Source organism: Pseudoalteromonas sp. PPB1 (assembly GCF_015356275.1).
In the GTDB taxonomy this organism is placed as follows: domain Bacteria; phylum Pseudomonadota; class Gammaproteobacteria; order Enterobacterales; family Alteromonadaceae; genus Pseudoalteromonas; species Pseudoalteromonas rubra_D.
The window spans coordinates 115,343-170,033 of sequence record NZ_JACEQV010000013.1 but is presented as its reverse complement, the minus strand read 5'-3'; the positions used below and the strand labels follow the sequence as shown (position 1 = coordinate 170,033).

Annotated in this window: 47 protein-coding genes and 2 pseudogenes (1 of these 49 only partly in view); 19 read left to right on the top strand and 30 right to left on the bottom strand. The window is 49.1% G+C overall.

The features are described 5' to 3' along the window. A pseudogene (locus IY568_RS24805) lies at window positions 1-624 on the bottom strand (transposase); the annotation flags it as partial. A 66-nt stretch (window positions 625-690) separates the two neighbouring features. Between IY568_RS24805 and IY568_RS14830 the strand changes: the two are divergent. Then, window positions 691-1,587: pseudogene (locus tag IY568_RS14830) on the top strand (amidohydrolase); the annotation flags it as partial. A 45-nt stretch (window positions 1,588-1,632) separates the two neighbouring features. On the opposite strand, the gene IY568_RS14825 reads toward IY568_RS14830, so the two are convergent. Further along, window positions 1,633-3,252, bottom strand: coding sequence for an FAD-binding protein (locus IY568_RS14825; RefSeq protein ID WP_194867989.1), 1,620 nt, complete (start codon window positions 3,250-3,252; stop codon window positions 1,633-1,635). 167 nt (window positions 3,253-3,419) lie between these two features. Beyond that, window positions 3,420-6,068 (bottom strand): purple acid phosphatase family protein, encoded by a 2,649-nt coding sequence (locus IY568_RS14820; RefSeq protein ID WP_194867988.1) that lies wholly within the window; start codon window positions 6,066-6,068, stop codon window positions 3,420-3,422. Between the two features lie 172 nt (window positions 6,069-6,240). On the opposite strand from IY568_RS14820, the gene IY568_RS14815 reads away from it, so the two are divergent. Next, window positions 6,241-6,579, top strand: a complete 339-nt coding sequence (locus tag IY568_RS14815; protein WP_125562972.1) for a hypothetical protein — start codon at window positions 6,241-6,243, stop codon at window positions 6,577-6,579. Window positions 6,580-6,604: 25 nt separating this feature from the next. Next, window positions 6,605-7,111, top strand: a complete 507-nt coding sequence (locus IY568_RS14810; protein ID WP_010384104.1) for an NYN domain-containing protein — start codon at window positions 6,605-6,607, stop codon at window positions 7,109-7,111. Here the strand turns inward: IY568_RS14810 and IY568_RS14805 are convergent. The 8 genes from IY568_RS14805 to IY568_RS14770 all read right to left on the bottom strand — a co-directional run bounded on the left by IY568_RS14805 (window position 7,045) and on the right by IY568_RS14770 (window position 17,700). After that, window positions 7,045-8,328: an O-antigen ligase family protein gene (locus IY568_RS14805; RefSeq protein ID WP_049863805.1), complete on the bottom strand. Its 1,284-nt coding sequence runs from the start codon at window positions 8,326-8,328 to the stop codon at window positions 7,045-7,047. The two genes, IY568_RS14810 and IY568_RS14805, sit on opposite strands and share 67 nt — an antisense overlap. Window positions 8,329-8,340: 12 nt before the next feature. Continuing rightward, window positions 8,341-9,732, bottom strand: a complete 1,392-nt coding sequence (locus tag IY568_RS14800) for a GumC family protein (protein ID WP_125562970.1) — start codon at window positions 9,730-9,732, stop codon at window positions 8,341-8,343. After that, on the bottom strand, window positions 9,729-10,997 hold the full coding sequence (locus IY568_RS14795; protein ID WP_138538538.1) for a polysaccharide biosynthesis/export family protein: 1,269 nt from the start codon (window positions 10,995-10,997) through the stop codon (window positions 9,729-9,731). Before IY568_RS14795 ends, IY568_RS14800 begins: the two co-directional genes overlap by 4 nt. Window positions 10,998-11,254: 257 nt before the next feature. Beyond that, a complete protein-coding gene (locus tag IY568_RS14790; protein ID WP_125562966.1) occupies window positions 11,255-12,277 on the bottom strand; it encodes a glycosyltransferase family 2 protein in 1,023 nt (340 codons plus the stop codon). A 13-nt stretch (window positions 12,278-12,290) separates the two neighbouring features. Continuing rightward, complete coding sequence (locus IY568_RS14785; RefSeq protein WP_194867987.1) at window positions 12,291-13,544, bottom strand: lipopolysaccharide biosynthesis protein; 1,254 nt, start codon at window positions 13,542-13,544, stop codon at window positions 12,291-12,293. A gap of 252 nt (window positions 13,545-13,796) precedes the next feature. Then, on the bottom strand, window positions 13,797-15,296 hold the full coding sequence (locus IY568_RS14780) for a sigma-54-dependent transcriptional regulator (RefSeq protein WP_194867986.1): 1,500 nt from the start codon (window positions 15,294-15,296) through the stop codon (window positions 13,797-13,799). A gap of 145 nt (window positions 15,297-15,441) precedes the next feature. Next, window positions 15,442-16,062, bottom strand: a complete 621-nt coding sequence (locus IY568_RS14775) for a hypothetical protein (RefSeq protein WP_194867985.1) — start codon at window positions 16,060-16,062, stop codon at window positions 15,442-15,444. 12 nt (window positions 16,063-16,074) lie between these two features. Beyond that, the gene (locus IY568_RS14770) at window positions 16,075-17,700 is read right to left on the bottom strand and encodes an LruC domain-containing protein (protein ID WP_228553358.1); all 1,626 of its coding nucleotides are present in this window, start codon (window positions 17,698-17,700) and stop codon (window positions 16,075-16,077) included. Window positions 17,701-17,968: 268 nt separating this feature from the next. Between IY568_RS14770 and IY568_RS14765 the strand changes: the two genes are divergently transcribed. From IY568_RS14765 to IY568_RS14745, 5 genes are all read left to right on the top strand, one after another. Then, window positions 17,969-18,718, top strand: coding sequence for a hypothetical protein (locus IY568_RS14765; protein WP_194867984.1), 750 nt, complete (start codon window positions 17,969-17,971; stop codon window positions 18,716-18,718). Window positions 18,719-18,885: 167 nt separating this feature from the next. Then, window positions 18,886-20,142, top strand: coding sequence for a WecB/TagA/CpsF family glycosyltransferase (locus IY568_RS14760; RefSeq protein ID WP_194867983.1), 1,257 nt, complete (start codon window positions 18,886-18,888; stop codon window positions 20,140-20,142). Between the two features lie 2 nt (window positions 20,143-20,144). After that, the gene (locus IY568_RS14755; protein WP_021032901.1) at window positions 20,145-20,828 is read left to right on the top strand and encodes a sugar transferase; all 684 of its coding nucleotides are present in this window, start codon (window positions 20,145-20,147) and stop codon (window positions 20,826-20,828) included. 246 nt (window positions 20,829-21,074) lie between these two features. Continuing rightward, window positions 21,075-22,214, top strand: a complete 1,140-nt coding sequence (locus IY568_RS14750; RefSeq protein WP_125562954.1) for a polysaccharide pyruvyl transferase family protein — start codon at window positions 21,075-21,077, stop codon at window positions 22,212-22,214. Further along, on the top strand, window positions 22,171-23,103 hold the full coding sequence (locus IY568_RS14745; RefSeq protein ID WP_194867982.1) for a glycosyltransferase family 2 protein: 933 nt from the start codon (window positions 22,171-22,173) through the stop codon (window positions 23,101-23,103). Before IY568_RS14750 ends, IY568_RS14745 begins: the two co-directional genes overlap by 44 nt. Before the next feature lie 18 nt (window positions 23,104-23,121). On the opposite strand, the gene IY568_RS14740 is transcribed toward IY568_RS14745, so the two are convergent. The 4 genes from IY568_RS14740 to IY568_RS14725 all read right to left on the bottom strand — a co-directional run bounded on the left by IY568_RS14740 (window position 23,122) and on the right by IY568_RS14725 (window position 27,109). Then, on the bottom strand, window positions 23,122-24,009 hold the full coding sequence (locus IY568_RS14740; RefSeq protein WP_194867981.1) for a TolB family protein: 888 nt from the start codon (window positions 24,007-24,009) through the stop codon (window positions 23,122-23,124). Next, window positions 24,006-24,851 carry an alpha/beta hydrolase gene (locus IY568_RS14735; protein ID WP_194867980.1) on the bottom strand — a complete coding sequence of 282 codons (846 nt, stop codon included), beginning with the start codon at window positions 24,849-24,851 and terminating at the stop codon, window positions 24,006-24,008. The genes IY568_RS14740 and IY568_RS14735 overlap by 4 nt, the downstream gene beginning before the upstream one ends. A gap of 358 nt (window positions 24,852-25,209) precedes the next feature. Then, window positions 25,210-25,773 carry a hypothetical protein gene (locus IY568_RS14730; RefSeq protein ID WP_194867979.1) on the bottom strand — a complete coding sequence of 188 codons (564 nt, stop codon included), beginning with the start codon at window positions 25,771-25,773 and terminating at the stop codon, window positions 25,210-25,212. 232 nt (window positions 25,774-26,005) lie between these two features. Then, window positions 26,006-27,109, bottom strand: coding sequence for a tRNA nucleotidyltransferase (locus IY568_RS14725; RefSeq protein ID WP_194867978.1), 1,104 nt, complete (start codon window positions 27,107-27,109; stop codon window positions 26,006-26,008). A gap of 92 nt (window positions 27,110-27,201) precedes the next feature. Between IY568_RS14725 and IY568_RS14720 the strand changes: the two genes are divergently transcribed. Continuing rightward, the gene (locus tag IY568_RS14720; RefSeq protein ID WP_125562942.1) at window positions 27,202-28,116 is read left to right on the top strand and encodes an ExeA family protein; all 915 of its coding nucleotides are present in this window, start codon (window positions 27,202-27,204) and stop codon (window positions 28,114-28,116) included. Between the two features lie 9 nt (window positions 28,117-28,125). After that, entirely contained in the window at window positions 28,126-29,229 is a 1,104-nt protein-coding gene (locus IY568_RS14715) for a general secretion pathway protein GspB (protein ID WP_125562940.1), read from the top strand. Between the two features lie 7 nt (window positions 29,230-29,236). On the opposite strand, the gene IY568_RS14710 is transcribed toward IY568_RS14715, so the two are convergent. Next, on the bottom strand, window positions 29,237-30,439 hold the full coding sequence (locus IY568_RS14710; RefSeq protein ID WP_138538551.1) for an HD-GYP domain-containing protein: 1,203 nt from the start codon (window positions 30,437-30,439) through the stop codon (window positions 29,237-29,239). A 170-nt stretch (window positions 30,440-30,609) separates the two neighbouring features. Here IY568_RS14710 and IY568_RS14705 point away from each other — a divergent pair, with 170 nt between their 5' ends. Next, window positions 30,610-31,935: an amidohydrolase gene (locus tag IY568_RS14705; RefSeq protein WP_416365169.1), complete on the top strand. Its 1,326-nt coding sequence runs from the start codon at window positions 30,610-30,612 to the stop codon at window positions 31,933-31,935. Here the strand turns inward: IY568_RS14705 and rluA are convergent. After that, the gene (gene rluA, locus IY568_RS14700) at window positions 31,913-32,566 is read right to left on the bottom strand and encodes a bifunctional tRNA pseudouridine(32) synthase/23S rRNA pseudouridine(746) synthase RluA (protein ID WP_194867997.1); all 654 of its coding nucleotides are present in this window, start codon (window positions 32,564-32,566) and stop codon (window positions 31,913-31,915) included. The genes IY568_RS14705 and rluA overlap by 23 nt on opposite strands. A 151-nt stretch (window positions 32,567-32,717) precedes the next feature. Between rluA and IY568_RS14695 the strand changes: the two genes are divergently transcribed. Together IY568_RS14695 and IY568_RS14690 are read left to right on the top strand one after the other, a co-directional pair. Next, window positions 32,718-33,305, top strand: coding sequence for an alpha-ketoglutarate-dependent dioxygenase AlkB (locus IY568_RS14695; protein WP_125562934.1), 588 nt, complete (start codon window positions 32,718-32,720; stop codon window positions 33,303-33,305). 16 nt (window positions 33,306-33,321) lie between these two features. After that, on the top strand, window positions 33,322-34,032 hold the full coding sequence (locus IY568_RS14690; protein WP_125562932.1) for a nitrilase-related carbon-nitrogen hydrolase: 711 nt from the start codon (window positions 33,322-33,324) through the stop codon (window positions 34,030-34,032). A gap of 21 nt (window positions 34,033-34,053) precedes the next feature. Here the strand turns inward: IY568_RS14690 and IY568_RS14685 are convergent, their stop codons facing one another. Continuing rightward, window positions 34,054-34,953, bottom strand: a complete 900-nt coding sequence (locus tag IY568_RS14685; RefSeq protein ID WP_194867977.1) for a LysR family transcriptional regulator — start codon at window positions 34,951-34,953, stop codon at window positions 34,054-34,056. A 188-nt stretch (window positions 34,954-35,141) separates the two neighbouring features. Here IY568_RS14685 and IY568_RS14680 point away from each other — a divergent pair, with 188 nt between their 5' ends. Genes IY568_RS14680 through IY568_RS14670 form a run of 3 tightly spaced genes read left to right on the top strand, consistent with a single transcriptional unit; the run spans window position 35,142 to window position 36,339 of the window. After that, a complete protein-coding gene (locus IY568_RS14680; protein WP_125562928.1) occupies window positions 35,142-35,750 on the top strand; it encodes a glutathione S-transferase family protein in 609 nt (202 codons plus the stop codon). Beyond that, window positions 35,750-36,133, top strand: coding sequence for a nuclear transport factor 2 family protein (locus IY568_RS14675; protein WP_138538555.1), 384 nt, complete (start codon window positions 35,750-35,752; stop codon window positions 36,131-36,133). Before IY568_RS14680 ends, IY568_RS14675 begins: the two co-directional genes overlap by 1 nt. Before the next feature lie 2 nt (window positions 36,134-36,135). Then, window positions 36,136-36,339, top strand: coding sequence for a tautomerase family protein (locus tag IY568_RS14670; protein ID WP_194867976.1), 204 nt, complete (start codon window positions 36,136-36,138; stop codon window positions 36,337-36,339). Window positions 36,340-36,342: 3 nt separating this feature from the next. Here IY568_RS14670 and IY568_RS14665 read toward each other — a convergent pair whose 3' ends face one another. From IY568_RS14665 to IY568_RS14635, 7 genes are all read right to left on the bottom strand, one after another. Then, window positions 36,343-36,729 (bottom strand): winged helix-turn-helix transcriptional regulator, encoded by a 387-nt coding sequence (locus IY568_RS14665; protein ID WP_125562924.1) that lies wholly within the window; start codon window positions 36,727-36,729, stop codon window positions 36,343-36,345. A 237-nt stretch (window positions 36,730-36,966) separates the two neighbouring features. Then, the gene (locus IY568_RS14660) at window positions 36,967-38,664 is read right to left on the bottom strand and encodes a HEAT repeat domain-containing protein (RefSeq protein WP_138538556.1); all 1,698 of its coding nucleotides are present in this window, start codon (window positions 38,662-38,664) and stop codon (window positions 36,967-36,969) included. Then, window positions 38,661-40,538, bottom strand: coding sequence for a hypothetical protein (locus IY568_RS14655; RefSeq protein ID WP_125562921.1), 1,878 nt, complete (start codon window positions 40,536-40,538; stop codon window positions 38,661-38,663). The genes IY568_RS14660 and IY568_RS14655 overlap by 4 nt, the downstream gene beginning before the upstream one ends. Before the next feature lie 139 nt (window positions 40,539-40,677). Continuing rightward, a complete protein-coding gene (locus IY568_RS14650) occupies window positions 40,678-41,001 on the bottom strand; it encodes a hypothetical protein (RefSeq protein WP_194867975.1) in 324 nt (107 codons plus the stop codon). A gap of 291 nt (window positions 41,002-41,292) precedes the next feature. Continuing rightward, window positions 41,293-42,636 carry a cell envelope integrity protein CreD gene (gene creD, locus IY568_RS14645; RefSeq protein WP_194867974.1) on the bottom strand — a complete coding sequence of 448 codons (1,344 nt, stop codon included), beginning with the start codon at window positions 42,634-42,636 and terminating at the stop codon, window positions 41,293-41,295. 77 nt (window positions 42,637-42,713) lie between these two features. After that, on the bottom strand, window positions 42,714-44,162 hold the full coding sequence (creC, locus tag IY568_RS14640; protein ID WP_125562915.1) for a two-component system sensor histidine kinase CreC: 1,449 nt from the start codon (window positions 44,160-44,162) through the stop codon (window positions 42,714-42,716). Next, window positions 44,159-44,830: a response regulator gene (locus tag IY568_RS14635; RefSeq protein WP_125562913.1), complete on the bottom strand. Its 672-nt coding sequence runs from the start codon at window positions 44,828-44,830 to the stop codon at window positions 44,159-44,161. Before IY568_RS14635 ends, creC begins: the two co-directional genes overlap by 4 nt. A 170-nt stretch (window positions 44,831-45,000) precedes the next feature. Here IY568_RS14635 and IY568_RS14630 point away from each other — a divergent pair, with 170 nt between their 5' ends. Continuing rightward, the gene (locus IY568_RS14630; RefSeq protein WP_125562911.1) at window positions 45,001-45,795 is read left to right on the top strand and encodes a putative porin; all 795 of its coding nucleotides are present in this window, start codon (window positions 45,001-45,003) and stop codon (window positions 45,793-45,795) included. A gap of 49 nt (window positions 45,796-45,844) precedes the next feature. Here the strand turns inward: IY568_RS14630 and IY568_RS14625 are convergent, their stop codons facing one another. After that, window positions 45,845-46,057: a helix-turn-helix domain-containing protein gene (locus tag IY568_RS14625; protein WP_010384149.1), complete on the bottom strand. Its 213-nt coding sequence runs from the start codon at window positions 46,055-46,057 to the stop codon at window positions 45,845-45,847. Between the two features lie 3 nt (window positions 46,058-46,060). Beyond that, window positions 46,061-46,576 carry a hypothetical protein gene (locus IY568_RS14620; protein WP_125562909.1) on the bottom strand — a complete coding sequence of 172 codons (516 nt, stop codon included), beginning with the start codon at window positions 46,574-46,576 and terminating at the stop codon, window positions 46,061-46,063. 138 nt (window positions 46,577-46,714) lie between these two features. On the opposite strand from IY568_RS14620, the gene IY568_RS14615 reads away from it, so the two are divergent. Beyond that, complete coding sequence (locus IY568_RS14615; RefSeq protein ID WP_228553356.1) at window positions 46,715-48,784, top strand: alpha/beta hydrolase family protein; 2,070 nt, start codon at window positions 46,715-46,717, stop codon at window positions 48,782-48,784. A gap of 84 nt (window positions 48,785-48,868) precedes the next feature. Here the strand turns inward: IY568_RS14615 and IY568_RS14610 are convergent, their stop codons facing one another. The 3 genes from IY568_RS14610 to IY568_RS14600 form a co-directional block, all read right to left on the bottom strand. Further along, window positions 48,869-49,759 carry a DUF2306 domain-containing protein gene (locus IY568_RS14610; protein WP_194867973.1) on the bottom strand — a complete coding sequence of 297 codons (891 nt, stop codon included), beginning with the start codon at window positions 49,757-49,759 and terminating at the stop codon, window positions 48,869-48,871. Window positions 49,760-50,070: 311 nt separating this feature from the next. Next, window positions 50,071-51,816 carry a hypothetical protein gene (locus tag IY568_RS14605; RefSeq protein ID WP_194867972.1) on the bottom strand — a complete coding sequence of 582 codons (1,746 nt, stop codon included), beginning with the start codon at window positions 51,814-51,816 and terminating at the stop codon, window positions 50,071-50,073. 265 nt (window positions 51,817-52,081) lie between these two features. Beyond that, window positions 52,082-53,263, bottom strand: a complete 1,182-nt coding sequence (locus IY568_RS14600) for an acyltransferase family protein (protein ID WP_194867971.1) — start codon at window positions 53,261-53,263, stop codon at window positions 52,082-52,084. Window positions 53,264-53,590: 327 nt separating this feature from the next. Between IY568_RS14600 and IY568_RS14595 the strand changes: the two genes are divergently transcribed. Then, on the top strand, window positions 53,591-54,691 hold the 5' portion of the coding sequence (locus IY568_RS14595) for a monovalent cation:proton antiporter-2 (CPA2) family protein (protein WP_125562901.1). 780 nt of this gene lie beyond the right edge of the window; 1,101 of the gene's 1,881 nt are visible here — the first part of the coding sequence; it begins with the start codon at window positions 53,591-53,593; its stop codon lies beyond the right edge, outside the window.

Below are 54,691 nucleotides of genomic sequence, written 5' to 3'. Positions count from 1 at the left end.
TATCCGGCCGTTCAACGGTTGCTTTTTTATAGCTATGTGAACCTGGTTGCTTGCATATGAGCTGCATATCCTTCATAACGCGCCTGATTTTGAAAAGACCTGCTTTTATTCCTGAGTCAGCCAGCATCGCCATGATTGTTCGACTTCCCGCTGAATTCCGGCTTAATGTGAATAGCTCGTTTATCTTGGCTCGTAACGCAAGTTCATCGGTATTGTTAGACTTCACTCGATGTTTATAGTCGTAATAACTTGAACGCGGAACACCAAAGGTTTCGCAGACCAATTCAACAGGCTCAAGCTCACTTAACTGGTCTACTATCGAGTATTGTTCATCTCGTCTGACATCAAGAGAGCTGTAGCCTTTTTTAGTATGGACTTTTCACGTTCCAAGCGATCAATTCGTGCTTCAAGTTCTTGAATTTTCTGCTGCTCAGGCGTTAGAGCCTTGGACTGGGGTGTTTCACCACCACGCTCTTGCTTCAGCTGCTGGATCCAGCGCCTCAAAGCCGTTTCACCGACATCCAGAGACCGACATGCTTCGGGCACTGAATATCCTTTATCGAGTACCAAGGCGGCCGCTTCCACCTTAAATTCCTGTGTAAAAGTACGACGTTTTCTGGTCATAGACACCTCTCATTGAGTGGTAATAATACCACCTAAAATAGTGTCCGGTTTTATTGAATCACAACACATGACACCCATGTCGCCATGTTAATGGGCGCCGCTGAGGTGCTGGCAGGGATGCGTGGTGAGTTGGCCGGTAACGTGATGTTTGTCTTTCAGCCTGCTGAAGAAGGCGCACCAGAAGGGGAAGAAGGCGGGGCTGAGTTGATGCTCAAAGAGGGGATTTTTAAAAAGTATCAGCCGGAAGTGGCATTTGGTTTACACATTACCTCTAAGCTCAATGTCGGTCAGCTGGGGTATCGCAGTGGCCCGACTATGGCCAGTGCCGATCGTTTTGAGATCAGTGTGAAAGGAGAGCAAACCCATGGTTCCACCCCCTGGGCAGGTGCCGATCCCATTGCCGCCGCTGCGCAAATTGTCTCCGGGGTGAATCATATCGTCAGCCGTCAGATCAATATCACCAAAGAGCCAGCTATTGTGTCATTTGGCAAAATTGCCGGTGGGGTGCGTAATAACATTATTCCCGAAGAGGTGAATATGGTGGGGACCATTCGTAACTTTGACATGGACAACCGGGCACAGATCTTCGATAAAATTACCCACACTGCGAAGCATATTGCACAGGCTTCTGGCAATACCGCAGAAGTGAACATCATCGAAGGTTATCCGGTAACCGTGAACGATCCGGCTCTGACAGAGCAAATGTTACCAACATTAGAGAAGGTGTTTGGTGCACAGGGCATGATTGAAATGCCTAAGGTGACGGGGGCTGAAGACTTCTCATTTTATGCCATGGAAGTGCCCGGGTTGTTCGTTTTTCTGGGCGGAACGGCAAAAGGCGTTGATCCCCGAAATGCGGCCAGTAATCATTCCCCTTATTTCATGGCCGACGAATCGGCGTTTAAGCTGGGCACGCAGGCACTCACCCAGTTTACTCTGGACTATATGACACAAGCTAAGTAGAGCAGTGGCAGAAAGAGGCCATGGAAAGGCCTCAAAAATAATCCGCTAAACCTCTATAGACTGAGCATGGTTGAGCTTGTTATGAGGATCTAGCTTGCGTTTAACTTGTTGAAGTTTCGCATAGTTGTGTTTGTAATATAAATGCTGCCAGTTCGGGATATCGACATCGGCATAATTCACATAACAGCCATCCATCACTTCGTCGGCCAGCGGCCCCTTAGCGCCGTACATGGCATGATAAAAGCCATTGATCCAGCCAATGTGGTAGGGGTCCTGAGCTGCATCAAACCAGTAGGTCTGATACTGAAGTTTCATAATGGAATCGCGGTGGGAAACAGCAGTGTCGGTATCCGATAACGCGTTGATCTGGCCACCATAAGAAGACAACTGCAACATGCCGCCTGGGCTCAGATAGTCGCCATGGCGCAGTGTTTGCCAGAGTGTTTGAATTTGTGCGTCGGGAAAAGGTTGTTTCATATAAGCCGATTTATTCTTACCCCGTGCGCCAACCAGTGTCCCAGCGCCATACTGAGTGCCATACCACCAGGGCATGCTAAAATAACTGCCCGGCGGCACCGGACGTTGAGGGGCGTTTTCCTGTTCCTGCAGGCCCATATGATTGGTGGTACGTAGCCCCTTTTTTGCCTCCGTGAGTTGTTCTGGGGTAAACAAGGCATCGATAAATTCATCAATCAGGGCAGGATCGCCACTACAATACAGGGATAGTCGAATGTCGCCGCTGCCAGCCACTGAGTTGGGTAGTGCCATGGAAGTGTGTAATGCATTAAATCGGCTATCGGGGCCGTTATGTGTGTACCAGAATTCACCATAATTACGCAGTAGCTGGGCGAACTGATTATAATCGAACAAGTGCCAGGGCAGGGCAATTTCCTGTAGGTGGATATATGCCGGCACAGGGGGCAGGTCTTTGAAGAAATACTTAGTCACTATGCCGAAGTTGCCTCCCCCACCACCCTGATGTGCCCAGACAATTTCGTCAGCTTTTGCTGATTGACCTTTAAAATAGCTGCGCGGATAGTTGGCCTGTCCGCCCCATTGATCAAAGGTGATTAATTCCACTCCCACCAGATAGTCACTGCTGAGTCCGTATTGTCTGGAATGAATGCCGAATCCGCCACCGCAAACGTGACCACCAACACCGACGCCAAAGCAGGAGCCGCCGGGAATGATCACGCCAAATTCCTTAAACAGGGTTTTATAGGTATGTCCTAAAGAAGCGCCTGCTTCAACGACATAGTGATCATCGCTGCGATAGACTCGATCCATATTGCTGAGGTCAATAACCACACCCTGATCATTCACCACAAAGCCTTCATAGCAATGTCCCCCAGAGCGCACAGTGAGCCTGAGGTTATTTGCCACGGCTTCCCTGGCTGCCATGTACACTTCATGGGCGGAGCTGCATGCCGCGATATAGCCAGGCTGATTGGGAAACCTCAGGTTAGAACCGGTGAGCATAGAGAGATATCTGGGGTCGTCGGCATACACTTTGTGATACTGACCATACTGAGGACTGGCGGCAGCGGGGTTGCTGAGCATCAGTGGGGCTGCACCAACGGCACCGCCCATAGCGAGAGATGATTTGAGAAATTGACGTCGTGAGGTGGCGATATGTTCGCCTGATTGCTTTTTATTGTGTTCCATAAACACTTCCTTTTTATGTTGTATAAAATGAGGGGACGTAAATGGGATGATTTTTACGCAAATTGAATGTATCAGATACCGGACCGGGAAAGTGTAAAAAACAATCAAAAAAGTGTCATGATGCGAAAAGTTCAAGATGCCGCCGATGTAGATCGGCGGCGGATGGCTTAATCAACAAGTATTTGCAAGTTCAAATCATCAAAGTAGCTGTCATTGTCGCTGCCCTGATTACGCGTCCCTTGTAGGACAAACTCAATATAGGCTGTCCCTTTGGGTAGTCGTGTTTGCCCGGATAGGGTTGTCCATTGTGCAGCTGTGGTGCTGAGTTTTTCACTGTCACTCAACCTTTGACTACGATTATCGAGGAAACGCAGCTGAATGGCGGGCACATCCTTACCACTGTAATTGCGAAGTTGACCGCCATAACTGACGCTGACCCGGCCTGCTTCGATTAATCGGCTGTAGTGCTGTACAGACAGTGTCTGACTGATCTGTCCCTGAGCAGACTCCCCTGCACACACGCCACCGACGGCAAAAAACCGCTCGCCAGTCGCAGGAGGGATCGAGTCACATTGTTGAGCGGCCAGAGACTCCACCGGACCGGCGCCGCTCCAGCCCTGAATACCAGCTTCAGCACCCGGGTTTTGCAGCAGATTGGCTGAGTTGCCAGGTTGCTGAGTAATGTATTCTTCCGCCACGCCAGCAGGTCCCTGATCCGACACTGTGGCGCAGTCACTTTGCTCGGCCAGCTTGAGTGCTAAGTTGTCAAAATAGCTGTCATTGTCGGTACCACTGGTACGCTGGCCTGTCAGGACGAAATCGATATAACGGGTATTGGCGGGCAGCGGCGCTTCCTGGACATAGGCCTGCCAGCTGGCAGTCCCGCCTTTAACTTCGGGTGTGCTGCTCAACAGCGCCAGATCTGCATCACGAAATTCAAGGGCAAAAGCGGGAATATCGCTGCCACCCCAGCTACGTAGCATGCCCGAGTACAGGGCTTTTAGGGTGCCATTGTCAATATTGGCAGCCCAGTTGCTGACATCAACACGCTGATATGCGCGTCCGCTTTGGCGTTCATTATCACAAACACCACCGACGGCAAAGAAGCGTTCACCCTGATAAGGGGAAACGGAACCACAGGCTTTATCTGTCAGGCTTTCCAACGGCCCTTCACCTAGCCAGCTGTCGGTGCCCAGTTCTGCGCCTGGGTTTTGTAGCAGGTTGTCGGTCAGTTGTGTGCTATCAGTGGTGGTAAATGACTGTGGTTGTGACCAGTCACTCCAGGCCAGCGAGCGGTCTCGCATGCGCATGCGAACGCAATACTGCGCGCCAGGCGTGAGCTGACCCAGTGCAAAGCGGTTAGGCGCAAGGCCGGCACGGGTATCAACCCCATCCCAGATATTTTCATGCTGATACCAGGTATCGATCAGCGGCTGGCTGAAGTCATCGCAGTGACTGCTCAATTGCCAATGCGCAGCACCAAACAGATCTTTATCGGGATCTGCAAATAAGGTTGCGACAGCGTTGGCACAACTGGCCGGGACTTGTCCTGTGGGGGCCAATATTTCAGGCGTAAACGGTACAGTGTTGTTTAACCGTACAGTCAGTGTGTCCTTGATTTGACTGTTCAGTGGCACCTGCTCATCGCCCATTGAAATGCGTTTAAGTTCGAAAGCCGGATTGTCACCGGCGGTAACATCTACCACCACAAAGCCATATTCGTCTTCACTGACTGAGAATTCCGTGTAGTCGCGCTGGGCAAACTCGCCAAAGTAATCCAGGTTGCCCCCTGCGGAAGCCACATTCACCATAGTGTGATTGTGATCCCGGCTGGTGCCGCGAGAATAGGCGTGAGTGTGGCCAAAAAAGTGAATACTCGGTTTGTTGCAGCGCGTTGAAAAGGCCTCAAGGCGTTCAACAATTTTGCCGCTGTAATCGGTCTCACCGGCAATCCACATTTCAGATTTATGTGGGTGGTGCATCTGCGCGAAGACAAAATCGGTTTGCGCACGCAGACAGGTTTCAGCCAGTACTTTATCCAGCCAGACGAGCTGTTCATCAATACGGTAATTGGTATTGGTGTCGAGTGACAGCACCCGGATATTGGAATGGTCCTGATACCACCAGTGTTCTTCATAGCCGGGTGTGCCGTTTTCTGGCAGCCGGAAGTATTTAAAGTAGGTTGGAGTATCACGCTCGTGATTGCCGGGGGCAGGATACAGCGGCACTGAGCTGGCCAGCGCTGCAATGGGTGAAAAGAAGCTGGTGCGCCAGCTGTTGTAATCCTGGCCATTGTCGACTAAATCGCCGGGGATCAGGGTCATATTCAGGCCATCGTGCAACTCAAGTCCCAGTGCCTGTTGCACATAAGGCAAGACACCCTGGTTAATGATCTCGCTGAACTTCCCCGGGTTACTGGAGTCGCGTTGCATGTCACTGACCGCCAGAATACGACTGTTTTTTTCTGCAGATGCCAGCGGTGGAGTCCTGAACTTATGAACATGACTGTAAGTATCACCGGTTCTGACCCGGTAGAAATACACGCTATCCGGTGCAAGATTTGTTAATTGGACCTCATGGATACGACTCAGCAGATAACCGGTTTCACTGGTGCCGCTGGCTTGCTGGCCCAGCTCAGCGCTGGTGCCCCATTCTACGATGGACTCATCACCACTGCTGGTTTCCCATTTGATCCAGATGCTGGTCGGGGTTGCAGATTGCAAATAGGGGTGGACTGCAAGCCCTTCGGTGTGGGCGTGTGCCTGACTGAGCGCCAGCACCAGGCCCAGAGACAGTATTCGCAGAGAATAGGTCATAGTAGTTTCCTTGGTAATTAAACGAAACGCGGGATTATCCGGGGAACAAGTGTATTGGGAATGTAAACGTTGTGAACTTTTAACGTCTTATTTATGACCCTCACTGGCAGGGGGCTGTGATATAGTAGGGCCATATGCAGCCGATACGCAGCCTGATGAGAGGGAGCCTAATGTGCGGGTAAGAGTGATCTTTACGTTGGCCTGGTTAAGTTTTCACAGTGAGGCTTATCAGCCAAGTCGGCTTATGCACTTTGTCGATGACTGTCGCTCCGAGCAGCACAGTGCACTCAGGCAGGGTTGCCAGGGTTATTTATTTGGCTTTCTTGATGCGCTCAAACTGAATCCACCGCATGGGGTTGATAGCCAGTGTCTGCAAGCCTGGAACCCGGACACGTTGCTGGCTGCACTGGGTAAGGCAATCACACAACAGCCCGAGCTGGGCAAGCAATTTTATTACGAGGGCATAAATGCATTCATTGACACTCAGTGTGGTGCACGGCCGTCATCATGAATGAACCTAAAAGGTCCGTAACAGCATGAAAAAAATCGCCATTCTGGTCGATGTCCAGAACATTTACTACACCACCAGACAGGCCTATGGCAGAAGCTTTGATTATAACGGCTTCTGGGAGACGGTATTAAAAGACCGCACTTTGTATCGTGCTTTGGCCTATTCCAGCGAGCCCAATGCGCCTAAGCAGCAACAGTTTCAGAATATTCTCAGAGCCATCGGCTTTGAGGTTAAACAAAAGCCCTATATTCAGCGCGCCGATGGCTCGGCCAAATGTGACTGGGATGTGGGGATCACCCTGGATGCCATGGAGTGTGCGCCACATTGTGATGTGGTGGTGTTGCTGACCGGGGATGGCGACTTTGACTTACTCGCCGAGCGTATTCGCAGCCGTCATAACTGTGAGGTCGAAGTGTACGGCGTGCCTCAGCTCACTGCTAACTCGCTGAAGCGCGCAGCCACCCGTTACATTGCCATTGATGAGCGTTTGTTGCTAAATGCAAAACCAAACCACAACAGGGCAGGCCAGTAGAGATACGACAGGATCTCCAAATTCTCAAAAAAGCTGTAGCAGACCAACACCGCCATCAGACACAGCGCAGTCTGCGCTGTTTTTGAATCTTGCGATGCCCACAGCAAATAGACACTCGAAACCAGCATAGGGACAGCCAGCGCAACCGCGCCAACCATACCTTTGACAAACAACAGCCCATACCAGCTGTGGTGTGAGCCAATCGGCATAAATTCCACCATTTTGGGCCCGCGCTCAACAATGCCATGGCCCCAGATAGGCGCTTCTGCCTGCCAGCGTTGAATGGCAATGTTGGCCAGCGCTTTGCGCACTCTGGTAGAGCCTGGGCGCTGTTGTTTCACGGCCTCGTAAGAATCCATGATTGAATTGTAGATGGGTTCACCGAGTAGCAATATGATGGGTACGGTAATCCCAAGCAGTAGCAGCATCCAGGGCTCTTTAAACTTATCGCTGAACAGCACCAATGGAAACAGCATAATGAAAATGGCGATGCCAGCACGGGATTGCGATAACAATAGCATGGCCCAGCAGCCAGCAATGGCCCAGCGGCGAATTCGGCTGTTTGTTTCTTGCAGACAAAAGACCAAGTAAATGCAGGCCATAAATCCGGCCGCCGGTGCCCAGGGTGTAAAGAAGCGCCAGCGCCCGGCACCCGTCTCGGGGTTAATGCCGTAAAAGCTGACCATGAAAAAGCTTTCCCCTGGTCCGCCGATGACCTTCAATGGCGACAGGAAAATATCACCGGGTAACTTGACGACATAAAATGCCACTGAAATAAAAGAGAAAATCAGCGTGTGAATGGCGACAATACAGACTCCGCGGATCACCACTTCTTTGCGGATCTTTGCAAGTGCCGCAATGACAGGAAAAATAGCCAGCAGTGCCCAGCCCTTCATCCAGCCAATGGTGGACTTAATGGTTTGTCCGGTGCCCAAAGACCATTCGCTGTGTGCGACCAGCAAAGCCACGAGCATCAGTAACATGGCGATGATCCACATCCAGATCATCGGTGACAGTGGGCGAGGCTTAGCACGCAGGTCCAGATAGCAGCGCATTAAGACCACCATAAAAATCAACCAGCCGATGATGGAGCCCATCACATACAGCATGCCCAGCATAAAAGTGGGGTAGGTAAGCACCAGACCCGCCCAGACCAACTTTTCTTCTGTGCTGATAAAGCGCTTGTCCTTGAAGGGTAAATAGGCGGTGAATAGCATGCTTGCCTCCGGCTAGTCTGGCTGTTTCATCACAGCGGAAATGATCACCCGGCGTTTGTTGATCATTAACACGCCCATTGATAAGAAGATCATTGCGGCCAAAGCTGCTGCTACGGCAATGGATTTTTTCGGTGAGAATGAGTTCACAGGCAATGACGGTGGTGACATCAGCTGGATCACCGGATACGATGCAAAAATATCCGCTTTACCGGCTTCGAGACGCGCCACCGCTGAGGTGAATACTGCTTTTGCCAAATCAAACTCACGCTCCAGACGCTCCAGCTCGGCTGCTTCTCTGGCGTACACTTTGAGCTTTTCATTGAGTAACTGAACCTCATTCTCCAGCTCAATCAATTTTGCTTCAGACCCTTTTTTGGCGGCAAACGCACTGATCAGATCCGCAAACAGTTGTGCGCGATTCGGGTTAGACGCCAGATCTGTGGTGTGAAATGCATGGGCTGCATTGATCCCGACCAGACCTTCCGAGCGGGTTCTGAGCGCCAGTTTTGACTGCTCAAAACGCGCCAGCTCCGCTTTTACCATGGGATGACCATCGTCCCAGCGAGAGCGGTATTCGCTTAACTGAGCGGCACTTTTATCTAGTTCAGACAAATAGGCTCTGAACTCACCATCAGATTGCAGGACAAAGGCCTGACCTGCCATGGAAGGGGATACGCCTAAATCGACGCTGAGCTGGCTGACAAAATACTCAGCACGGCCAATTTCGGCTTTAACGATGGCAACCTGTTCTTTCAGGTTTGTCAGCGTACGCATTTGCTGGTCAAGCTGATCCCGGCTGATCAGCAAAGAGCGTTGCTGAAAGTCGGTAATGTTGCTGCGGGTAAGATTAAGTCGCTCTCTGTACTGATCTAATACTGACTTGATGCTGGCATCACGACGCTGGACTTCATCGGCGCGAAGATGATCAAGCTGGTCCTGCAATGCGTTGTATAAAGCCCAGGCTTTTTTCTCGGCGATACGCGGGCTGGCCCCGGTGATCTCAATTTTCAGGATTGAGGTTTGCTCAGTCAGACGCACTTTTGGACGGCCAAACGCTTTGGCTGTCATGCCCATAGAGTTGGCCGCATTCTCTAGCAGGTTTTTACTCATCAGCATTTCTTTGTAATTCACTCTGGGATTGTAACCCTTGCCAAACGGTGCGCTGGTGGATGACACCACCTGACCAACTTCATCCAGCGATACATTACTGTTTGCGCCTGTGCCAGGTAACACCATGTCCAGGTCGCTGCGGTATTTTGCGGGTTGTTGCAGGTAAGCGAAAACCAGCAGCAAAATCACAGCATAGCTGACCAGGCAGGTCACCAGATAAGGTTTGTGCAGGGTGCGGTAAACCGCCGCCCTGAACCGTGAGTACGGTGTGGTTACTTGTAGTTGCGTGTTCATGAGTCCTCCTTACTCAACAAAGAGAAGGGTGCCACAATATCGAGCAGCGTCTTTGCGATATCACGCAAATTAGTGATATCTGAATCATAGCAGGCAATCGCATCATTCGGCATGACATAAGGGTTAACATGATCGCGATAAGACATCCGCATCAGCTCTTCTACGGAGCGCTCGACGACCTGGGTTTGGCCTGTCAATGGGTGGTTGCTGACCAGTACGACGCGACGTGGTGCATTGGTGTATTCTTTACCGCCCACACAGTTGGCTGAAATTGCGGCCTGCAATAACCGGGTGCCATATGGCAGGTTACTGGAAAAACGACCGATTGCCGCATTGGCGTTACTCATCGACGAGTCAATCAGGTTAGACATAAAGACCCGAAACCCTTTTGGCGTGATCTGCGACGGTTTCACCAGATTTGGTTGAAAACACCCGGTGCTCGGTACAATGACCTGATCGCCGGCAATAAGTACGTGGTCAGAAACGGGCTGTCCGGTCATGATGCCGGTCAAATCTGCTTCAATGCGCCAGCCCTGACGTACCAGAATCACCTGGTCCAGTTTGGCATCAGGACGTACGCCGGCAGCAGCACGTATCGCTTCAGACAGCAGACGCTGCTTAGAGTGATCACCTGACGCGGCGACTTGCTGATCTAATAACTGCTCAGGTAATTTTGCATTGATGGTGACCCGGCCCGGTGAAAACACTGCGCCAGACACCGGGACTTCAATGGCCGCCCAGGTTTTTACTTTTACCGTGACATCTAACGTTTGAGCACGGAAAATTTTGGCCCGGATCAGCGCCAGCTCAACTTTTTGTGCCAGCGCTTTGGTGGTCAGGCCCGCGGCATAGATGGGCTCGATAACGGGCAGTGTCAGTGCGCCAGAGCTGTCCAGTACATAGTCACCATTGAAGCCCTCACCGTATTCCATTCTGACCTGGATTAGGTCACCCGGGCTCAGTGGTGCAGCGCCGAATACCCCACGGTGACTGGATTCATAAGGATTCAGGCCTGGTGCGGCAAGTGGAATAGGCTGGTCGATGCGATAATTCGCTGCGGCTGCAAAGTTGTCCGCGTCGGTGCAGGTCAGGCGAGAGGCAAACACGGAGTTAGACTGACCGAATTGCGTGCCAACCGCATGCGGCATGCCATAGAAGTCCTCGTCATTATAGTCCGGGCTGAGTGTGCATCCTGTACCAAGCACACACAGTACGAGCGCACAAGTGCGGGTCATCAGGGCTGTGATTGAAGTGGCTGGTCTCATAATGTGCTCCTTGGAGGTCTGTCTCTCTAAGTGGTCTTAATAAGAGAAGAGCATAATTTGAGCCAACTTTTAAAATTTATAATAATCAAATGTTTAAGGTTTTTTGGGGCGGGTTTTTGCGTGGTTTTTTGTATTTTGCAAAGCAGTTTCAAAATGAAAAGAAGCCAGCAACAGCTGGCTTAAGGGCCTCAGGTACGAGGTGCGCTATCAGCTTATCATTACGATATACTGATAATCGCAGGCCCGGGAGCGAAGGGTTAGCCCGCAGGGTGTTTATTTGACTGACCCACTGTGCGCATCGCCAGTTTTTCTGCGCGATTGTACAGCGACTTTGGCAACAGGCTGGTCAGGGCACAACACCAGGTGAGTGCTGTGCGACCAGGCTCTTCGAACAGTATGCGAATATCGGTGAATAACGCCTGATGTATCAGCTTCAGTGCGGCAGATGTGTTACGTGACTGCACGGCACGACGACTCAGGTATCTGAGCTGGTAAGCGCGCGCAAGTGATCCACACTGTTTGAAAAACTGTGCATGACTGCGGCGATGCTTATTGACCGCGGTTTCCCAGCTCTGATATTGCTTTTGCAAATTGGCTGACAGGCCACTGGCGTTGACGCGATAATAAGTCAACGGCTCAGGGATCCCGGCGAAGGTGGCCTGAGTGTATAGTGCCAGGCGCAGCCACATCTCAATGTCCTCAGATTGTCTCAGGTTTTCATCAAAGTACTGTCTCCAGCTGCGGGTCTCATCGTGAAATGCCACTTTTTCCAGCGCAGAGGCACGGATCACCGGTGCAGAGCCATTACCAACGGGGTTACGACAAAAAATGGTCTTGGCATCTATGTTGTTCAACTTGGGAAACTGGCCAATGCCCAGTTGTTTATTGTCATCATCGACAAACAGCGAAGGACAGTAGCTGACATCAACATGAGGATGACGATTTAGGTGGGCAATGTGTTTTTCGAGTTTATCGACTGCCCAATAGTCATCTGCATCCAGCAAGGCAATGTATACGCCTCTTGCATTACGGATCCCGGTATTACGGGCCCCGGATAAGCCGCGATTTTGCTGACGAATGATATTGATGCGATGATCTTTATAGTCCCTAAGATAGCTGAGTGTGTTGTCACTGCAGCCATCATCAACACAGATCACTTCAAAATTCTGATAGGTCTGGTTAAGTACCGAGCAGATACATTTATCGATATACTTTTCAACGTTGTACATAGGGATGATGATACTGACAACGGGTTTTGAGTTAATTACATAGTTAGTCATAATGGGCTCCGGATCATGAAGAAGATTTTGCTGCGCTGACGTGAAAGTGTTTCAGCGCAATGTCTGCCGCCGGAAAGAGCAGCCACAAAGCACTGCAACTGACCAAAACAGCAGCAAGTAAAACGGGTTGACCTGGCTGTATCATTAACAGCCCTGCCAGAGAAATCAGTAAACAATAAGCGTTAAGCTGGCACTCTCGTGCATAACGACCATTGGCGCGAAGCATCACTGCGTAGCTATCTACCCACACGGTCGTTGTCGCTATCAGGCACAGCAGTGCGCTGGTGGTAAAGCTGCCTTGCCAGTTGTCGCTGAATAACACCGGCACGTACCAGGGCACCAGTAACGCCTGAACAATGAAAATGACAGAGACAGCAGCTGTGATGGCCAGCAACAGGTGACGATGTCTGCGCTCAAAGCTGCCTGCATTTTTTAGTTTGCAGACAAACGGGTAGAGCGCGGTGGTGTAGGCTTGGGCCACGGATATGGCCAGCCCGACGCCCACACTTTTAGCAAAACTATATAAACCGAACAGCTCTGGGGTTAGCAGGCGAGCCGCCACAAACATGTCCATGTTGACACGCAGTGAGCGCAGGATCTCACTGCCAGCAAGTTGTGTTGATGCCCGCAGCAGCCGGGAAAAAACGGCCCGACTGTAGGCGCCAGCCAGGGGCGAAGACTGCATGAAGGCAAAGCAGCCAAGCCACAGTAACGTGAATGCCCATTTACCAACCACGACGGCCAGCAGGCCTGCATCAAGATAAAGTGCAGCGGCCAGGGCGAGGTTTTCGGTGATGATACAGACGCTGCTGATCAGGCCAAACAAACCCATCTGGTTCCGGCGTTGCATCAGAAAAACCTGATTACACACCAACGGGAAAACCAAGTAAGTCAGGGCCATCAGGGCGACCAGGTGCGTCATGTCCTGGCCAGGAAATATCCAGGTACTCGCCAGTGCAACAAGTATTTGCACCACACACAAAGCGCCACAAAGCAGCCATTGAAGTAATAAACCATTTTTTAAAAATGCGGGCAATTCATCATCGCTGGCACGGATCACCTGTGCCCCCGCGCCTGAGCGAAGCAGTAGTCTCAGCACTTCATGCAGTGTCAGCGCAAGCATGGCTGTACCATATTCGGTCGCAGACAAGCAGGCTGCCATGGCCATGATGCTGATCAGCCGCGAAGCCTTGGCAACCACTTCTGCACCAATCAGGTACGACGTGTTGCTGAGCAGGTTCCGCATTGTGCTGGATGAATGAGTCATGGTATCGCGCTCTTTTTTATCAGATACCTTTACTAACCAAAATTCGTACCAAGACGGGTGAGTACAAAAAATAAACCGAGAATTGATTTTAATCGTTTGTTTTATATGGTTTTAATAGGTTGGTTGAGATGGTGACGCCCAGTTCGAAGGCGATAGACTGAACAAATTTAGTCACCCAGGAGGAGTGCAGATCGCATTTTGCAATGGAGATTTTGCAATTTGCAATCTGCATAGACAGTGTGCCTGAGGGGATCAGGCGCCAGTTTTATTGTCCCCCCATTGCTGTATTTTGCGATACAGCGTTGAGGGGCTGACTTCGAGTAAACTGGCTGCTTTCACCACATTGTCATCACAGGCTGCAATGGCTTTTTCTATGGCGATACGCTCAACCTCGGCGAGTGAACAAATCTGATTGGCAGAAGGGACATCTGGTGGCTGAGGGGCAGCATAGCCATTTTCCTGCACTGCCACCGGTTGCGGCATTGGTGTACTCTGAGTTGCAGAGGCGCTACCAGATTGGCCATTGAGCAAAGCCTGGGCATCGCTCGGCTTGAGCTTAAGCTGCATTTGTAACGTGTCTTCGGTAATGAGGGGACCATCGGACATCACCACACAGCTGTGGATCAGATTTTCGAGCTGACGTACATTACCCGGCCAGTCATAATTAACTATGAGCTGTTCGGCGGCAGCTGAAAAACCAACAAAGACTTTGTTCTCGATTTCACTGAACTTGCTCAAAAAGTGCTGCGCAATTTGCAAGGCATCGTGATCTCGTTCATGCAATGCGGGCAAATCAATGGCAATGACGTTCAGACGGTAAAACAGGTCTTCACGTAACCGTTGGTCGGCAATGGCCTGATGCGGCTCGCGGTTGGTCGCACAGATAAAACGCACATCGACCTTTTCTTCTTTGCCGCTGCCGACCTTCTGGAAAGTACCTGACTGGACAAAGCGCAAGATCTTAGCCTGCAGGTTCATGTCCATTTCGCCGATTTCATCTAAAAACAGGGTGCCGCCGTCGGCTTGTGTGGCTGCGCCATCGCGGTTCGTGACTGCCCCTGAGAATGCGCCTTTGATGTGACCAAAGATTTCTGATTCCATCAGTTCACTGGGGATCGCCGCACAGTTAATACACACCAGCGGTTTATCTTTGCGTGTACTGGCGCGGTGAATGGCATCGGCGGCCAGTTCTTTACCCGTTCCACTGGGCCCGGTGATAAAAACATTGGCCTGACTGGGACCGGCTTTTTCGATGGCTTTATACACCATTTGCATGGCAATAGAGCCCCCAACAAAACGATAAAATTGCGACTTGATTGAGCTATGATAGCGCTGCAGGCTGGCCCGCAACATATTCCGTTCAGCCACCAACATTTTGGTCTGAACGGCCTGCTCGAGTGTGAGTTTGATATTGCCGATGTCGAAGGGCTTTTGCATATAACCCCATACCTTGCCCTGGTTAATGGCATCAATGAGGTCCTCCACTTCAGTGAAGGCGGTGAGCATCATGCGAATGGTGTCCGGAAAGCGCTCGGCGACCTGAGCCAGAAACTCAATGCCAGACATATTGGGCATCATTTTATCTGAAACAACGACGTCGATAGGGTGTTGTTCTAACAAGGCCAGGCCTTCTTCTCCACTTGACGCGGTGAACACTTTATAGGGCTCATTTTTAAGCGCGCGGGTGAGGGAGCGTAGAATAAGGGGTTCGTCATCGACGAACAGCAAGGTAATGTTAGTAACCGGTTCCATGTAATCCTGCCTGAGTTAACGCGTATTAATAGAAGTATTACACAGTCTTAGACAATTTGAAGCATTTATATACTGGAGTTTACGGTGAACAATAAAACCGCCTGCGAAGAGAGGCACAGGCGGTTTTGCGAGGAACTATCATTGTTTAATTGAACTGATGTGCCACTGTGGTGGCTTGCATATTCAGCTCGGTGAGCAAATGATTGCTCTGTAACATACCGTCTACGCTGATCAGCAGGGTTTTATAATTGACCGGAATATCCAGTGTCATGGTGATCTGTCCGGCATTATTAAAGCGTGCCGTTGCCAGCAAGGCTTTGTCGGCCATCGCCTCGTCCTCATAGCTTTCAACCACCTCATGCATGGCATAGATTTTCACCATCTTATTGGCCAGACTGTCTCCCAGCACATCCTGTCCACTCAGATCTAAGGTCACCGTTTTACTGGTACTAAAGTTAAAATCCGCTTTGACATGCAAGTCGTTAGAGGTTTCAGCCTGGCTGTCAAGCAATGTCGGGTCTGGCTCGTAACTTGGTGCAGGCTCTGTCGGCTCGGCGGGTGTTGCTGCCCCGTCGTTCTGCGTCTGACTTTGACTCTGTGTGGTCTGGGTTGACGCAGGTGTACTGGTGTTATTTGCCGGTGCTGTGGCCGTATTACTGCTGCTGGTTGAGGTGCCCGTTGAGCCACCTTCACCACCACCGCCTCCGCAGCCACTCAAAGTGAAACAAACCAAGGTTAAAGCTGAAAATTTAGTTAATGTATTCATGGTCATATCCTCTTAGTGTGCGCTGAAAGTGTGGGTGGTGCGTTCGTTGGTCATAAACCAGTCCTGAGCTTGTTCGCCATTGCTTTCCACCCAGGTTTCGTAGGCAGGATACGCCCAAATTACGTCGAGATACTCTCTGGGGTAGTGCCAGTCATTACTGATCATCAAGGCCCAGGGCAGGTTCTCGGCTGTTCTGAAGTAGCGGCCCGCTTGTGCGTCTGAGGTATCATCGGCTGTACCAAAGCGGTTAGCATCAAACTTGTCTGTTGGTGGGAAATCTGCCATATGGATTTCAAGTGAGCGGTCTTGTGTTCTGTACAGGAAAAAATCGAAATCGTTGATGCTCAGTGCATCCAGGCTTTGTTCAAAGCTGACATCGAAGGTGTATGGTACAGGTTCAAAGTAATCGCAGGTCATCACCGTATTAAAGTGCTGGCACTGGCCAGACTGGCCTGTGGTGGTGAAGACATGGGTATTACTCCACAATGACAGCACGGCGTTGGTTTGTCCGTCCTCTGCCGTTTTGTCATAGCTTTCACCGTCAACCGTGAGTGTGGCTTGTTTAATCAGTGCCGGATTACTGTTCATCAGACGCAGACCGAAACCATTCTGGTAGGCTGCACCGCGCGCCGTGATCCAACCATTGATGATGAAACCGCTGATCTGATTATCCGCATTGTAGGTAAAGCGAATGCGTTGTTTAACTACCAGGTCGTTCATGTCATGGTCACCACGGGCAGGCCAGTTATCTTCGAAAGCGAGTGTCGTGACGCCTTCTGCGCTCGGATAATATTGGCTGTAGGCCCGGTCAAAATCGTTGGGGAATTCATCCAGCTCATCTTCAATGCCATCGGCATCGCTGTCGTTCTGCTCCGGCATAACCGTCAGGTTGAGGGCGGAGATGGCTGTCGCGGGTGAGCTTTTTACGCTGAATACTGCATCGTTAAAGTCGTTGTCTCCCCAGGTGCGGGGTAAGTCTTCGAAGCCGATGACTACTTCCTGCTGCTCTTCATCCAATAGCAATACACAGTGCTGACGCAAGGTTTCGTTGCTCTCCGGATTGAGATCAGACAAGGAGTAGTAGTAGGGAGTTTTAAATGGTTTTACACCGGTGTAATACCAAAACCCGTTTGCCGCAATAAAGAAGCCAATGCTGGTGCCTGCCGGAAACTCGCCAATACTGACCCGGTGGCCATTGGTCAGGTGTGGGTAGCTGAGGTTTGGAAAGACAATGGTCTCCTGCACCTCTTCGGGTGATTGCGGCGGATTCTCCGGGTCGAAGGTAAAGTAACCGAAGGAGTTTTTGTACCCTGCGCCTTCATGGATAAACGTCACAAATACTTCGGCGTCTTCAACCAGATGAATGGTTGAGCCTTCGTCACCTGTGATGAAGGCCTCATTAATTCTCGCTTCGGGCAGTGCGTTTTGAATGCGCTGGAAAAATTCGCGGCTATACTCTTCACGTGCATAAATCATCGAGTCGGGCTTGCCGGTAGACTGGTTGTAGCCTGAAGGCCAGGCCTCACCAGACTGAAATTGCCAGACATACTGGCCGTCGGCCTGTTCAACTGCTGCGGCTGCAAAAGACAGCAGTCCGCAGGTCATCAGAGGGTAGAGTGGGTTAAGCAGTTTCATCATATTCGCTCCAGTTAATTTCAATTTTTTACGTCTGTACTGGATATTTCATGAAACGTGCCAAAAATTTAGTTTTTATTTATCAGTGGCTTGTGATTTTTTGTTCTGTGGTGTCAGGGTTTTTTGCAAATTGCACTGCATTGCGCTTTGCAAACAAAAAAATGCTGACCGACTGAAATTAACCTTCAGTATGAAAAGTCAGCCTATGCGGTGTTTTCTATAAACGGTGCAATACTTGCTTCATGAGAGAGGGAAGATAAAGGAGGTCGGCATGCAATCGTCTCAAACAGACACTTTGATATTTAGCGTGGCATTGAATGGGTATCAGTGGCGCTATCGACGTTATCTGAACAGTCAACGTCTCTATGCCAGGCGCATGGGCTATGATTATGTGGTCGTCACACGGCCCTGGCTGAATCGGCTGGGCGCTGAGTGTTGCTGGCTGAAGTTGTTTTTATTGAAAGCGGCATTACAGGCGGGTTATCAACAGGTGATGTTTGTTGATGCGGATGCCTGTATCCAGCCTGCGTGCCCGGCACTGGATAAACTGGATGACGCCGAGAAGTTCCTGTTTCTGGCTCGGGGTTACAGTGGGGCGTTTAACTCAGGCGTGATGCTGATGCGCAACTGCCCACAGGCAATTGAGTGGCTGGATACACTGATCGCTGCGATGACCGAGCCGGTGGCTGAATCCCGGGGAATTGGCTGGGGAGAAAATGGCCATGTGATCCATTATGCACAGGATTGCGAGGGCGTCGGTGAGCTGGAGCGACGCTGGAATAACACCTGTGAGCCACACCTGGATGACTATATTCGTCACTTTAATTACGGACCGCTGAAATGCTCAGTGGTGGATAAATGCTTCCATACGTTGATTTTCAAATGTTCACGTCTGTTGCTCGGGTATAGTCTGTCCCGCCCGGATGAGCAAGCGGATAAGCTCGCTGTGGTGCAACTGCGCATTCCAGCGGCGCTGAGCCAAATCCAGGCGTTGTATCCAGGTTATTTTTCCTCCTTTTAAGCGTCACATCGACGCTTTTCAAAATAAGAAAATTCTCAAAATGCAATGCAATTTAGCTGAGAATAGAACCCCAGAAAAACGTAAAATTCACTTTAAATCAACACTTTAAATTTTGGCATGGTCCTCGCTATCTATTCGATGTAATCAACTGAACAGCGGAGGAAGCGATGTCTACTTACTTATCCACACATTCAACACACGCAAGTGAGTCAGGTGCACGCAAAGCACTCAGAGTCAGCGCTGCATTGCTGTTAGTTATCGTTTTAGTGCCGTTGTTCTGTCTCAATTCTCTGGCTGCGCTAATTTGTTTTAAAGCGCCACTGAGACGCCAGACCTGGATAGACGTGAGTGCTCAGCCTGTGTCGTTGCTCGGCTGGCAGGTCGGCGTATTCAAGCGCAGCGCAGTGCTGTTAAATGTTGTGAGTGGTCGTATTCGGTTTGTCGGTAACCCGCTGCTACGTGACGGCGTGAGCATGCCCCGTGTGGCGCGTTTACACTCTCCCTGCGGTCAGCCTGGACTATTCGATTGTCTCTGGTTGCATAGCCTGACCGGGCTCAGTGCGGATAAGCCACTCGCGTTGCTCCATGCGCAGCATAACCAGTCTTTGTTTGCAGATATTTTATTAGTATTTAAGGTGATCTTATGTCTGGGTTTGTATAGCAAATCGGCAAGTACCCCGTCGAGCAGTGAATTGTTTGGTATTCCGTTTAGCAATACGCGCATGCAGGCTGCAGTGGATTGGGTCGTAAAAGGGTCGGCGGAAACAGGTACACAGGGGTGCCAGTCGGCTTACTACATCAATGTTAACTCGGTGAATTTATCGGCTGGTAACGCACAGCTCTATCAGGTACTGCAAAACAGTGACCGGAATTTTATTGATGGCTCAGGTATGCGGATCGCGGCTCGAAAAGCGGGCATGAACCTGGCCGACAACAACAATGGCACCGACATGTTGCCTGGGCTTTGCCAGGCTGCCGCTGAAAATCAACGGTCCCTGTTTTTACTTGGTGCACAGCCCGGTGTTGCACACAAAGCCGCTGCCAACTTGCGCCAGCAATACCCGGGCTTGCGTATCGCGGGTGTGCACCATGGTTATTTTGATGATGATGATCAGGTTGTCGACTGTATTAATCAAAGCGGTGCCGACATTGTACTGGTCGCCTTGGGTTCACCTCGCCAGGAACTCTGGATAGATAACAACAAGCATAAACTCCAGGCGCAGTGTGCGCTGGCGGTCGGCGGCTTATTCGATTTTTTCTCAGGCAATATAGCGCGTGCTCCCATGTGGATGAGAGAGCTGGGCCTTGAATGGGTTTGGCGTCTGATCCAGGAGCCCAAAGCCAAGTTTAACCGCTATGTGCTCGGTAACCCGATTTTTCTATTCCGTGTTTATGTTTTACAACAAGCTTTGCGAGGACTTTAATCATGTATAGCATCAAAAAAACCACTGCAACTCAGTACAATACAATGTCATCATCTGCTTCTGAGCAAACCAAAACAGATGGTCGTCACCATGGTATTCCAGCCTGTTTACAGCGCCTGGCTGCGATTACTGGATTACTTTTACTCAGCCCGTTTTTACTGGTGCTTATAGCGCTGATCAAGCTGGAAAGTCAGGGGCCATGTGTATACAAACAGGTTCGGGTAGGTAAACTGGGCCGCCGTTTTACCATGTATAAGTTTCGTTCTATGTACATGCCTGAAGATCCACGCTTTCGTAATCCGGACCCGGCACAAAGCGACCGTGAAGGTGTGTGCGCTAAATATCGTAATGACCCACGTATTACCCGTATTGGTGCTTTCATTCGCAAGTACTCAATCGACGAGTTACCCCAGCTGATGAATGTGGTACGGGGAGATATGTTGCTAATAGGTCCGCGCCCAGCGCTGGAAAAAGAAGTACACGCATACCAACCGCATGAGTTAGGCCGTCTTAACAGCGAGCAGGGGCTGACTGGCTTATGGCAGGTCACCGGCCGCGCCGACACGACTTTTGCACAGCAGGTGCAGCTGGATAAGCGCTACATCAGTGAGCAAAGTGCGCTGAATGATGTCACCATTTTGCTTAAGACTATTCCTTGCGTCATTGGTGCCAAAGGAGCCTACTAAATTCATTGAGGGAGCACATTGTGGATCACACCTGTCTTTTCATGTAGAGCCACCGCTTAGTCGGTGGCTTTCTTTTTGCAAACCCGCTTTTTTATTTTGGTAATTCACTTCAGACAACGCATCGCCTTTTGCAAATTAAGCATTCGCAATCTGCTTAAGTTCACAATAAATCATTTAAAAACAATGGTTTAAATTATGGCACGAGAGCTGCAATACCTAAGTATATTAACTTAACGAGGCAGCACAATGGCAGCAAAAAACAAAGCATATATTGTCGGCTACTACGGCATGCGCAACAGCGGTGACGATGCGCTCATGCTGGCATCAGCAATGGGAGCCCGGCATTTTCTGGGCAGTGAACAGATCACTGTCAGCGCGCCTGACGATGACGCACTGGTGAATCAGATTGGCTGCGTTGGACAGCAGCCACTGCTGTTTCGTGGTCACCAGCGGTTATGGCACTACCGTCATGCGTATGGGGCACAGCACGTTATTTTTGGTGGTGGCTCTGTGCTACATAGTAGCCGCGACATTGCGCTTAAACGTCATATGATGGCACTGAGTGGTCGTAAGCAGTCCATGGCACTGGGCGTTGGCATTGAGCCATTCAAAACCCTGGATGATGAAAACCAGTGTAAAAAGTTTCTGTACGAATGTGGGCTGGTTACCTTACGTGACAAACAAAGCTATGACATTGCCGAGGCACTGGCGCCTCATGCGAACCTGAAGCACACGTTTGACCTTGCGCCTTCTTTACTGCATCACCTGCAAGGTAAATTGAATCCGGTTAAGCGTCAGGGGATTGCATTTAATTTTTGCCCACAATCTATCGATGCGTTTGGCAATGTGAATGAGCACAACGAGTTGCGTCGTATAGCGAAAGCGGTTGACCTTATTACGACTGTGTGGAGCTTTACTAACGAAGACATTTACCTGGTTGACTTGAATGATCAAACAAAAGGCAGCGACAGAGCCATTCACGACAAAATAGTTGCTCGCCTGCCTGAGTATGTGAATGTGAAGCGGGTCAGCTATGTGCCGAACCCTGCCAGTATTTTACAGTGTATGGCGATGTTCCGGGTGATGATCGGTATGCGACTGCATGCGCAAATATACGCTTATATGACACAAACGCCGTTTATCAGTCTGCAATATCACGCTAAATGCACACAGTGGTGTGAACAAATTGGCTTGCCGGCGCAGTATGCATTTGACGCCAATGAATTTAGTCCGGATACCTTATTTCGGGTGATGTATCGCGGCCTGGAGCGCGGCTTCGATGCCCCAAGTCTGGCCCTTAACCAGGCTATCACTTTATCTCTTTCTAACTGGAGCGAAAACTATGAACACTATTCAATTCACAGTCGTTATTCCACTGTACAATAAGAGCGAGTGCATTGTCCGGGCATTGCAAAGTGTTCATGCACAGCATTATCAGGCTGCGGAAATCATAGTGGTGGACGATGGCTCTACCGATGACAGCCCGCAAAAAGTGATTGATCTGGGTCTGCCAAACCTACGGTTGGTACGTCAGGCTAATCAGGGGGTCTCTGTTGCACGCAATAACGGCGTTAAAGTGGCCTCTTCAGATTATGTGGCGTTTCTTGATGCCGACGATACCTGGAGTCCGTTCTTTCTGGCACGCATGGCAGAATTGATCCAACGTTTTCCTGCGGCCGGACTGTTCGCCTCTCGCTATCAGAAGGTGCTCGATAATGGCGAGTACATCGACGCTAAAATCGCTCTGACCGACTGGACGCCAGAAGGGTATGAGATGGACAATTATTTTGAGGTAGCGGCCAATGGCGACTTGCCTTTTACTATGTCGAGTCTGGTGGTTGAGAAAGGGGCCTTCAATCAATTGGGCGGCTTCCCGGTAGGAGAATGGATGGGTGAAGATCAGAGCTTTTATGTTCAGGCTGCCTTGAAATCGCGCATTGCGTATTCTCCGGCCATTGAGAGTTTTTATTTTCTCGGAGCGCCAGGCAGTGCCTGCGATAAAGCGCCGCCAACGCAGCTGTGTCCTTTTGCAGAGCGCTTGCTGACAGCCGTTAAAAATGGCGAGGTCACGCACATAGCCATGGCGCATAAATACGTTGCCACGCATATCTGTGATTTGGCCAAGCGTAATATCAGGCATCGTTTGTATGGCCATGCACTACGCTTGCTGGCCAACCCGGTAGCACGTGCCAAGCCATTGCACTGGAGTGCTTATCTGTTGCTGAGCCTGACAAAAAGCGCGTTATCACGCGTGTCACTGGGTTTGATACGGTGATAACGGCGCATGTGCTATTTACTGTCGTGCTCTGAGGGTGTCTATGATGCTGGCATCCACCCAATAGATATCAACATTCTTGTTGTCGTCACTAACACTTCGGTTAAATAACAGGTATTTACCATCAGGTGTGACAGTGGCATAGGCATCCCATTTATCTGAGTTGACGGCAGGGCCCATATTGATGGCGCGCCCCCAGCTGCCGTCTTTTTGTTTAAAGCTGATATAGAGGTCGGAATCACCAAAGCCACCTTTGCGTACGCTGTCCCAGATCAGATAGCTCTCATCGGGGGCGATAAAAGGGTGGGCGGTCATTTCACCTGAGTTGACCACTTTGTTCATGACCCGCGGCGCTTGTCGCTGACCGTTCACTTGCTCAGAAATGCGTACTACCTTGCTTTTATAATCATCAAAGACATAAGTGCCTTTGCTGGAAGCGGACAAGCGCATAATGCCCCAGTCTTCGCGGTCAAACATCGGGCCCAAACTCCGGGGCTCTGACCAGCCGTTGCCCTGACGATCCCGGTAGTCTTCTGCCATATGCATGCGCTGACCATCGGGTGAGAAGCTGACTTCGCCGGTGCGTAAAAACTCGGTGAACTTGACCCACTGGTTGTTTTGTTGCCTGAAGCCAATCACGGTTGGACGAAAGCCCGTTTTTTCAGGACCCGCATAGACGCCCCGGTCAAGGGTAAAATAAAACTCCTGCATGCCAGGTGCAAACACACCTTCAAGTTCCCAGTCACCTTTGGAGATCAGGCCCGGCGCAAAGGGTTCGGCAATCATACCGGGTGGTGTCTGGCCCATCAGAGGCCCCTTGGTGGAGGCGAATTCCGCTTCTGCGTGAGATTGTCCGCTTGCAAACGTTATACAGGCCATGGCGATTATTAATGCGTTGGATTTCATAGCGATACCCCTGCTGAAGTGCGTTCTGATAGCCATTTGACGGCACGGACACCGGTCAATGGCGCGGCAGTTTGGTGCGTACCATCTATGACGGCCAGTTCCACATGCATAGAAGGGTTATTCTGCTGATTTAAAAATTGATAAAAGTCATTTATGTGCGGGCTCAGCTTGGCTTCTTCCGTGCCGTGGGACAGATAAACATTGGCTTTCGCTTTGCTCAAGGCTTTATTGCGGGTTTTGATGAGTTGCGCCAGCCGCCATACTGAAGGGCTGCCCAGCAGATAATTGTCAAAGGTATCGGGCTGTGTCAGGAGTGTGTAAGCGCCAAACAGCCCACCCATAGAGTATCCAAAGTAACTGTCGCTGTCGGGTTTAACGCGATAGTGTTGTTCAATGTAGGGCTTGACCTGACTGCGGATAAAGTCGATGTGTGCGTTGGCCCCGCCAAACTGGTATTTTGCCTGATTCTCGGGGTTGCTCGACGGTGCAAAGGAGTAATCTCTAAAGCGGCTGACATGGGCTCCCTCTTCTTTCATCAGGGGGGCTGGCATATTGGTTTGCCAGGAAATCCCGACCAGGATGGCGTCTTCCATTAGAAAGTAGGCGGCAGATGCCAGCATTTCGATATGCCAGGCGGCATCGGTGTAATACAGGACGGGATGGTGTTTTTCCGCTGTGTAATTTTCTGGAAGCTGGATGATGAGTTGATATTGGTGGTTAGTATCAGTTTGAGTCAGCGGCACAACCTGAGTTCGCGGTATTTCATAGGGCACCGTTTTCATACTGGCCAGCAAGTTAAAAGACAGCAGTAACAGTGATAGTGTCAGGGCGCGTTTTATCATGCGAATTCCTCTCGATGTTTTCGTGCTTGGTTACAACAGCAGATGTGCTTAAATCACACTGTATCCAGGCTGAGATAAAAGGCATGACGTTACCTTGATGTTAGGCTGAATTTAGGCTCTTTTATTTTAAAAGTATATATATCATTTGCTTATGAGTCTTTATCTGAGCTTGGACGGTGAAGGCTGCTAGATAGCAGGGTCATTATTGATAATGTGATGCGTGTAATTGGATGAGTTGTTGAGATGTATAACTGTGATAATGGTGCCTGCTAGCCATTACATGAATTCTTAAATGGGACGCGCCGCTAAGCTAAAATTGGCTGCTGGCACCTTTTGTGGGTGCCAGCCGGGAAGGTCATTACTGACATTTTTGCGCAGTGATGTCTGCTTCCGTCAGGGTCATTTTGCGAGGAGAAATAACGACTTTCTCACTGGCTGAACCGACTACGAGTGGGCCACTGCCAACAGTGATGTTGCCACCATATATAATGTACTGAAGCGTTTTGTATTCATCTATCTCAAACGCCAGGCTGGGGTTTGCGTTTTTAAGCTTAAAGTGGCGCAGGTTCTCATCATATTCGAAGCTCAGGCCGTTGAACTTTTTGTTAGGGGTGGAATCAGACGGTGCCGCATAACAGGCTTTATTGCCGCCGACACTGTCGTTCAGATCATCAAAAACCTGATATTCACCAGCAGCAGTGATCACAACAATCGCCTTATCGCCTTGGTAAGTGGCATCGTAAACGCCAGCGATAGGTGCAAACTCGTCAGACTTTTCAGGAGTCTGTGTATTACCAGTACTGGTAGTGGTGTTTGTTTGCGTTTTTGACGATGTATCGGTTACCTTGTTGTCTGAATCAGAGCCGCCGCCACAAGCTGCAAGCGTGAGTGAAACAAATAGAGGCAGAAGTGCTTTTTTCATCTTAAATCGGACTACTGTAATTTTAAAGGGGCCGAATTTTATTCAGTTGTTGTTCTTTTTGCAACAGAAAGGTATCAATTTTGGAAACGCATATTGTGCGTGCTGGTGTTGCGCGGGCAGGCGCGTTGATAACTGATGTTATGGGTGTTGGAGTACAGTCATCGCCATCGCTGAGGCTTATGACTGTACAAGAGGTAGGTTGGCTTTTCTTAATGGTAAGTGGTTACTTTTATCAGTCAAACAAAACTTGTATGGCCTGTAATTTTAACTTGTCCATTTCGGTTTTGATTTGTGGCCCCTTAAAGCCTAATGTAATGACATCTTGTGCTTTTACATTTGCAGCAAGCGAAAGGGCGTGCGTTAGCATATCGCAACGATTGGCCAGCTCAGTACTAAGTGTTTTGGCAATTTTACAGAGCAAAGTCAGTCGCTGTGGGCGGCGTGATGCATCCAGTAAGCCGAAAATTTGCATAATGGTCTGCGGCTGCCACTGGGCGCCTTGTAATACAGGTAATACTGCCTGCAGGTCGCGCAGAGCCTCACAATAGGCTTTGGGGATTTTAAAGTCCTGCTCCAGATTGTAACCGTCCAGTTGCGCCTGACATTGCCATAAGGCAAAACTCATCAGCAGGAAGTCATTATCTTGTGGATTAAGCTGAGCAATGTGTGCTTTGAGGCATTGACTGTCGGCACCTGTCCAATCATTCAGCCATGGCATTACCAAAGGAAGTGCATTCAGACTGGCCAATACCTCAGAAAAAACTTCGATGGCACCGTCTTTGAGAGATTTTTCAACTTCCTGCCACACTCGCTCTTTGGTGAGTGTGGCCAATTCGCCATTATCCACCATATGCTGCATCAGCGCCTGTGTTTCAGGGGCAATGGTAAAACCTAGATGATGGTAACGGGCGGCGAAGCGGGCAACCCGCAAGACCCGCAACGGATCTTCCCCAAACGCGTTACTGACATGGCGCAGTACCCGCGCATCGAGATCTTGTTGGCCGTGATACGGGTCAATCAGACTGCCATCTTGATCTCGAGCAATGGCATTGACAGTGAGGTCGCGACGCATTAAATCTTCTTCCAGTGTGATGCTGGGCGCGAAATCACAGATAAACCCGGTATAGCCCTGACCTTGCTTGCGCTCAGTCCGGGCGAGTGCATGTTCATCTTTACTTTCTGGGTGTAAAAATACCGGGAAGTCTTTGCCAACCTGCTGATAACCAAGTGCTTCCATTTGCTCAGGTGTGCTGCCAACGACCACGTAATCGCGTTCAAGAATAGGGCGTCCAAGGAGTTCATCACGTACTGCGCCGCCGACCAGGTAAATTTTCATGGTAAATTCCGTATTGAAAATACAAACAAGGTTTTCACTTGTGCTGTTTTTTTGCCATTATAGGCCCCATTCTAACAAGAAAGAGACGAGCCGTGTATTTACGTTATTTTGGTCTGACCGAAAAACCGTTTTCGATAGCACCAAACCCGGAGTTTTTGTTCTTAAGCGAACGCCATAAGGAAGCGCTTGCTCATCTGACCTATGGCCTGGGTGATGCCGGTGGTTTTGTGTTGCTGACCGGCGAAGTCGGCACAGGTAAAACAACCGTGACTCGCAGCATGCTGGCGCAATTGCCTGATTCCACGCAGGTGGCATTTATCCTGAACCCGGCGTTATCGGAAATGGAGTTGCTGGCAAGCATCTGTGACGAGTTGAATATTGACTATGATGCGGATAATGCCACCCTCAAATCTCTCACCGATGTGATTAAGGCGCGATTACTGGATAATCACCATCAGGGTGGCCACACCATGCTGATCATTGATGAAGCGCAACACCTGGCAGCTGAGGTGCTGGAGCAGTTGCGATTACTTACTAATCTGGAGACCGACCATAAAAAGCTGTTGCAGATTGTGCTGGTGGGCCAGCCGGAATTACAACAGCTGCTCAAGCGTAATGAGTTGCGTCAGCTGGCACAGCGAATTACGGCACGCTATCACTTATTACCGTTGACAGAATCTCAGGTCTTTGCGTATGTGAAGCACCGTCTTAATAAGGCTGGCTGTCAGACCAGCTTGTTTGAGCCTCAGGCTATTGCTTATATGCATCAGGTTACCGCCGGGATCCCAAGGCTGATTAACTTGCTGGCGGATCGCTGTTTGCTGGGCGCGTATTCCGCGCAGCAGCAGGTGGTTACTAAAGCGATCGCCGTGCAGGCTGCCAAAGAAGCCCTGCCGTTGGATCTGGTGCCACAGTCCAACAAGAAACCGGTGAATATGCCAGTGCTGGTGTCTGGTTGGGTAGCTGCCATGTTTATTTGTGGCATCGGTCTTTCTTATATTTTTTAGTGGTGTGATATGTCGTACCTAATTAATGCATTAAAACAATCTCAACAAATCGACTCTGAGCAGGATTATCAACAATCACGTCATGAGCAACAGGTCCGTTTTTATCGCCGTTTGAGCCTTACTCTGGGTGGGGCGCTGATCAGTGTGTGCTCGCTGAGTGCCGGTTATTTTGTTGGAGAGGCGGTTCAGAACGTACCCCAAAGCGAAGAGCTGGTGAGTACAACAGACAAAAATGATGATGGAACCGTTGTGGCAGCTGATACGCAAGCCAACACACAAAGCAGCCCACAGGCTCAAACAACTCAAACTCAGACAGCAGTACCCGCTACAGTACCTGCGCCAGTAACTCAGGTGCCGGTTGGTAATTCGGTTGTTGTGCAGCCGGGACAAATTATTGGCCAACCGGTTAATAGCGCTGTTAACCCTGTGATGCATGGCGCACAGCGTCAGATCCACTATCAGTGGATGTCTGTTCAGGTGGGTTTTGATTCGCAGGGACAGCCGGTTTATTCACAGCAGCTGGTACCCGTTTCAGCCAATGGCCAGATTGTGCAGCAGCCCGTCGGGAATCAGTATGCGGCGACGCAACAGGCTTATCAAGCCAATAGTGCTGCGGTGTTTACGCCCAATCAGGGGCAGCCGATACAGCAACCGCTAGAAGATTTGAGTGGCTACCGGGTACTTGGCGTGCCTCTGGAGCAAGCCCGCGCTAACGCGGCTCGCCAAGAAGCGGAGCGTCAGGAAGCTCAGGCACTGGCTGGTGTGCCAGATGAACTGAAAAAAGCATTCGAGCAGGCAGTTGAAGACACTGCACCGAAATCTGAACAGATTGCTTCTGAGGTGTTATCCAGTACCAAAGGATCGGCACGGGCTACACCAGTTGAGTTGTTGCCTGTGCAGCTACAAAATAGTTTGCCAAAGTTACGCTATCAGGCACATATTTATGCCACTGACGCTGAAAAGCGCTGGATCAAGCTGAATAACCGAGAGTTATATGAAGGCGATAATATGGGCGCGCTACAACTGGTGGAGATCACACCGGAGCAGGCTATGTTTGACTTTGATGGTATAGAGTTTACGCTGCAGGCCATGCAGGATTGGCCGGCAGAGTAGTTACCACTCAGGGCATCATGGTATGGCGAAAGAATCGGATCAAGTCAATGCTGAACTCTTCCGGTTTTATCGCCGCTTCTAGTTCATCAGTTACCCGCTTATCAGCCAAGTCTATGTCCTTTACTTCGGTATAAAGCATGTTTTTGGCATGATAAAACACTTTCACAACTGGCTTGAGTGGCTCTTGCGGGTTGCTTGAAGCTACAATGCCAATGCGTTCACTTTTGAGCTTCACCAGGGTACCGACTGGGTATACGCCGATACAATTGATGAAGTGCGCCAACAGATCGGCGTCATAATGCTCGGGTGTGCCCTCTTTTAAAATACGAAAGGCACGGATTGGTGTCAGGCCTACCTTATACACACGCTCCGCGGTTAAGGCATCGTATACATCAACAATGGCAGCCATGCGAACATACTGAGAAAGCGCATCGGCCTTTTTACCATAGGGGTAGCCACTGCCGTCCAGGCGCTCATGATGAAAGCCAGCAATTTCAGTCGCTATCTGACCTAAGCCACTCTCCCCGACTATCTCATAACTGTATTTGGCATGCTCCATCATTAAGCGGTACTCATCATCACTGAGTTTTCCGGGTTTGTTGAGGATCTGACTGGAAATTTTAATTTTGCCAATATCATGTAATAAGGCACCGGTGGCCAGCTGCTCTATGATGTCACGCTCAAGGCCAAGGTGCTTGGCAAAAATACTCATTAAAATGGATACGTTCAGTGAATGTTCCAGTAAGTAGCTGTCTTTTTCGCGGATCCGGGCAATACAGGCCAGAGCATCCTGATTACGAAATATGGAATCAATAAATCCAGATGCGGTTTGTTTAAACTCGTCAACGGCGATGGCTTTTCCCGCTTTGACATCCGCAAAGGCTTTTTCCTGTAACCCTTTGGCTTCTTCGTACAAAGTGGTGGCCAGATCCAGCTCGGCTTCGACACTGGTGGTTTTGTGCCACGGATCATGTACTGTGACGTCAGCCTCATGAGGGCTTTCATCCGACTGCACTTGCTTTTGCTGCTTGGTTTGCAGGGTTTTGTCTGGGTCGATTTCCACTTCCAGCACGCCGGCTTTTTGCAGTGCGCCAATAGCACCTTTGGTGCGTACCCAGCCCTGGCTTTTGACCCGCACATTGCCCGCTTGCTGGGTGACACCAACAACAAACATGCCTGGTTTTAAGTCGTTGATAGTAATCGTTTTCACGGCCAAGTTGAGATGATTGTTCAGACTTTAAGCTTAGCAAAGGTTAGGCATAAATAAAGGCCGGATCGGGTAGTTTATTAACATCACACTGAGTCTGACAACGCAAAGTGGTTGCAATTCATGCGATTTATTCGCAAGCTGATAAATCCAAAAAAACAGTAAGAATAACAATGATGAAAACACTACTATCTGCATTGTCACTGGCGCTGGTAAGTCACAGCACAGTGGCTTATCAACTGAACACTGAAGTCGCCCGGGCGTTGCCTGAGCTTGAAGCGCTGTACTTGCACCTGCATCAGAACCCTGAGTTGTCGTATCAGGAAGAGCAAACCGCTAAGCGTCTTGCCAAAGAGCTCAGGCAGCTGGGGTTTGAGGTGACTGAAAACATTGGTGGACACGGCGTTGTGGCACTGCTACGCAATGGCGAAGGGCCGACTGTGATGATCCGTGCGGACACCGATGGCTTGCCCATCGTAGAGCAAACCGGCAAGTCTTACGCTTCTAAAGTCAGAGTGAAAGATGCCAGCAATAATGAGGTGGGTGTGATGCATGGGTGTGGTCATGATATTCACATGACTAGCTTTATCGGTACCGCGCAGCAACTGGCTAATAACCGTGATCAATGGCAGGGGACCTTGATGATGGTAGCACAACCGGCAGAAGAAGTCGGGGCTGGTGCAAAAGCCATGCTTAAAGAAGGTTTGTTTAGCCGTTTTGCTAAGCCCGATCATGTACTTGGCCTGCATGTCAGTGCCTCGCTGCCAGCAGGTCAGGTGGCCATAGCGCCAGGCTATGCACTGGCCAATGTCGACTCGGTAGACATTACTGTGCGTGGTAAAGGCGGGCACGGTGCCTATCCACACACCACGATTGACCCTGTGGTATTGGCATCACGCATTGTGTTGGCTGCGCAAACTATTACCAGTCGGGAGATATCACCTTTAAAGCCTTCGGTGATTACGGTGGGTTCGATCCATGGTGGCTCAAAACATAACATCATCTCTAACGAAGTGAAGCTTCAGCTGACCTTGCGCTCTTATGATCCGGCGGTGCGCGAGCAACAAATTGCAGCGCTGGAACGCATGACGAAGGGCATAGCGCAAAGTGCCGGCCTGCCACCCGAACTTGCCCCTGTCGTGTATGTGCATGAAGAAGAAAGTATTCCGTCAACCTATAATACGCCTGAACTGGCAGTACGGGTGGAACAAAGCATTCGTACGGAACTGGGTGATGCACAAGTCGTCAAAGCAGAGCCTGTGATGGCAGGGGAAGATTTTGGTCTGTACGGCCGTACACCGGAAAACATCCCGGCAACCATATTCTGGTTGGGTGGTGTGGAGCCTGAAGCATACCGGCAGGCCCAATTCTCAGGAGAGTCTTTGCCGTCTCTGCATTCCAGCAAGTTTGCGCCGGACTACCCTTTGACCATTCAAACTGGCGTGCGCGCCATGACGGCCAGCGCGCTGGATTTGTTTAAAACGGCACCGGGGCAATAAAGGTCATCATGTCTTCACTGTCGGGGTGACGTATCTGTAGCATCTCGGCGTGAAGCTGAAGTCGTGATGCCGCAGCAAGTGCCTCGCCCTGAGCGTAGAGGCGATCGCCTAAAATTGGGTGGCCCAGCGAAAGCATATGAACACGCAACTGATGCGAACGCCCGGTGATAGGCGTTAGCTTAACCCGGGTGGCGTGTGTTTCTTGTGACAACACTTCAAAATGTGTCAAGGAGGGCTTGCCTGTCTCATGACAGACCATTTGTTTAGGGCGGTTCGGCCAATCACAGATCAGCGGCAGATCCACTGAGCCATTGGCTTGTTGCAGGTGACCATGCACCCTCGCAATATAGCGTTTGGCAGTGAGTCGGTCTTGAAACTGAATACTGAGAAAGCGATGCGCGGCTTTGTTCATCGCCAGGCACAGTACTCCGGATGTTGCCATATCCAAACGATGCACAATTTTCGCATTGGGGTAGACGAGGTTAACCCGGCTGATCACGCTGTCCCAGTGTTTCGGATCTTTCCCCGGTACGCTCAACAGGCCACTGGGCTTATTCAATACCAGCATATGCTCGTCCTGATACAGAATGTCAAGATAAGGGTTGGTAGGGGGAGCGTAATTCACTAGCACGGCTAACCTGCGACTGGCATTTAGTTCAAGGGCCGACATTCTACCTAGCGCAACTGCAAAAGGCCAATTACAAAAGATGTAACCCTCTGTTATTGACAGCACAGGCAGGATCAGTGAAAGTCAAACGCAGAAATACCAAAAGGAATGTGCCATGACGCTGTCATTACAATGCGACTCGAGTTACGACCCCGATTTTTTAACTGACGCGCAAAGTCAGGCTTTGTTTCAGTGGCTGACAGACCACTTTGACCTGTCACAGCCTGAAACCATTACCATGGGGGATGGATCAGAGGCGGAAATTTTGCCCTGGAAAGTAAACTTGCTGGAGCCGACACTTGCGCATTCGGGTCAGTTTGGACTTTTCCATGGCAGGCAACAACCCTGGTTTCCGTTAATTGAGCAGATCCATCAGCGCCTGACAGAGCTGACCGGGCTGGTTTTTCCTGTCTGTGTATGCCTGTATTATCCAGACGGAGAAGAGTGCATGGATTTTCACTGTGATTTGCCAGCGTTTGGGTCCACGAATGTCATTCCCTCTTTGAGCATAGGTGCAAAACGCACCTTCCTGATACGTAATACACAAGATCATCAGGAGGTGCACTCGGTTGAGCTGGAAAATGGCTCCTTATTTATTATGGGCGAGGGCTTTCAGTCACGCTATCAACATGCGGTACCTCGGGCACCAGAAGGGGCTGGTCCCCGTTTTAATCTAACGTTTCGCCAATTTGACCAGATCTGATAAGTAAGGAAGTGTGATGAAAGTGGGTTTCTTTCAGTTTGACGTGGCGTTTGCTGAGCCTGAGCAAAACCGCGATGCCATCAAGCAAGCGCTGATGATGTCTCATGAGTTTGATCTCTTGTTGCTCCCTGAATTGTGCACCACGGGGAGTATATTCTTCGACCGTCAGCAAGTGAGTGAGCTGGCAGAAGATTTGTATCAGGGGGTATCTTCGTTGTTGTTGCAAACTCTGGCTCAGGAAAAGTCGGCCTGCATTGTTGCTGGCTTGGCTGAATGCCATGAGGGGCAGCTCTACAATAGTACACTGCTAACAGGTCCAGACGGTTTACTTGGCATTCACCGCAAAGTGCATCTAGCGTCAACGGATCAGTTACGATTTGTGCCAGGTAAGGATTTCTGCGTGTATGAAGTTCAGGGGGTCAAAATCGGCGTCTTATTGTGTTACGACATCTGGTTTGAAGATGGGCTGGAGGCGCTTAAACAACAAGGCGTGCAGATTATTCTTAATCCATCTAACTTTTGCGGGGAGGACAGCCTGGAAGTTATCCAAAAGGCGGCCAAAGACTATGGTGTCTATGTGATAGCCGCCAATCGTCTGGGTATGGACCATGACTGTAGTACGGGTGTCCGTTTCATTGGCAACAGCCTTATTGTTGACCCGCAAGGGGCTGTACTGGCGCAGGGAGACGAGTCTCAGCAATTACGGATAATCGACATCCCGGTGTGATCCAGGTGAGTGGTGCTGCGCTCAAATGATACGTTGGTTGCTTGGGTACTGGTGTGTAAACCAATGCTGTAAAAACTGGATGCATTGCAACACGCTGGCCGGTACGTGGTGACGGGCTGGGTAGAGAGCGAGCAGGGTGAGTTGCGGTTTCTTACTACCCGGCAGAATACTCACCACTTCTTTGGCTTCAATGGCATGCCGACAGGCAAATTCCGGCAATATACCTATCCCCAGGCCGGCTTTAATGGCTTCCAGCATAAACAGAACATTGTTCGCTTTTAATGTGCCAGTAATTTTGACGCCTTCAGCCAGCGGCCAGATATTTTTTCCTTTAAAATATCGGTATTCAAAGCAGTTATGCTCCGTCAAATCGCGAGGATGTGTAATGTCTGGGTGGGTCGCCAGATATTGCGGACTGGCGCAAATGTGGTAGTCAAACCGGGTGATTTCACGGCCAATATAATGACTGTCAATGGGTCGGCTGGTGGCACGCAGACCAAGGTCAAACCCTTGCTCAACCAGGTCAATATCCTCATCACCAAGATGAATGTCGAGTTCAATACTCGGATAAGCCTGCATAAAGTCCGCAAACATTTTCCCAAGATCGGTGATCCCCAGAACCATAGGTAAATTTATTTTAAGCTTCCCTCTGGGAGCCTGCTGTGTCGACTGAACAAAGGTGTCTGCCTCCTCCAGTTTACTGAGGATATCCCTGGCACGTTGCAAATAACCCTCACCGACCTGGGTCAACTGGATATTGCGGGTGGTGCGATGCAACAAACGTGCGCCCAGTTGATCCTCAAGACGGCTTATTTCTTTGCTGACCATTGATTTTGATGTGCTGAATTGTTCTGCAACCTGGGTAAAGCTGCCCACCTCCGCCAGTTTCACGAAGAGCTCAATGGCACGTAGCTTGTTCATTTTAATTGTCCTTACCTATCGTGGAACTTAGTGAGTCAACCATACATTGTTTCCTGTGTGTGAACACTTGGTTTCTTTTGTTGTTATATATCAAACAAAGCGCAAGTCATAGACTAGAGGTGTTGAAAATAACCACAGACGAAGTGCGTCAAATTCGTCCGTATTATCTGACCAGAAGGACAATGATTATGTACACTCTTTACTACATTCAGGAAGCCTGTTCACTCGCTGTGAACACCATATTACGTGAGCTGGGGCAGGATGTGATGCTTATCCGCGCTGATACCCTCAGCGATTTTTCAACCGTGAATCCTGCCCAACAGGTCCCGGTACTCATAGATGGAGACGAAAAACTGGTTGAAGGGGCTGCGATTATGCTACATCTCACCCGCAAGCATCCCAGCCAGTTGCTGCCCACTAAGCCGGGGCCTGCTCGCCGCCGAGCGATTGAGCAATTGTTGTTTGCCAATGCCACTATGCATCCGGCCTATTCCAGGTTGTTTTTTATCGCGCGTGTCATGGAGCAGGGCGCTGTGCGCCAGCAGCTGTTTGAAGCAGCAGCAAAGGGGATCAATCAGCTATGGCTACAGGTCGAATCTCAGTTGCAATCTCAGCCATTTTTAGGGGGGCAGCATGCGTCAGTCGCCGATATTTTGCTGGCAGTTTACTCGCGCTGGGGGGCTGCATTTGAGGTCGAAATCACACTCCCTCCGCGCACTGCACAGATGATTGAAGCAGTAACCAGCATGCCAAGCTTTGTTGCGGCGTTGCAAGCTGAACAGGCGCAGGGGGCATAATGGAGCACGCTGAAATGAAAGCGGATCTGAGTCAGGTCCTGGCCATAGTACAGTGTTATTTCAAGGGGTTACATGAAGGTAATCGTGAGGCATTGTGGCCGTTGTTTCATCCTGACTGCTGGCTCAAAGCGCCGGGTTTGAGGCGCAGTCTGGATGAGTGGTTAGAGCTGGTCAGCCATCGCACCTCACCAGCAGACAAAGGCGATGAATTTGCCTATCAGGTGCTGGCGGTAGACTTGCTTGGACAACAGGCCATGGTCAAGGTGTTATGCCCGTTGTTTGAACATACTTACGTTGACTTTCTGGGCTTGCTGAAAGAACAGGGCCGGTGGCGGATAGTCAACAAAATGTATGCGGATTTACCACACACTCACCAGGAGTAGCTATGCCTTATATTCATATTCGCGTCACCGATGAAGGGGTGACAAACGCACAGAAGCAGTCACTGATCAAAGGCACGACCCAGTTGATGGTCGATGTATTAGGGAAAAGCCCGGAGACCACCTTTGTGGTCATTGATGAAGTCTCGACTGATAACTGGGGCATTGGCTTTGAACAGGTTACCTCGATCAGGCAGCGACAGACTTAACGCTCATGATTGACTGGCTTCATCGTAACGGGCACGGGCTGCGGTGATTTCATCAAAGTGATCGTCGGCCCACGACACCAGTTGCCAGGCCGACTTAGCCAGCCCTCGTCCCAGCTCGGTGAGTTCATACTCAACCTTAACCGGTACTTCTGCATAAACGGTGCGTTTGACATAGCCATCGCGTTCCATATCACGCAAGGTCTGTGTCAGCATGCGCTGTGATATGCCCTTAATTCTTGATTTTAAGGCATTGAACCGGTCAGGCCCATCAACCAAAGCAAACAGGATTAAAATTGACCACTTATCGCCTATTTGTGCTACCACATTGCGGATTGGGCACCGCTCGTTCTGTTCAAATACCCGGCGAGCAGGGGCGCTTGTGTTGGTCATAATGTGGTTTCCTTTCGTTAAAAAATGGCTCATACATCGAAGCGTAAGATAATGCCTATTATATTCATTAATGCACTTTAGTATACATAAGTAACTTGGGTTGTGAAAGTGCTTAGTATGCTTGTATATGTCGGATTATTAAAAAGGCAGCTTTGGGAAGTGAAAGGTCAGAAAACTTGTACGGCAGGGAAGTGCGGTATGGTATCGTGGCTTGGCTGGAGCAGTGAACAAAAGGCGCTATTGCGCCTTGTGTTCTTCACTGTGTAACAACTTAATGATGGCTTTAAAGTTGCGTCGCGAGGTTTCGTTTTTCAACGCCTGACGCAACACGGGTTTGATGCCGTCTTTTTGCTGTTGAGTCGCTAATGCTTTGATAGCGGCCAGACGAATCGCATCATCCTGATCATTCACCGCCATATTAAGTACGGTGTCACTGGTTTTAGCACTCATCTGGTAATTCCCTAGTGCACTGATCAGCGCTTTCTTGTTGCGCGCTGGGGCATTAAAAAAGTGTTGTTCCAGATTTTGATAAGCCGTGTCGGTTTGCATCATGCCCAGCGCACGGATAGAGGCTTTCTCAATACGGGCACTGCTGTCAGACAGATGCGCATTGAGCAGCGATTCATGCTGGGGATCACGGCTGTTCCCTAAAGCGGTGATGAGGTTGGCAGTTTTACCCTCGTTGTCACCCAGCGTGATTTGTTCAGTGATTGCCTGACTTAGCTGCATAGCGGTATCTGATGCACTGCGGTTGTTGAGTAAGGTGCCTAATGTCATATAGAAACTGGACTCGACTTCGGCATCTAAGGTGCTGAATCCATTTGTTAGCATTTCCAGTAGCATGTCTGTGGCTTGTTGTGACAATGGTGCATGACCTTGGGTCAGTGCGCGCAATGCACGAAACTGAGTAAGAGGTTGTTTCTCAGCCTGTAACAGCTGGCTGAGTAACTGCTGGCTGGAGGCAGAATCTAGCTGTCCTAATGCATTGAACAGGCGCATCTGAGCTTTGTCGCTGAGTGTGCCTGAAAGCATCAACGGGGACAAAGTGCCTATGACAGCGTCGTACTTTTTCAGCAAGATTGACAGCGTATGTGCGTCTATTTGCGTGATATCCTGACCGGTGATCAGCTGTTGTAGTTCAGCTGCGAGACGTGCCTTTTCGGCTTCGCTGAGCTCGGCTGGGGTAGGTTGCCAGGTCGTCAGGTCGGTACCCAACTCGTACAAGGCACTGTTATAAGGCTGGCTAAGCTGTGTCAGGGTATAGCTTTGTTGCGAGCCAAATCGCAGATCGGTGCCTGTCAGAGCCAGCGCCTCCTGACCTTCGCGGTGCACCAAAAAGCAGCTATCTGGGGTGATCAGGTGTGCAGAATCGAGTACGTCGATACGGTTAAAGGTCGTCAGCTGAGTGCTATCGAAGTCGCTGTAATGTCGTTTGACCATTTTTAACTGCTTATCGACTTGCTGGTAAGCGGGTTGATACTGGCCCAGAGTGTCGGGCTCTTTACTTACCTCACTAATATCTCTTTGATATTGAAGATAATAAGCTAATCCCTTCAGCTTGTCCTGAGTCTGCTGGTCGAGCTCACCCGCAAAGTGAAAGTCACTGATCAGACCGTTGTCTGTGAGTTTAAAGGCAAACGGGTGTTCATAACTGGGCAAAGGCATACGTTCTTTGCCCTGAACCGCAGCGACCTGATCGGCTTTAATCGCCCACCAGTTTCGTTCATCACCTTTTTGCGCCGGTTTAAGCGACAGTTTACCGCGTAAATGCACCATAGAAGTTTGTGGAGCACTTTGCAGCTTAACATAGTCAAAAGAGGTTTGGCTTTTGATGTCAAACTGGTATTGCGGCTGGCACAGTGTGCCAGCCATTACCTGAGCGCTTGTCAGCGCCACCCAGGGCGCTGCAAGCAGAGTCAATCGACACGGGGTCATAGTTCGATTTCGTCCTCTTTGGAGTACAAAGTCCAGGATTTGTTATACACACTTGGTGTTTGATATAGCCACAGGTCGTAGCGGTGGGTTTTCTTACCACACGGATAAGGGATCCCCCATTTCTTACACCATTTCACGCCAATGGTTTCGGCGTATAAACCAAATTTACCTGAAATCACATCCAGGTCGTTCTTCAGCTCAAGGCCATAATAAATATGTGGTGCTTTGTTACCGTTAGAGACTAGGGCAAAACCTGCATTGGACTCCATGGCAAAGGTATTGTCGATTAAGATCAAAATCGCCTGGATACCAGCAGAGACTAAGCCCAGATTTACACCACCACGGCCAAAGGCGTTAAAGTCAACATGAAACAAATCACCTTCGGCATACAGCTCTGCGTTATAACCAACCGTCAGTTCAAAGCCCAGGCTGCCGGTCACACCGGCTTCAACACTCATAGGCACTGGACCTATGGTAAAGCGCGCCTGTGCGAGGACTTTTTCTTCTTCCCAGGATTTTTCCCAGGATTTTTCATATTTCGTGGTGTATTTCTCATCTTCAAACGCAACATTATTGAAGATAATCATTTCAGATGCATAGCCCGTGTTCTGTCCACTGATATAGGCACTACCGTCATATGAAATGCTGAATAAGGTGTTTTGCGCATTAAAGAAATATGCTTCTACGACGCCTTCACCTGTGATCCGGCCGCCCGGGTCGCCGGTTGGCACAATAAACAGCTGGCCGCTTAAATCAACACCGACACTGAACTTAGACTTGTTGCCATAAGACTTATCAAACTCTTTCTCCAGCTTAATATTAGCCAGTCCCACTGCGTATTGCGCATCACGCTTTGCCAGACTCTGCTCGGTGTCCGTGTCGTCACCGGTGAAGAAGTACAGCGGGATCTCAGTTTCGATCACATTGTTGTCTGTGATGGTTTCGGCATCCTGAGCCAAGTCTGTTAAAGTGAAGCGGACCTGTAAAGACTGCTCCTGGGTCGCGTCGTAGCCCTGGTAAATCTGAGTGAGCAGCGCGTCATCCAGTGCAATATCAAAACCAATGTGCTCATCGTGCAAGCCCGCAGTAAAATTATGCGTTAGTTGCGCCTCATAAGCGGCGTTTTCGGTATTCCAGAAGTGGGTCGGTTGCCAGTTACCCTCTACCAAAACTTCTGCTGTGATAGCAGTGCTGCCCAGATTGCCCCCTTCATAATCTGCAGTCAGGTAACCAACCAGATCAGAATGATGCTCGCTGGTACCATCGGCATTATTTGGTACATCGAGGATCAATGCTTGTTGACCAAATTCCGCGTTTAGCAGCTTGTAGTCATGGCTTTCTGGTACCCGTACCTGTAGATCAGCGAATGGGAACTCGCCATCAGAGAAAGGTTCGTGATCAACTGATGGATGGTTGTCTTCTTCGATGTCTTCCGCATGATCATCATGTGGGTCAATTTGTGCGATTAAGTGATAATGGCCACCCAGCAGGGTATCCGGAATGGTGATTTCCGTTTCAAAACTGTGACTGCCTTCAGTGACCTGAGTTAACTCCAATGCGCCAACTTTATGGACTTCTTCGATTTCAGCTTCTTCGCCATCAGACGTGTCTAATTCTGTTGCATGCACCAGGTAAAAGTGCACGTCAACGTCGATATCCTTAAAGCCGCTGATGTCTACATCATAGAAGACTCGCACAGCAGTATTGGGTTCCAGCGTTTCTAGTGGACCTGTGGATATTTTGGTGATGGCAATATTGCTTTTGCTCTGTTCAACCGGGATTACGATAGGGAGTTTATCGTCACCCCCAAGATCACACCCCGCTAGTGTGGTGAGCATAGCGCTCGCTAAAATGGCACGTGTTAAATGGCGCATTGTATTTCCTAATCTAATCTTACCCAGTGTTTAGTATATCGCAAAAATGTGGAGGAATAATGAGTTTGGACGGGGTTATGCTATTTGGATCATCGAGAAGTATGAGGGTGTTTAGTTAAAACACCCAGATTGACGCTTTTTAAAGCATCACATAGTTAATGCGGCATCGATCGCCAATTTTGTAGGTGCTGCTGTCAGCAGCCTGGATCATAATGTTTTTGCCAGAAAGACGTGCTGCGAGTAACGTGCTGTAAACCAGTTGTTTATTGTCAGACGTGTGAGGCAGGTAAAAACCACCAGGGCAAATACTTGGATTGTTTTTCAAACTAACCCAGACACCATAAGTATTTGAACCGGATACCCAGGTTCTCATGTTGGCGATTTCACCACTGTGATTCGTTACACTGGCTGTGGTGTTAAATGTCATGATGGCTAGAGCTAGTATTGTTGCTTTTTTTAACATGGTTAGTCCTTTTTTGGGTAAAAGGTAATTGTACCTTTTATTGGAGGTTAGCAATAGAAGTATGTTCTATTTTATTTGGTGTGGTGCAATCAAGCTACTGTATTTTAAAGAGGTTTGAGCTTTTATGAGCGTTACTTAAATTTGCGTTCCTTGCCGCTATCATCGTCACATCAACTCATGCATTAATAGCGCTTTGATTACTTTTACAGATACGCTTGTCATCACATAACAGTAGTGTTAACTGATGACAAGCTGGTGATGTCGGACTAAATCTGCAACATGCCTTGGTGATTATGGAGTGGGTGAATTGCTGTGTTGAACTGGGAGTTTTTCAGTGGAGGCTTGAGCTGTGCCATACCAGTTCACATGTCGGGTCGCGAGCATGATCGTGGCGAGTACCGTAAAGCACAACAGGCTACCTAGCAGCAGTGCATAATGTTCAGCGCTTAACATGGCATAAAGCATGGCATACAGCGTACTCAGCGCAATGAGGTAACAGGCACTGAGCTTCGCGCTTTGCAGTATACCCCAAATGTAGCTTACCAGCAGCAGGATGGCTGCCAGTGCTGATAGGGCATAGGCCCAGCCAAAGCCCAGATGCTCACTCAGAGAAATCAGTAATAGATAAAATACCGCTAATGATAGCCCGACAAACCCGTATTGTACCGGGTGGATGGCTTTGGTCTTACTGAGCTCCAATAGAAAGAAACTCGATATCACTAAAATAATCACCAACAGAGCATAGTTTGTGGCACGGTGGCTTTTCAGGTAATGATCAACCGGCTCCACGAGGCGCACGCCCATATTGCGTGATTCTAACTGCGCACACTGATGCTTAAAAATACAACGCGAAAATAGCTCTTTCATATTGGTGGCAAAATAGCTGGTTTGCCAGCTGGCGTTAAAGTGCGTTGCAGTGATTTCAGAGTGAACTGGCAGGTACTCTCCTTGAAAACTGGGGTGTGGCCAGTTGGCTTCTAATGAGACCTCAGTACGTGCGCCTAATGGGGCGATCGACAGCGAAGTCATCCCCTGCAAATCGAATTGAACATCAAACGTCAGGTCTTTATCGCGCAATGCTGAGATGGGCAGCGTAATGTGCACGCCTTCTTCGATAGCACTTAACGTGGTGCCGGGGCGCAACGTATATGTCTGTCTATTGAGTGAGATTTGGGTGTTGATGCCAATCCCCCGGATATCGCTAACCCCTAACACTAAGGCTACTCGGGTGGGTGTAAGATCGGCTAGATCGTCCAGCTGTTTGGGATCAAAGTGGCCTGTGAGTGTTAAATCTGCACGATAAAGCTGTGCCTTGTATATGCTGCGGTACTTCTCGAATGTGTCGAGGGTCCCCTGTACCGTCAATTGCTCGGGAAGTAAGGTACGTTGGTGCTTTATGCGTGTCTGTACGCCATCGAGTTCAGTTGAGGTTTCATATTCAGCGTAAATAAAGGGGGCAATCAGAGCTTGGGTGCCACTGGTGCTGCGGGCAATTTCCTGTTGTACAGTGTGCTCAGAGGCAGAACGTTCGTCGATCAAGTCTGTGATCATGGCGATGGGGATCATCAGCAATAAAATAATTGCAGCGATGATGGCTAATTTGATCCCTGTTTTTTCGGTAATTGGCTGTGTCATAAGTTTCTCGGTTAGGCCTGATGTACTAACAGGCTAACCGAGATGATTGGCGTTAGAGTGGGGGGTATGTGGAGACTCTATGGAGTTTTAATGGTGAGTGTGGCCTCCACACCCTGCGCGCGATTGTTGATGGTCAGCTCACCATGATGCAGTCTGGCAACTCGCTCCACAAAATTGAGACCAAGTCCCGTGCTTTTTGCGCCATTGGCACGAGGCAGGGAGTAAAATCGCTCACATAATCTGGGCAATGCATAATCGGGGATTGTGGGGCCAGTGTTATAAATGCTGAACGAACATGTGTTGCCGGCAGAAGTGACGGACAGGCATATCTCTCCATGTAAGGGGACAAAATCCAGGGCATTTTCCAGCAGATTAAGGATAGCTTGTTGTAACAGGAAGGGGTCGCCGCTGATCACTTGTCTGTGATCTTGTGTCAGGGTGAAGGTGACCGATTTTTGCAGCACCCGATGAGTCAGTATTTGTTCGCATTGGTTAAGCAGCGATGCAATTGATACGGATTGTCGGGTGTTCAAAGTGGGCAGTTGCTCCAGTTTGGCCAGCTCCAGAAGTCTGTCGATCAGCTGTTGCATTCGCTGGGTTTCGCGCTCGATATTGTGTGCAAACTGGTGGCGCTTATCATCACTCAACGGCATCTGTAATAGTTCGCTGGCCCCTTTGATACCGGACAATGGGCTTTTTAATTCATGTGTTAAGGTTTCAACATATTGCTCTATATAGACCTTACCATCGAGTTGATTACGCATTTGTTCCACTGCATCACTGAGTTGGCGATATTCGTAAAAGACTCTGAATTGGGGCTTTTCGGCTTGCTTGCCCAGGCCCATTTTTCTGGCATAGTCAGCGAGTTTACTTACTGCTGAGTTGATCCGCCAGGCGATAAGAGCACCGATAAGAAGTGCGAGCAAGCTCAGCAGAGCGAGCCATTTTACGATGCGCTGCTGGCTGTGTTCGATGAATGGCTGTACCGAGCGATTTGCTTTAGCAACGGTGAGACTGCCTATGATCTGATCCTGGTAAATCACCGGGGCAGCAATATGCATAACCGTTGACAGAGGATCATCGGGATCGGTTGCACTGGAGCGGGCGCCGTATTCTCCGCGCAAAGTCAGGTATACGTCGTTCCATTGCGAAAAGTCTGTGCCGACATCTTGTTGCCAGGAATCAGCCACCACAATACCGCGATGATCCGTGAGGTAAATGCGATGTGACATAGTGGTCTTTTCCACTCCCCAAATCGCCGCATCGACTTCTCGCTGTCCGTATATCTTCATCAGTTCAACTAAGCGACTGTTACTGGTGGTGCCCTGAGCCAGATCTTCTGCGACGACAACCGCGAGTAGATTGGCCATATCGATCAGGGTTTCTTCGGTTGCCTGACGTATGGCTGGCTTAATCTCTCTGAGCATTGTATTGCTAATCACATAAGTCGTTAGCAGGACTAAGATCAGATAGAGCATGAAAAATCTCAGCCCCAGAGGGATACGTGGCCAGTGTCGAGCCTTCACGCTGGATCCTCGAAGTAGTAGCCAAATCCTCGCTTGGTTTTTAATGGCGCAGCACAGTCATAACGTTTCATTTTACGCCTAATCGTTTTGATATGACTGTCGATGTTACGCTCATAACCACAGTCAGCCGGCGCTTGTGTTGCATCCAGCAGCTGAGTTCTACTCAGAACACGAGGTGCCTGGGTGATTAGCGCCTCAAGCAGCTTGAATTCCAATGCTGTCAGGCCAAGTGCCGATCCTTTGTAGTAATAATCAAAGTTTCTGGCTTGCCACTTTGGTACTTGCTCCGTCGCCATATTTGTCACAGGTGGATGCAGTTTTTTAAGTCTGAGCTTGACCCGGGCGAGCATTTCTCTGGGGCTAAAGGGTTTAGTGACATAATCGTCCGCGCCAATTTCTAATCCAACCACCCGATCAATTTCATCACTGCGTGCCGTAAGAAAGATAATCGGAATAGCGGAAAACTGACGCAGCTGTTTACACACGTCAAAGCCGTTTCCATCTGGCAGGCCAACATCCAGGATCAACAGCTCGGCAGGGTGTTGCTGTAAGTACTCATAGCCAGCCCCGGCGGTTGTAAACCAGTGTACTTCAAACCCGTCCATTTCAAGAATGTGGACCAACGTATCAGCAATGGCAGGCTCGTCTTCAATTATTACTATCGTCATATATTAAAATTCAGTTTGCTCAGCGCGTCGGGCTAACATATTACCTGCAAAGCAAAACTCGGTAAAATCGGGGAAAGTCATTGCGCATTCAGTTTCGCTTTTATACTATGCGCCGCGCTTACTACAGTGGTGAGCAATACTGCTTTACTATATGGAAATAAAGGTTTTTTATGAAAAAGCTATTCACACTTGCGGCACTTGCCGTCATCACCGCCACATCAGCCCACGCTACTGAGACTAAACAATGGTTTAACAGTGCTACTTATACCGATCAGGACCGTACGTATGATAATGATGCGTTGATGATAAGCAGCCGTTATTTCTTTGCTCCGCAGCAAAGCTCAGGTGTTTGGGACGACTATGGCTATCTGGATACCGACAGCAATGTTGGCCTGAGTTACTACAATGATGAGTACATGAACCGCTTTTCTTTTGCAGGTGAGGGATATTTTAGCAAAGAAGTATTCGTGGTTGGTCGAGTCAGTGACCTCGGTGAAATTGACGATCATTACACTTACGGGATCGGGTATCTGTATAACGACAAGCTGAAGCTGAGTGTTCGCCGCAATGAGTCTGATCTGGGGGCTGACAGCACCTGGTTAAAAGCCGAGTACAATCATCAGCTCAATGACACCGACTATTTAGGTGTAACTATAGATACAGATGATGAGATGGACAATTACACGGTATCTGGCCGTTATTTTATGCATCTGGATGCCGAGCGTTATATCAGCGTGGATGTATCCCATCATGAGGTCGATTTAGGATACACCGATGAGTCGTATACCAATGCTTTGGTGAACTATTACTTTAACCGTAATATTGCTGTGGGCGTAGGCTCTTATGACTCTGATTTAGCACTGGAAGGTAAGTACTTCTTTAATGACAGCTACTACCTAAGAGCTGAATATATAGATCGTGATGCGGGTGAAGAAACCAGCTTGCAGTTTGTGGCGCAATTTTAAGGCCTACGCATAAAACAGGGTTGCAGCGGCCTGCAACCCTGTTAAATAATCACGCTTCGTCTGGTTTAAAGGCTAACAGGTCGCCGGGCTGACAGTCTAAATATCGACAGATCTGTGCCAGTGTTTCAAAGCGTACCCCCTTCACCTTACCGCGTTTGAGCAAAGACAAATTTGCTTCGGTGATCCCTATGGCTTTGGCCAGCTCTTTGGATGACACTTTGCGCATTGCCATCACCACATCTAAGTTCACAACAATCTCCATAGCTTAAATGAACTCCTTGTTTTCATCTTCGATTTCTTTTGCTGCTTTAAGCAGGTAGGCCACCACAGCGAAGAGTCCGAGCGTCGTGAGCTCACCAAAAGGGATTTTCAGCACCACCTGATTTGAGTGGTAGAGCGTGTGATACCAGTAATCCAGAAAAAAATTCAGGCCACACGAATAGAGGACCAATGCAATTTTTGTCCAGATAAATCCCTGATAGCAGGTGTAGCAGTGGTTATGAAAAAACTGTCCGCCACTAAAGAGTTTTAATAGCCTGATTATCCAGTACACACTGAGTAGCATCCCAGCCAGCAAGGGGAGAGTGAGACTAAACAACATGCCGTGACTGACTTGTCCACTTTCCCACAATAAATTGAATGACTCGCTTTCGATATACCGTACCTGACCATTGATGATCAGGTGATAAATAAGAAACGAAAATACCAAGCCACTGATACCCAACACCACAGCGCGGAAGGTGCCGCACCAGCGCTGAATTTTGTCTGTCGATTTGACCATAAAGATCCCATGTTTCTATGTTGTTCTTGATAAGAATCATATCACACAGAAACTAATTTCTGAAAAAAGAAAATAAATTATCGTTTTACAATAATAAAAATCCGTGTAATGATATTTTCAACAAAGAGAAGGAGTGACATGATGAAAAATAAAAGCACAGTAACCAGATTAGCGTTGAGTGTTGCACTGAGTACCGTACTGGGTACTACGGCTGTGTTGTCAGGCTGTACGCTGAGCGACAAGCAGCCAGTGAGTGAGGCAGAGTCGGTTCAGCATGTTTCGGCATTTGTGGATGTGGAGAGTTTATTCAGCACCAGTGAGAAAAAGTCAATTGCGATGTCAAAGGATGGCCAGTGGATCGCATTTCTGAAAATGCACAACGGCGCACATAATCTATTTGTGGTGGCTACCGATAAGCCTGATGCGAAACCTGTACCTGTGACTAACCTCATCGATTCGGTTGACAGTTTTATTTGGTCTGCCAATCACAACGAGATCTTGTTTTCTAAGGATCATCAGGGCAATGAAAATAGCCAGGTTTATAAACTGGCGCTGAACAGCACAGATCTGACAGCCAGCACTATGACGAGACTCACGCATAATGATGAGGTCGATTACATGCTGTTGGGACAGTCTGAGCAGGATGCTAATATTTTGGCTGTCGCCGCCAATCACGTAACACCTGAGCGCATTGATTACTTTCACCTGACGGTGGATAAGGGCGAACTGACACAAACTCAGACTAACAGCGTGAGTCTGTTTGAGACACAGCTGAATAAATCGGGTCAGGTGGCACTGGGTTTGGCGCTCAACGCTGATAACTCCAGAAGCATGTACACATTCACAGACGGGCGCTGGCTCAAGGTGATGACCACTGAACCGGGAGAGATCCTGGAGATCATCAGCTTTGATGAGCAAACCAATACCGCTTTTATTGCAGGCAGCATTGAAGGACGCGATAAACAGGAACTTATCAAAGTGGATTTAGCGACTAAGTCGACAGAGACGGTTCACCTTGACCCCAAGCAAAGCTCGGATCTGCACCACGTTGTGTTCGATGAACAAGGGCAACCACTGATTGTATCTTATTATGGCGGTAAGTTGCGTAATTACCCACTGACCGATAGTGCGGCTAAAGCGTTACAACAAATACAGAGTCGCTTCTCACAAGATATTGAATTAAAAGTCGATAAAATAAACCATAAGGAAGATCAGTGGTTACTGACGGTGTCTTTTGCTGACCGCCCGGATCAAAAATATGCATATTATCCGACTCAGGATAAGCTGACAGGTCTGTTGAATGAGGCTCCAGGGTTTGATCCTGAGTTGTTGGGAGATCGAAAGTCTATTACTTATACGGCATCAGATGGTGTTGAAATCCAGGCATATCTGACTTTACCTAAAAACCTGAATAAGAACCTGCCAACCATAGTGTTGCCACATGGCGGTCCCTGGGCGCGAGATCAGTGGGGCTACAGCAGCGGTTATTTTGTTCCTGTGGCGCATTATTTTGCTAACCGCGGCTATGCCGTGCTACAACCTAACTTCCGTGGCTCATTGGGATTCGGTAAGCGCTTTATTCAGCTGGGCGAGAAAAACTGGGGCACAGGCACTATGCAGCATGACTTAACAGATGGTGTAAATTACCTGATAGAGCAGGGCATTGCTGATAAACAACGCGTGGGTATTATGGGTGCTTCCTACGGCGGGTATGCTGCACTTGCTGGTGCGACATTTACACCAGACGTATACAAAGCCGTGATTTCTTATGTTGGTCCATCCAGCCTGGTGACTTTGATGGAGTCTTTCCCGGCACACTATCGCCCTTATCTGGGGACCTGGTATGTCTCTGTAGGCGACCCTGAGATTGCAAAGGACAGAGCAGATATGGAATCACGTTCACCGATTAACTTTGTTGACCAAATCAAAGCGCCTTTGATGCTAGTACAGGGGGCAAACGATCCGCGTGTGACACAGGTTGAGTCGGATAATATTGCCAGAGCGCTGGCCGCTAAAAATCACCCTCTCGAATATATTCTGGCAAAAGACGAAGGGCATGGGTTTATGAAGCAAAACAATAAACTGGCCTCTATCGTGGCAATGGAGCGCTTTTTTGCTAAACACTTGGGTGGCGGCACCTCTAACACGGTTAATCCAGCCATCAGCGCACATTTGGATACTTTGCGTGTCGATGTCAATCAGTTATAACACCGGTTAAACATGCTGTATTAAACTAAAGCAGGGCGATGATACCATCGCCCTGCTTTTTGTGTTTGTGTCAGTACTGAGGCATCAGAAGGAGATAGGGTCTTCAGACATAACGGATAGCAGAAATGGTGTATAGCCCATGATGCCGATGAGCATAAGGAGTGTGAGTACACATAAGGTGACACTGGTTGCTAACTTTACCTGTGCATTGCGATTTTGCTGTGCATAGAAGTAGAGTTTGGCTGTCAGTAGCGGGATTAAAAAGCAGCCAAAGGTCCACATAGGGAAGAAGGGGTCGCCAAATGCGGGATTAAGATCCAGGGTGGTACCGGTGACCAGATAGCTGAACACGCCCACTCTCAGGAACCACTGCGCATTTGACACAAGAAACAAGTAGATAGCCCATTTTCTGTGGCTCGCGATGTCTTTTTTAATTGCGCTGCGTACCGTTAAATAAGAGAACAGTAGGATCAAAGAACCATTGATGCTGGTGCCTATATCGCCAAGTTCGATCGGGCTGGCGTCTCTGAACCACACCAGGTAATACCCTGAGAAAGCCAACAGAATGACGGTAAGCAGATAGACGTAGCCATTGATTTTATGAAAAGTGGGGAAGCGGTTGCGCATTTTAGGAATAAGTTGAAATACGCCACCGAAGGCAACGATGCCTGCGCCGATTGTGTGCGCTGCAAATGCCAGGTTACCGGCAAAGTCACCCACATGATAAGGGGTTGCACCCATGACCTCCCAGCGGTTCCAGATTTCCATGTTGCCATTGATCACAGAAAATCCGTAGAACTTAATGATGTAGTAAAAGAAAAACCATTGCCCGAGTAACACAGAAATAAACCAGAATATGGCAGTGTAACTGAGCGTCTTGCCAGCAGTGCGCGTTGATATACCTTTGTTCGATGTGGTTGCGCTTGCTTCTTGAATTGCTTCCGACCCGGAAGTCGTATTAAGTGTTTTGTCCATTGTGACGGCCTCGTAACTGTGAATATGCTTTCAAGTGTGCCGTGAAGAGGATGTTCAGTCGTTCGAATGGGCCTGCTCATACCAAATTGTTTGCATTAGATAAAAATAAGCCTTCTTATCAATTGGTTGTGGTTTTCATGGGTGGATGTGTCGGGTGGCTTTTCGCTTTTGAGTTACTTTTTATATGCAGATTATGGTGTGCCCTAGTGGCGATAAAAAACCTATTGGTTGACCCTACTATATTAGAGTAACCAATAGGTTAATGGCGCTTATGTCAGCAATTTAGTTTTACAGCATGCGCTGAGGCGATACTAAAAACTGCGATAGGTTTCATGCCATAAATTATTAATGAACCTCAATTTAATGCTTCCGCCCACAGGTGGCGTGACGTTTGAGTGACCTTTTAGTCTGAGGTTTCCATTTGCATGCTCAAGCGTAGTATTTGTATTGACGAAAAATAGCTCAACCTCTTTGTCGGGTGCATTTGCTCCTGTTAGGTTTGAAACTAGTACTCCGCGCTCATTGTTGACGGTATACAGTGTACTGGCTGTAACGTCGGGGGCTGTGCTTTCGGGCAGTATTAATCTGGAGACTCGGTTTCCAAAATCAACATGTGGCATGATATCACCCGTCCAATAGCCACCATTGTTGCCCCATGCATTATCCGCAAACTGTGGATGGATAATATGGATGGATGGCGTATTTATTGTTTGATCAGATGTTGTGCTTAAACGATATTGATGCTTGTTGCCAGATATAAATGGTTTTAAAACATGGAGTGACCTGGGGCGTAAGATGTTGATTGCATATCTTGAAGGCCAACTTATGTTGCATTCAACATTGATCTGGCTACCACAGGAATCAAGTTTGATACCATCCCTGCCGGAGTTTTTTGAAGTAACATGAGCATTAATGTCGTTGCATGACCGCCACTCAAACCCATCTAAGCCTGCCTCGTCGCATATATCGCTATGGTTTTTAATCGTGTCGCATAAATTGTAGGAATAGCCATAGTGCAGGCTTTTCTTCACTCTGTTATTTTGTGTGATCACATTAAACGATTTGAGGCTACTTGCCGCGGTAAATTTAATCCCGGCAACTGCCGGACTTTGTTCCGTATAGCCAACGCCTGCGTGTTCAATGGTGTTGTTCTCGATAACAAAGTAATCGTTATCGAAGTGGGTGTCTGTTTCGATGGCAATTGCATCAAAGCGCGTCTGACCGATTCTATTGCCGGAGATAATACCGTTGTGTACATTTCCCTGCGCAGTTATGCCTTTAAAGACAGAGTGTGGCACTGTCATACCAACGCAAGAAAAATTGACGACGTTAGTAAACCCAATCGCATTCTCTGCTCCGACTCCTGAGCTTGTGTTACTTGCAATGGCACCACCGCCACAAATGTGGCAGTTTTCAATTGGGGCATGGGCTTCGCCAGCGAACCCAATGACATGTCCATCAGCACCCGTGCCATTGTGTAATGAGTGCAGTAACGCGCCATTTTCAACAATCAAAGTGATATTGCTACGTCTTATGGTTACACCACCATGATTTGGCCAGTTAGCATCGATACGGTACTTCGCAGTACCCACGCTGGGTATGAGTATGGTGCCCCCCGATTCTGGTAACGCGCTGGCTGCGGCGAGAATAGCATGACGATTCGCCAAAGCACTTTCTTCCTGATTGTCACCCTTCGCACCAAAGCATAGAATATTGGCAACACCATTGAGCTGTAACTCTGCGAATTTATTGTTTGTACAATTGTGATACTTACCCTTATCTTCGTTTTGCTGACTGCCTTGCCGGATAAGGTAATAGGCATGACCACCGTCACCGGCCTGGTAGTATCCTTTTGTAAAAACAGTGTCTCCGGCTTTGAGCGCAGTGCTTGCTCTCATCTCTGCGGTATTATCAAAGGAGAGTACATGCGCAGAAACGTCCGTTGTTTGCGCTGATGCGCCTTTAGAAAGCGTTGCCAGTCCGGCACTGCCTAAGGCCATGCCTGCTAAGCCGAATAGTTGCCTTCTGCTAATCTGGGGATTTCCTTTTTCACTCATATTACTTCTCAGTTTCGTTGTTATTAGATTTTAATTACCATTGATGCGACTTAATTGTGATAGTGACAATTAAGTCGCACCTGTATAGAGGTGTGATATTTACTCTGTGCAGGTGGAACTTGCTTTTTATTACTGTCTGAGTACATAGGCCCGACTAAGCAGAGCAAATATGCTGCTCTTAGGACACTCAGGCTGGTCTGGCTGGTACCACCTGAATGACAAGATAAAAAGAAAGTTAGCTCTCATATTACAGGCCTAGGTGTTTCTAAGACATAGATTCAGCACCTTGAGAGGAGGCGCTTGATTTGGCTTTTTTTCCGTTGAGTAGAATGCCTATCCAGGTATGCCTGACCAATAGCTGGTAACTAACCAAGCCAATTACTAGGGTGGCGGTCACGGAAATGATGAGCTTAAGCAACAATGGCAGCGAGGTATTGCTCAGTGGAAACTGGATGTACATCAGTACCGGTACATGGATGAGGTAAATCCAGTATGACGCGTCGGACATATACTTGTTCAGCTGACTGTATTGATTGAGCCATTTATATCCGGCGAGAAAGGCAACACCGGTCCAGCTAACGATGGCAACCGATTGTGCCAGCACGGCGTAGAGATTGATGTGCTCAGGTGTCATGTCTCCGGTATTCGCTGCTCGTATGATGGTCTCTATGGAGGGGGGAGGGTCCATCAGGTAAAAGTAAGGCAGTAATGACACACAAGCTAGTATCAGTAAAGGCGTAAAGTATCTGGCGTATTGTTCTACCCGGGTATGATGATGATAGAGCCCGGCACCGATCAAAAACAGGATGCCATAAAATCCGAAGGACCAGAGTTGCGGATACAGCTTATCGGGTGCCGGGAATGGTACCAGCTGTTGGTGCATGGCAAACGTGAGCAATAGCGGCAAAGCCACCCCTAAAAACAGGGGGCGGACGACAAAGGCGAGTATAGATTGATAGACCTGAGTATATTTTTGTAATAACCAGATAATGCAGCAGAACTGGGTCAGGTTCCACAGAAACCACAAGTGCATGGTGGAGATGAGCGGTTCTTCGACGGACTGAAAAATGGTAAACAGGCCCGGCTTTTCATGAACTATCTCTGCGCCCCAGCCAAGTGCATGAATTAGTACCAGCATGGTCAGCGGAAAAAATATCACAAAGGGCAAAAAAACGCGTTTGAGGCGATTGCTGATAAAGGCATTACCACCATGTTTACTGATCAGCAATGCGGCGCAAAACCCTGCGATGGCAAAAAACAGCGGCATTCTGAATAGGTGTGACCAGATGGCAAAGTATTCGAAGGCGACATGGTTTCTGGGATCGGCGGTAAACCAGATATTGGAAAAGTAAGGGCCATAGGCCAGCGCTGCATGGAACACCACGCCCAACAAAAGTGCCAGGCTGCGCAAGTTATCTATGTAGTGAAAACGAGGGGAAGTGTGCATAACGTTTATCCTTAAAGCTGCGACTGTGAACAGATTAGCATCAAACAGCCCGGGAGAATACTGATCTAGGGACACCGCGTGGCATAAAAAATATGCGCCAGGATGTTTCAAAATTGTCCGGATAGCTAAACTGGCATTTAGGCACCGTTGTGCTTGCAAGATTGAAGTGTGCAGTGTCAGCACAGTCACCTGTTTCGTACTAAAGTTTAGGGGTCCGTTCGTAAAATTGAGATACCTGAATATGCAACAACCTAAGCTGCAGCCATCCATCAACGGCTGCGATAGCTGTTTGATGTCATTGTGCCTAATTCTGGAGGGCCCCCTCGCATGACCGGTTATTTTATTCAGGCTTTTATTTATCTGGCTGCAGCGGTGGTGATGGTGCCACTGGCAAAACGCTTGGGGCTTGGCTCCGTATTGGGTTACCTGATAGCGGGTGTGCTGATTGGCCCTGTGGCAGGTATCGTCGGTAAAGAAACGGTGACAATACAGCATTTTGCTGAGTTCGGCGTGGTGATGATGTTGTTTTTGGTGGGGCTGGAGTTACACCCTCAGATGCTGTGGAAAATGCGTCACAGACTGCTTGGGCTCGGCGGCTTGCAGGTGATTGCAAGTGCTCTTTTGCTTGCTTTTATAGCCTGGCTACTGGGTCAGCCACTTTCCATTGCGGTGGCAATTGGTCTGGTCTTTTCTTTGTCGTCGACAGCCATTGTGCTGCAAACATTGAATGAGAAAGGTCTGACGAAAACCGAGGGCGGGCAAAATGCGTTTTCTGTGTTACTGATGCAGGACATCGCTGTGATACCGATACTGGCATTTATCCCTGTTTTGGCCTTACCTGAGTTAATGAGTGCAGCGCAAGCGCTGCAAACCACAGCGGAACATCATGAAACATTGAGTCTGGTTGCAGGTTTGCCGACCTGGGCCTACGCGGGGGCTATTTTTGCCAGTATCGCCGGTGTGGTTGTGATAGGTCATTATCTGAGTCGTCCCTTGTTCCATTATGTTGCTAACTCCGGGTTACGGGAAATCTTTGTCGCAACTGCGTTGTTACTTGTGATTGGCATCGCGACTTTGATGAGTCTGGTTGGGCTGTCTCCGGCACTGGGGACTTTTCTGGCCGGCGTGGTGCTGGCGAACAGCGAATTCCGTCATGAGCTTGAATCAAATATAGAGCCTTTTAAAGGTCTGTTGCTGGGGCTGTTTTTCATTACGGTGGGGGCAGGGATCAATTTTGCCATACTCTCTGAGCACTTACTTTTGATCCTGAGCCTGACGCTGACCGTGATGCTGGTAAAAGCCGCAGTACTGTGGGGGCTCGCTATGGTGTTTAAAATCCACAATAGCGATCGCTGGTTGTTTGCGCTGAGTTTGTCTCAGGCCGGAGAATTTGGTTTTGTGCTATTAAGCTACGCACTGCAAAACCAT

What these genes read in the sequence shown, in the direction of transcription:
- IY568_RS14825 (WP_194867989.1), bottom strand. Translation starts at nt 3,252, where the DNA reads ATGGAACACAATAAAAAGCAATCAGGCGAACATATCGCCACCTCACGA.
- IY568_RS14820 (WP_194867988.1), bottom strand. Translation starts at nt 6,068, where the DNA reads ATGACCTATTCTCTGCGAATACTGTCTCTGGGCCTGGTGCTGGCGCTC.
- IY568_RS14810 (WP_010384104.1), top strand. Translation starts at nt 6,605, where the DNA reads ATGAAAAAAATCGCCATTCTGGTCGATGTCCAGAACATTTACTACACC.
- IY568_RS14805 (WP_049863805.1), bottom strand. Translation starts at nt 8,328, where the DNA reads ATGCTATTCACCGCCTATTTACCCTTCAAGGACAAGCGCTTTATCAGC.
- IY568_RS14800 (WP_125562970.1), bottom strand. Translation starts at nt 9,732, where the DNA reads ATGAACACGCAACTACAAGTAACCACACCGTACTCACGGTTCAGGGCG.
- IY568_RS14795 (WP_138538538.1), bottom strand. Translation starts at nt 10,997, where the DNA reads ATGAGACCAGCCACTTCAATCACAGCCCTGATGACCCGCACTTGTGCG.
- IY568_RS14790 (WP_125562966.1), bottom strand. Translation starts at nt 12,277, where the DNA reads ATGACTAACTATGTAATTAACTCAAAACCCGTTGTCAGTATCATCATC.
- IY568_RS14785 (WP_194867987.1), bottom strand. Translation starts at nt 13,544, where the DNA reads ATGACTCATTCATCCAGCACAATGCGGAACCTGCTCAGCAACACGTCG.
- IY568_RS14780 (WP_194867986.1), bottom strand. Translation starts at nt 15,296, where the DNA reads ATGGAACCGGTTACTAACATTACCTTGCTGTTCGTCGATGACGAACCC.
- IY568_RS14775 (WP_194867985.1), bottom strand. Translation starts at nt 16,062, where the DNA reads ATGAATACATTAACTAAATTTTCAGCTTTAACCTTGGTTTGTTTCACT.
- IY568_RS14770 (WP_228553358.1), bottom strand. Translation starts at nt 17,700, where the DNA reads ATGATGAAACTGCTTAACCCACTCTACCCTCTGATGACCTGCGGACTG.
- IY568_RS14765 (WP_194867984.1), top strand. Translation starts at nt 17,969, where the DNA reads ATGCAATCGTCTCAAACAGACACTTTGATATTTAGCGTGGCATTGAAT.
- IY568_RS14760 (WP_194867983.1), top strand. Translation starts at nt 18,886, where the DNA reads ATGTCTACTTACTTATCCACACATTCAACACACGCAAGTGAGTCAGGT.
- IY568_RS14755 (WP_021032901.1), top strand. Translation starts at nt 20,145, where the DNA reads ATGTATAGCATCAAAAAAACCACTGCAACTCAGTACAATACAATGTCA.
- IY568_RS14750 (WP_125562954.1), top strand. Translation starts at nt 21,075, where the DNA reads ATGGCAGCAAAAAACAAAGCATATATTGTCGGCTACTACGGCATGCGC.
- IY568_RS14745 (WP_194867982.1), top strand. Translation starts at nt 22,171, where the DNA reads ATGAACACTATTCAATTCACAGTCGTTATTCCACTGTACAATAAGAGC.
- IY568_RS14740 (WP_194867981.1), bottom strand. Translation starts at nt 24,009, where the DNA reads ATGAAATCCAACGCATTAATAATCGCCATGGCCTGTATAACGTTTGCA.
- IY568_RS14735 (WP_194867980.1), bottom strand. Translation starts at nt 24,851, where the DNA reads ATGATAAAACGCGCCCTGACACTATCACTGTTACTGCTGTCTTTTAAC.
- IY568_RS14730 (WP_194867979.1), bottom strand. Translation starts at nt 25,773, where the DNA reads ATGAAAAAAGCACTTCTGCCTCTATTTGTTTCACTCACGCTTGCAGCT.
- IY568_RS14725 (WP_194867978.1), bottom strand. Translation starts at nt 27,109, where the DNA reads ATGAAAATTTACCTGGTCGGCGGCGCAGTACGTGATGAACTCCTTGGA.
- IY568_RS14715 (WP_125562940.1), top strand. Translation starts at nt 28,126, where the DNA reads ATGTCGTACCTAATTAATGCATTAAAACAATCTCAACAAATCGACTCT.
- IY568_RS14705 (WP_416365169.1), top strand. Translation starts at nt 30,610, where the DNA reads ATGATGAAAACACTACTATCTGCATTGTCACTGGCGCTGGTAAGTCAC.
- IY568_RS14695 (WP_125562934.1), top strand. Translation starts at nt 32,718, where the DNA reads ATGACGCTGTCATTACAATGCGACTCGAGTTACGACCCCGATTTTTTA.
- IY568_RS14690 (WP_125562932.1), top strand. Translation starts at nt 33,322, where the DNA reads ATGAAAGTGGGTTTCTTTCAGTTTGACGTGGCGTTTGCTGAGCCTGAG.
- IY568_RS14685 (WP_194867977.1), bottom strand. Translation starts at nt 34,953, where the DNA reads ATGAACAAGCTACGTGCCATTGAGCTCTTCGTGAAACTGGCGGAGGTG.
- IY568_RS14680 (WP_125562928.1), top strand. Translation starts at nt 35,142, where the DNA reads ATGTACACTCTTTACTACATTCAGGAAGCCTGTTCACTCGCTGTGAAC.
- IY568_RS14675 (WP_138538555.1), top strand. Translation starts at nt 35,750, where the DNA reads ATGGAGCACGCTGAAATGAAAGCGGATCTGAGTCAGGTCCTGGCCATA.
- IY568_RS14670 (WP_194867976.1), top strand. Translation starts at nt 36,136, where the DNA reads ATGCCTTATATTCATATTCGCGTCACCGATGAAGGGGTGACAAACGCA.
- IY568_RS14665 (WP_125562924.1), bottom strand. Translation starts at nt 36,729, where the DNA reads ATGACCAACACAAGCGCCCCTGCTCGCCGGGTATTTGAACAGAACGAG.
- IY568_RS14660 (WP_138538556.1), bottom strand. Translation starts at nt 38,664, where the DNA reads ATGACCCCGTGTCGATTGACTCTGCTTGCAGCGCCCTGGGTGGCGCTG.
- IY568_RS14655 (WP_125562921.1), bottom strand. Translation starts at nt 40,538, where the DNA reads ATGCGCCATTTAACACGTGCCATTTTAGCGAGCGCTATGCTCACCACA.
- IY568_RS14650 (WP_194867975.1), bottom strand. Translation starts at nt 41,001, where the DNA reads ATGTTAAAAAAAGCAACAATACTAGCTCTAGCCATCATGACATTTAAC.
- creD (WP_194867974.1), bottom strand. Translation starts at nt 42,636, where the DNA reads ATGACACAGCCAATTACCGAAAAAACAGGGATCAAATTAGCCATCATC.
- IY568_RS14635 (WP_125562913.1), bottom strand. Translation starts at nt 44,830, where the DNA reads ATGACGATAGTAATAATTGAAGACGAGCCTGCCATTGCTGATACGTTG.
- IY568_RS14630 (WP_125562911.1), top strand. Translation starts at nt 45,001, where the DNA reads ATGAAAAAGCTATTCACACTTGCGGCACTTGCCGTCATCACCGCCACA.
- IY568_RS14625 (WP_010384149.1), bottom strand. Translation starts at nt 46,057, where the DNA reads ATGGAGATTGTTGTGAACTTAGATGTGGTGATGGCAATGCGCAAAGTG.
- IY568_RS14620 (WP_125562909.1), bottom strand. Translation starts at nt 46,576, where the DNA reads ATGGTCAAATCGACAGACAAAATTCAGCGCTGGTGCGGCACCTTCCGC.
- IY568_RS14615 (WP_228553356.1), top strand. Translation starts at nt 46,715, where the DNA reads ATGATGAAAAATAAAAGCACAGTAACCAGATTAGCGTTGAGTGTTGCA.
- IY568_RS14610 (WP_194867973.1), bottom strand. Translation starts at nt 49,759, where the DNA reads ATGGACAAAACACTTAATACGACTTCCGGGTCGGAAGCAATTCAAGAA.
- IY568_RS14605 (WP_194867972.1), bottom strand. Translation starts at nt 51,816, where the DNA reads ATGAGTGAAAAAGGAAATCCCCAGATTAGCAGAAGGCAACTATTCGGC.
- IY568_RS14600 (WP_194867971.1), bottom strand. Translation starts at nt 53,263, where the DNA reads ATGCACACTTCCCCTCGTTTTCACTACATAGATAACTTGCGCAGCCTG.